Origin of the sequence: uncultured Zhongshania sp., from assembly GCF_963975605.1 — a bacterium.
GTDB classification, from domain to species: Bacteria; Pseudomonadota; Gammaproteobacteria; order Pseudomonadales; family Spongiibacteraceae; genus Spongiibacter; species Spongiibacter aquimaris.
Genome location: NZ_CAXBHN010000027.1, coordinates 1 through 40873, shown reverse-complemented (window position 1 = coordinate 40873; position 40873 = coordinate 1). Strand labels below are relative to the sequence as shown.

The following is a 40873-nucleotide window of genomic DNA, read 5'->3' as shown; positions in this document are numbered from 1 at the left end:
CAGAGTAGCTTCTAGGCGGCAACGATATTAGATGGGGTTTATTGAGCGTTTACAATGTTTCTTGCGGTGTTTAGAAGTAATCCCAGCATGGTAGTGCCACTTCTTGGGCATCCACCGATTATTATCCATTGGTTCGTCGATTGCGGTTCTTTTAACATATATTTTCTCTGAAAAATATTTAAGACTAAGAATTTGTGAGTTTCAGTGAATAAATTTCTGGACTCTTTCGGTTTGTTTATATTTTTATAGATGAATATTCCTTCAGAAATGCACGCCGACAATTAGATTTCTATTTGGATTGACCCGTGGTTGACTTTCAATGGATATTTCTGGGATCGGCGATTCATTGTTGTAGTTTTCGCAGGTGAAAAACAATTGTATTGCTTGGCTGCTGGGGTGAGGATAATGCAGGCCCCTGTAGTTGCTTGTAGGTGTCGCAAAAGGCATCGATTTTTTCGATGTCATATTTGCTAATAACACAATTGCTTCCAATACCTTCCGTTCGTTCTGTAGCTTTTCTCAATAGTAACGTAGGCTTGCCTAAATACGCACATTCTTCCTGATTGCTGCCTCCGTCGCTGACTACAAATTCGCTGTGCTTGATCAATTTGATAAATTTAAAGTAGTCGTAGCGCTGTCGCAGTTCAATGTTTGGATTGTCATCTAGTCGATGGTAGAGGTCAAATTTCCTGAGTTTCTGCTCTGTGGGTTTGTGCAAAATGAATAGCAGCTTGATGTCATACCGGGCCACCTGCTCCACCAGTTCAATCACTCTCTTCAATGCTCGCTCGTTGCGTATGTTTTCGAACCGATGCAGCGATACGACGGCGTACGCTTCCTGTGGGATGCTGACTTCGCTGTTGTCGATGTGTGCTTCTGCCAAGCGCAGGGCGTCGAGCAGAGTGTTGGCGCCCGTGTTGATTTTGGTGCCCCGGTACGCTGATAGGTTTGCTACCGCATTTTCATCTGGGCAGAAGTAGTAGTCACTCAGCCTGAATACCAGGGCGCGGGTCAATTCCTCGGGGAAGGGGTGGAACCAGTTGTGCGATCTGAGTCCAGATTCGACATGGCCGACAGGTAGGCGAGCGAATTTTCCCATCAAGGCGCCCAGCAGCGTTGAGAAAGTATCGCCATGGACAAGGACAATGCCTTTGCTCTGCTCGCCAAAAATTTGCCGCTTTTTGAATAAGGTGGTTAACAGTATTCGACTTGCCCACACGGCCATGCTGAGAATTGAGGTAATGTCTTTGCCGTGATATAGGGTGTAGTCGGGTCCTCGCAGGCCGAAGTTCTTTAGAATCTCGGTCATGGTGTCGCGGTGTTGGCCCGTAGAGATGAATCGATAGGGAACGTCCTGTGCATTCAGCTCAACCATGACTGGTGCCATTTTGATCAGTTGGGCTTTGGTGCCAAGGATGATATGAATCAATTGCTTTCCCTATGTCTCGGTATTTTGTGAGTGGCACTTTTTGCACCTGTATAAATTGTGCTTGGCGTATCAGATTATCGCGCAGCTGCTAAGCAGGAATTATATGTGCGTCACGGGTCAGGTGGTTTCGAGTATCGATTACCATTTTGCTTTTTTGGGTAATCATTGGGTAGTCAAAGTTGTCATGGTTAGTAACCAATATTGCGCAATCATATTGTTGGAGATTATCTGGTGTTAATTCGATGGACTGCATATTAAAACTGTAATCTCGTTTCTTCGGAAACTGCGGTATATGCGGATCGCTGTAATCTACTTCAGCGCCTTTCGCCTTTAGCTTGGCAATAATTTCAAACGCTGGCGCTTCCCGTGAATCACTCACATTCTTTTTATAAGCCAATCCCAAGATTAATATTTTACTGCCTTTTACCGCCTTGCCGTGTTCGTTGAGTGCGTCTGCCGTTTTCTGTACTACCCATTCAGGCATGGCGCGGTTTACTTCACCAGCTAGCTCTATAAAGCGAGTATGTATGCCGTATTCTCTCGCCTTCCATGTTAAGTAGAATGGATCGATGGGAATGCAGTGTCCGCCTAGGCCGGGGCCGGGGGTGAATTTGGTGAAGCCGAATGGTTTGGTGGCGGCGGCGTCGATGACTTCGTGGATGTTGATGCCCATTTTGTCGGCAACCACTTTCATTTCATTGACCAGGCCGATATTGACGGCGCGGTAGATGTTTTCCAGTAGCTTGGCCATTTCAGCGGTTTTTGTCGAGCTGACTGGCACGACGGTATTTATAATACTTTCGTATAATTTCACACCGGCGTTCAAACAAGCCGGTGTTTCGCCGCCACAGACTTTCGGTATTGTTTGGGTTGTATAGTGGCTATTGCCGGGGTCTTCTCGTTCAGGTGAATAGATTAGATAGTAATCTTCGCCAATGGTGAATCCCTTGGATTCAATTAATGGACGAACGAGCTCTTCTGTTGTACCTGGGTAGCTGGTGCTTTCTAGCGACAGTATTTGCTGCGCTTTTAAATATGGCAGTAACTGGCTGACAGTGTTGGTTACGTAGCTTAAATCGGGTTCACGGTATTTGTTGAGTGGTGTGGGTACGCAGATAATGATGGCATCCAGTTGGCTGGCTTGGGCATAGTCGCATGTTGCCGAAAAGTTGTCCTGGATTGCTGCTTGAATTCGTTCAGCGGCGATATGCGTAAGGTAGGTTTGGCCTTCTGACAGCTGCTTGGGTTTTGCGGCGTCGGTGTCGAAGCCAATGACTTTGTAATTCGCCTCGGCAAAACAAAGGGCGAGGGGGAGGCCTACGTAACCCAGGCCGAATACGCCGATAACAGCCTCTTTGTTATTGATTCGTTGTAACAGGCTTGCGGAGCTCATTATTTACCTAATTTGAGGCGTGGCTAATTATTGCAGTGATCAGTTTTAATCAGGGTTTTTACAAGGGCTTAATCTACACTGCTTGCAGGGACTGACGCTAGTTTTTATCTCGCTTATGTAAGCTGGTTAGGGCTTTTGTGTCACCAGGGAGTCTGGTGTCTGAGGTCAGACGAGAAGGACTGAGGCTAGGTCGGTGGGTTGTAGCCGTGAGCGCAACGAATGCCGGTGGTTATACCAAAGTATGAAGTTGGGTAAGGCCCGTGGTATGTGGATCCTCAATCGAGTTGAGGATGACGATGGTGGGGCGTTGAGGATGAGGATGGTGGGGCGTTGAGGATGACAGGTTTGGGTCGTTGATGGTGACGGCTTTTGGGCGTTGATGCTGGAGGGCCGTTGATGGCGATGGCGATGTGCGTTGATGAGGCGTTGAGGTTGATGGTGGCGCAACCCCTGCGCCTTCAAAACTGCGTTATCCCTTAGCTGTTAAAGCCACGTCGTTAAGCCAGTACAGCCCCGACCATTCAAAACTTTAAAAAACCCGCCGTCATCCCCGACCCCGATCGGGGATCCAGAGTGAGCGTTAGCGAATTGCGTTACGTCAGACGCCCAACTCCCGACATTCCCCAAGCCTTAACTAATATTCCCAGTCACCCTAACGCGCCGGCTAGTCGGCGCAACTTTCTCGGTCTTCGCCGCTTCACGATTTTTAATGCCGGTGTCGATGATGTTTTTCAGGGCGATGATCATCCCAGTAAAGATGAAGGCGCCGGGTGGCAGTATGGCGACTAGCACGGCGGTGTAGTCGTCTACTAAAACAATTTTCCAGCTCTTTGCGCCTTCGCCAAATAATAAATCCATATTGGCGAAGATGGCGCCGGTGCCGATCACTTCTCTGACGGCGCCTAGCAACATTAAGATGAAGGCGAAGCCGACGCCCATAATAAAGCCGTCGTACATGGCGGGCAGGACTTTGTTTTTGCAGGCGAAGGCGTCTGCGCGGCCGAGGATGACGCAGTTGGTGGTAATAAGCGGCAGGAAGATACCGAGTATTTGGAATAGTTCGTAGGAGAAGGCCTGCATGAGCAGTTCTATGCAGGTAACTGCTGCCGCGATGATCATGACGAAGGCGGGCAGGCGGATGGCGTCTGAGGCGAAGCTGCGGATCATGGAGACGGCGGTGTTAGAGACGGTAAGCACTAACATCGTGGCTATGCCCATGCCTAAGGCGTTGATGACCGAGCCGGTGACGGCGAGCAAAGGGCACAAGCCTAGCAGCTGAACGATGGCCGGGTTGTTTTTCCATAGACCGTTTAGGGAGATCTCGCGGTAACTGATATCACTCATGGTTGAGTTCCTGCGTCGGTACTTACTTGCTGTTCGCTCGTATTTGCTGCGACGGCATTGATGATTTGCGCTTTATTGGCGTCGTAATACTGTAACGCTTTGTGTACGGCGTTGGTAACGGCGCGGGGGGTAATGGTCGCGCCGGTGAATTGGTCGAACACGCCCTTGTCTTTTTTAACCGCCCATTTTGATTCTTCTGGGTTGCTTAGGCTTTTACCCAGAAAGCCATCTACCCAATGACTTTTTTTGTAATCGACTTGGTCGCCGAGGCCCGGTGTTTCGCGGTGAGAGAGTACGCGCACGCCAGAGATGGTGCCATCTTCGGTAATGCCGACAATCATATCGATATCGCCGGTGTAGCCATCACGGGCGGTGGCGGGCAGTATGGCGCCGACAAATTTGCCGTTCATACTTGCGCGGTAGAGCTTTTTGCTTTCCCGCAGGCCTAAGAGCTCACTGTCGCTGGCGCTTATGGCGTCGTCTAGCATGGAGTTGTCGTGGCTCGATTTTGGGAAGAGTTCTAGTAGTGCACTCTCTTCTGCGTGGCGGATATTGTCTTGGATTAAACCGCGGGTCGATAAATACGTTCCCGCGATAACACCGGTGGTGACGACGGCGAAGACGCCGAGCAAGATGCCGTTTTTGGTGATGGATCGGCCGAGGATATTCATGACTTTCCTCCCTGCTGATCCTTCAGTTTATGTCCGTAGGTTCTTGGCTGGGTGTAGTGATCGATAAAGGGCGCCGCGAAGTTCATCAATAGAACTGCGAATGCCACCGCGTCAGGGTAGTTGCCCCACACTCGAATGATGTAAACCAAAATGCCAATCAGTGCGCCGTAAATGACGCGGCCACTATTCGATACCGCCGAGGTAACAGGGTCGGTCACAATAAAAAATGCGCCGAGCATGGTGGCGCCGCTGAGCAGGTGAAACAGCGGTGAACCGCCAGAAGCGGAGCTGCCGCCATCGTAAAATAAGGCGGATATAATAGTTAGCGATGCCAGCATGCTGATCGGCGCATGCCAGGTAAATACCCGCCGATACAATAAATACATGCCGCCGAGTAAAAAGCCGATGTTAGCCCATTCCCAGCCGATGCCAGCAAACTGGCCGAACTGAGCAGACCCCTGCCAAAGATCCTCTATCAGCAGTGAATCGTTTTGTTTGAGCACATCTAGCGGCGTTGCCATCGTGATGGCGTCGATGCTGTCGCGACCGAATCCAAAGCAGTAGCGCAGGGCGTCTATCGGCCCTAACAGGTCGCCAGCAAAGCTGCCCTGGGGCGCAAGCCATGTGGTCATTTGTACTGGGAAGGAAATGAGCAGCATGACGTAAGCCGCCATGGCTGGGTTGAATGGATTGTAGCCCATGCCGCCGTAGAGTTGTTTACAGATAAGAATGGCAAAGCCGGTGCCGATCATGATCAGCCAAAATGGTGATCCAGGTGGTAGCGCGATACCTAATAAAAAAGCGGTGACGAGTGCGCTGTAGTCGTTGAGATAAAATCCGATGGGGCGCTTGCGCCATTTTAAAGCCAGGGCTTCAAATGCCAGTGCGGTAATGCTGGCCCAAAGCACGTTGACGAGGCTGCCGAAACCGAAAAACCACGTTAGCGAAAACAGACCGGGAATGGTTGCCAGCAGCACCAAGCGCATGACTCGCGCGGTGCTCATTGGCCCGTGGGCGTGTGGTGAACTGACTTTTAAAAATCCCATAGTCTCATTCGTGCTCGTATTCTAGGTTTCGCTCAGCGTTTGCTGAGCGGCGGCCAATTTATCTTCTAGTTTAACTAGCGAGTCGGCCAATATGTCGGCTTTGTCATCGCCTTCTGCACGCGCCGCTTCAAGTTTCTCTTTGGTGCGGGCGATGCGGCTTTCCAGGGACTCGATGGTCTGTTTAATTTTGTCGGCGTCGCTCATGTTCGCTTGTGCTTCACGAGCCGCTTTGGCGCGCTCGATGGCAGCTTGAACCGGATCGTCGCTCGCTACCGGTTCGCTCGCACTGCTCGTTTTCAGTGTGGCGAGATGGTCGCTTAGTTCTTTTTTGGCTGTGTCGAGTTTCGCCTGAGTTTTCTCAACACCAGTCGCAAAGGCGGCGACATTGGCGTCGTTCTGCTCCTGCGCCGAGGCCAATTTTTCTTGTGCGGCGCTTAGGCGTTTTTCGGTACTGGCGACGGTATTTTGCAAGCGCGTGGTTTTGTCTTCGTCACTTTCATCTGCGCTAGCGCCAGCGCGCTTTGCCAGTGCTCTGGCGATCGCAGCCTGCGCGGGATCGGCACTGTCGCTCGCGGGTGCCGCTTTTGTCGGCACTAAACTCGCTTCGTGCTCGCTCAGTTCTTTTTGAGTGGCGGCGAGCTTCTCTTCAGTTTTACTTACCGCCGTTGCAAAGGCGTCTGCATTCTCGTTTTGCTGTTCCTGGGCTAGAGCGAGTTTTTCTTTTGCTGCTGCGAGGCGCTTCTCTGCGCTCGCTAATAATTTTTGCAGGCGCTCGGTTTTCTCTTGCGGGCTTTCTTCCTCGGCATTGCCATCACGTTTGGCTTGCGCGCGAGCGATGGCGGCTTGAGCGGGGTCCGTCGATTCGGCTTTTTTGGCCTTGCTGCGCTCTATTGCCGCTTGGATGATATCGGCCTTGCCGGCTTCTGGTGCGTTTGCCGCGGCGGCTGCTTTGGCTTTCGCCGCTTCCATTCGGGCTGCGCGTTTGGCTTCTTTTTCAGCCTCTTCCTGTTCTAATCTGGCGGTGCGTGCTTCAAAGCGTTCTTTTGAGCGCTCGGCTTTAATCTTGTCTTGCTGAGCTTGGCGAATTTCGGCTTTTGATGCGCGGTAGTACTGCACCAATGGGATATTACTTGGGCAGGCAAACGAACACGCGCCGCATTCAATGCAGTCGAAGAGTTGATGATCCTCGAGCTTTTCGTGTTCTTGGGCGCGCGCGAACCAGTACATTTGCTGAGGTAGCAACGATACAGGGCAGGCTTCTGCACACATGCCGCAACGGATACACGCTTGCGCAGGCGGTGGTGGTGGCAGCTCGGCCACGGTTGGCGCCAGCACGCAGTTACTGGTTTTTACAATGGGCACCGCCGTGTCTTGTAGCGTGTAGCCCATCATGGGGCCGCCCATAATTAAGCGGATGCAATTGTCTTTGTCGAAGCCGCTTTTATCTAATAAATACTGAACCGGCGTACCGAGCAAAACCTCGTAATTTTGTGGCTGGCCGCAGGCTTCGCCTGTGACGGTGGTGATCCGTGAAATAAGCGGCTCGCCAAAACGAATAGCGCGGTAAATGGCGGTTGCGGTGCCGATGTTTTGACACACAATGCCGACGTCTGACGGCAAGCCGCCGGAGGGGACTTCTTTGCCGGTCAAAATCTGAATCAGCTGTTTTTCACCGCCGGATGGGTATTTGGTCGGGAATACCACGATCTCAATACCCGTGCCTTCAGCCGCTTTTTTAAGCGCGGCGATGCCTTCCGGTTTATTGTCTTCTACGCCAATCAGGGTTTCTTTACTGGGCTTAATCAGGTGCCGAAGTATTTCGGCACCGGCGATGATTTCCGCAGCGCGTTCGCGCATCAGAATGTCATCGGCGGTGATGTAGGGTTCGCACTCGGTGCCGTTCAGAATTAGCGTTTCTATCGGCTTGTCGTCGCGGGTGCTGAGTTTAACCGCAGCGGGAAAACCCGCACCGCCCATACCCGCAATACCGGCTTGGCGAACGCGGTCGACTAATTCTATCTTGCTGAGCTGGGTGTAATCTTCAAGGCCTTGGTGGGCGATCCATTCGTCTTTGCCGTCGGTGTCGATCACAATGCAGCTAGCGCTCATGCCCGATGGATGCGGAATAACGCGAGATTCGATGGCGGCAATAATGCCGGATGTTGGCGCGTGAACTGGCGCGCTGACAAAGCCTTTGGCTTCGGCAATCATCTGGCCTTTAAGGACGCGGTCGCCGACATTAACTATCGGGCTGGCTGGCGCGCCGATATGTTGCGCTAGGGGCAGAATGAGTTGCGGTGGAATGCCGGCATTTTCAATTGGGTTGTGTAGCGACTGATGTTTGTTTTCTGCGGGGTGAATGCCGCCGTGAATATCCCATATTTTTCTCATACCGCAGCTCCACTTTGTTTCGTGGTGCCGCGATCCGAAGCGATAAGATCCTCTGCGGGCTTGGGCTTGTCCCAATGCCAGGTTTGCAGGCTGGTCTGGATGGGGAGCATGTCGATACAGTCTACTGGGCAAGGTTCTACGCACAAATCACAGCCGGTGCATTCACTGGCGATGACGGTGTGCATGTGCTTGGCAGAGCCGAGAATGGCATCCACAGGGCAGGCCTGAATACATTTTGTGCAGCCAATGCATTCCGCTTCCCGAATAAAGGCAACCGAGGGTACGGCTTCTTCAGCGGCGTCTAGTGGCTTGGCTTCTACACCGAGTAAATCAGCGAGGGCGGCGATGGTGGCTTCGCCGCCCGGTGGGCATTTATTGATATCGTCGCCCTCGGCGATAGCTTGCGCGTAGGGACGACAGCCGGGGTAGCCGCACTGTCCGCACTGGGTTTGCGGCAGCAGCGATTCGATTTGTTCGGCGATGGGGTTGCCTTCAGTTTTAAATTTCACCGCGGCAAAACCCAGCAGTGCGCCGAATACCAAACCGAGGCCGACTAGGGCCAGCAGCGAGGCTAAAAACGGGTTTTGGGCAATCAGTTCAATCATGTTTGCAGCCTATACCAATCCTGCAAAGCCCATAAAGGCGAGCGACATCAGACCGGCGGTAATCATACCGACGGCGGGGCCTTTAAATGGGGCGGGTACGTCGGCAGCGGTGATGCGTTCGCGCATGGCGGCGAATAACACCAATACCATAGAGAAGCCGGCAGCGGCGCCGAAGCCATATAGGGTTGATTCGACGAAGCTGTGGTCTTTGTTGATGTTGAGTAGAGCGACACCTAATACCGCGCAGTTGGTGGTGATCAGCGGTAAAAATACCCCCAGTACCTTGTAGAGCATGGGGCTGGTTTTGCGCACCACCATTTCAGTGAATTGCACAACCACCGCGATGACAAGAATAAAGGTGATAGTGCGCAAGTATTCCAGGCCGAGTGGAATGAGTAGCCACTCATAGGTTAGCCAGCTGCAAATAGACGCGAGGGTGAGTACAAAGGTGGTGGCGCTAGACATGCCGATGGCAGTTTCGAGTTTATTAGACACGCCCATGAACGGGCACAGGCCCAGAAACTGCACCAGTACGAAGTTGTTAACCAGAATGGCGCTGATTAACAATAGTGAATAGTCTGCTAACACAATTTTTAGCCTCACCTTTGCATCGCTTATGCGAAATCTACTCTGGCTGGTCAATACGCAGTATTGCGGGCCAGATCGTCATTATCGGGCGATCTTAGTTTATTTCGATCAAGCGTTCAATTTAAAAAGCGGTAATGCATTTCACCTGCCTTTGGTGGGCAGGTGTATGCGCTTACTGAATTTTCATGCCCGCTTTGGCGCCGCTGTCGGGGCTGAGCAACCATATCTCTTGGTCGCCAGGGCCGGCGGCTAGCACCATGCCTTCAGACATGCCAAAGCGCATCTTGCGCGCCTCCAGGTTGGCGACCATCACGGTAAGTTTCCCCACCAACTGCTCGGCATTGTACGCGGTTTTAATACCGGCAAAGACTTGGCGAGTGCCCAAATCACCTAAGCTGAGAGTCAGTTTTAGCAATTTGTCCGCGCCTTCAACGGCCTCTGCTGCGACGATTTCCGCTACACGCAAATCAATTTTAGCAAAGTCGGGGTAGGCGATTGTGTCGGCTATACCCGTGTCTTTGTCTTTCGCCGCCTTTTTCGGTTTGGCGACAGGTGTCGGCGCAGGTGAGTTGTCACTGCTTTCGGCCACCATCGCCGCAACCTTGTCGGCGTCGACCCGACTCATCATCGCTTTGAACGGCTCAATGCTGTGATTGTGCAGCGGCGCAAACTCGCCCTGCCAAGTCAGCGGGATATTTAAAAATTGCTCGGCCTGCTTAGCTAGTTCAGGCAATACCGGTGAAAGATAGGTGGTGAGTACCCGGAATAGGTCGATGCACTGTGACGCGACGTCGGCTGCTTGGCCGATGGTGTCATCGGATTTGGCCAGCTTCCACGGTTCGCAGGCGTCAAAGTATTCATTAGTGGCGTCTGCCAAAGCCATGATTTCGCGCACGGCTTTGCTGTACTCGCGCTGCTCGTAAAGCTGGGCGATGGTTTCGCTGGCGCCCGTGACTTGCTGCCACAGTGCGGCATTGTGCTGGGTGGCGCTGAGTTTGCCGTCATTGCCTTTTTGCACAAACTTGGCGCTGCGGCTGGCGATGTTGACGAGTTTGCCGACCAGGTCAGAATTCACGCGATTGATGAAATCTTCCAGATTAAGGTCGATGTCATCTACGGCGCCAGACAGTTTGGCGGCAAAGTAGTAGCGCAAATATTCTGCGGGTAAATGCTTTAGGTAGGTTTCCGCTTTTATGAATGTGCCGCGAGATTTGGACATTTTCTTGCCGTTCACGGTTAAAAAGCCGTGGGCGTAAATCGCGGTGGGCTGGCGGAAGCCGGCTGAATCCAGCATGGCGGGCCAAAACAGGCCGTGGAAATTGATAATGTCTTTACCAATAAAGTGGTAAAGCTCGGCGGTGGAGTCTGTACCCCAGTATTCATTAAAGTCGCGGCCGTTTTTCTCGCACCAGTTGGCGCAGCTGGCCATATAGCCGATGGGGGCATCTAGCCACACGTAGAAAAATTTACCGGGTGCGCCGGGAATTTCAAAACCGAAGTAGGGTGCGTCGCGGGATATATCCCAGCTTTGCAGGCCAGCGTCTAACCACTCGCGTAACTTGTTTGCAATTTGCGGTTGCAGCGCGTCGCTGTCGGTCCAGTTGCGCAGGAGGTTTTCAAAGTCGCCGAGTTTAAAGAAAAAGTGCGTGGAGCTTTTTTCGATTGGGGTGGCGCCAGAGATTGCTGAACGCGGGTTTATTAATTCCGCTGGCGTGTAGGTCGCGCCACAGGCTTCACAGTTATCGCCGTATTGGTCGTCGGTTTTACACTTGGGGCAAGTGCCTTTGATGTAGCGGTCGGCTAAAAATAAATTCTTTTCTGGGTCGAAAAGTTGGGTGACGTCGCGGCGCTCAATATGGCCGTTGGCATCGAGGCGGCGATAAATTTCTTCTGAGTAATGTTGGCACTCAGGTGAATGGGTGGAGTGGTAATTGTCGAAGCGGATATGAAAACCCGCTAAATCGCGCTCGTGCTCGGCTTTTACCCGCGCAATTTGCTCTTCTGGGGTAATGCCGAGTTTTTCTGCCGTGAGCATGATGGCGGTGCCGTGGGCGTCGTCGGCGCATAAATAAATGCAGTCATTGCCGCGTAATTTCTGGTAACGCACCCAAATATCGGTCTGGATAGATTCCAGTAAATGACCGAGATGAAGTGGGCCGTTGGCGTAGGGCAGGGCACTGGTGACCAGAATCTTGCGCGACATGGGTTTCCTTGTTTAGTGGTACTAGCCGCGACTGCATGTGGTCGCTGGCTTGAATGGACTTAAAGGCGCGAGATTATAGCGTTTTTGACTGCTTGGCGCATCTGTCTCGGCGTTGTTCGATATGGGTGCGGGGCGTATACTCGCCGGCTGATTCACTATTTATTAAAGGCAGGGGAAAGATATGACGGCAGCGCTGGAATCCAGAGTACGCGAGCAACTGATGGCGGTTGTGCTGCCCGGTTTGGTTTCGCCACTGGCTGAGCTTGCCGATATTGTGTCCTTGCTTGTCAGCGGCGACCGTGTCGATGTGGTGTTTGAGCTTGGTTTTCCCGCAAAAAGTGCGCAGCAGCAATATGAAGCGGCGATTGCTGAAAGTCTTAAATCTATCGCTGGCGTAGATGCTGTAACAGCTCGGGTGACATGGAAAATTTTGCCCTATGCAGCGCAGCAAAATATTAAGAGTATGGAAAATGTCCGTAATATTATCGCGGTCGCGTCTGGCAAGGGCGGAGTCGGCAAGTCTACTACGTCTGTGAATCTAGCCTTGGCTCTGGCTGCTGAAGGCGCGCGGGTAGGTTTGTTGGACGCTGATATTTATGGCCCCAGCGTGCAAATGATGTTGGGAATCCCTGAGGGGCAGCGTCCAAAGCAGTATGGCACGCATTATTTATTGCCGATTGAAGCCTATGGCGTGCAGTCGATGTCGATGGGCTATTTGGTGACGGCCGATACACCGATGGTATGGCGTGGGCCGATGGCGACTGGCGCGCTGCAGCAGTTGTTGAATCAGACGTATTGGCAGGATTTGGATTATTTAATTATTGATATGCCGCCGGGCACGGGCGATATTCAATTGACGCTTTCGCAAAAAGTACCGGTGTCTGGCGCGGTAGTGGTGACGACGCCGCAAGATATCGCGCTATTAGATGCCAAGAAAGGTATTGAAATGTTTCGCAAGGTCTCGGTGCCGGTGTTGGGTATTATTGAAAATATGGCAGTGCATATTTGCAGCCAGTGCGGCCATCACGAGCATGTATTTGGTCAAGGCGGCGGCGAGCGTATGGCGCAATCTTATGATGTGCCGATGTTGGGCTCTCTGCCTCTTTCAATGCAAATTCGCGAACAGGCAGATTGCGGTAAGCCGGTGTTAGCCGCTCATCCAGATAGCGATGCGGCGATGTTATATCGGCAGGTTGCCATCAGCATGACCGCCGAGTTGGCCAAGCGCCAGCGCGTGCAGAGTAATGCTTTTCCGAATATTTCGATCAGCGATGATTAATATCGTCGCGATAGCCAATTTAAAAATTGAAATGAATTACCGTCAAGAGGGGATGCAATGAGTATTAAGGCTGACAAGTGGATTCGCCGCATGGCAGAGAGCGAGGGCATGATTGAGCCTTTTGAGCCAGGGCAGATTCGTACTCGCGACGACGCTAAAATTATCTCTTACGGCACGTCTAGCTACGGCTACGATGTGCGCTGTTCAAACGAGTTTAAAGTATTTACAAATACTTATTCTGCGACGGTAGATCCCAAAGCGTTTGATGAAAAAAGCTTTGTCGATATCACCGCCGACTACTGTATTATTCCGCCAAACTCGTTTGCACTGGCGCGCACGGTTGAATACTTTCGTATTCCTCGCAGTGTGTTAACCATGTGTTTGGGCAAGTCTACGTATGCGCGCTGCGGCATTATCGTGAATGTCACGCCGCTAGAGCCGGAGTGGGAAGGGCATGTGACTTTGGAATTTTCAAACACCACAACCTTGCCAGCAAAGATATATGCTAACGAAGGCGTGGCGCAGATGCTGTTCTTTGAATCTGACGAAATTTGCGAAGTCAGCTACAAAGATCGCGGCGGCAAGTATCAGGGCCAGACGGGAGTGACCCTTCCAAAGACCTGATGCGCTGTTAGCGCACTCAGGCAGCTATCGTCATACCCGACTTGATCGGGTATCCAGGATGAGCGTGAGCGAATGCCTTTGGGTTTTGCGAAATGCGGCGTAATTCAAAGTCCGAGGTTTATGGATCCCCGATCGGGGTCGGGGATGACGGTAATTGGAATTGCTTAGATATCCATTAAAACCCGCCGTCATACTCGGCCACGACCGAGTATCCAGAGTGAGCACAAGCGAATGCTTTTGAATTTTACCAAGCGCGGAGTAAATTAGATTTCGAGGTTTATGGATCCCGGATCGGGGTCGGGGATGACGGTTTGGGAGGTGTGCGTGATTGGGAGCCTTCGTCATACTCGGCCGCGACCGAGTATCCAATGTGAGCGTAAGCGAATGCCTTTGACGTTGCGTGTTGTAAATCAAGGTTCGAGTCATGGATCCCCGATCTGGTCGGGGATGGGATTATGCAGATCTGTATAGCCTTATTATCTGTCGAGTAAGAGAGAGCCAGGTTAAAAACTACTGGCTTAAGCCCGTTACGGATTTACCATTGAGGCTGGCATTGATTAGTTCTAAGGAATAAACCTCATCATCTTCGCGCTGCTCTAATCTTACGATTAGGTAATTCCAGTCCTTGGCCATCCATATCGTCGTTTCGCTGCTGCTACCGGGGCGTGAGCGCAGTAATTTGATGGTGCGCAATTTTCCTGCGGGGCTGTCTATGGTTTCTTCGCCGATTTTTTCGATGGTATAGGTTTTGTGCTTACCGCGACTGACGACGGTTTGGGTCATTTTTTTGCCGAGGCGATTTTCGATTAATGCTTCACGCATTTTTAGCTGCGCGCCAAGTTGATCAAAGGTGTCCGTGCTTACTTTAGACGACCACGGTTTGCGGTATTTTTTATCGCTGGCGGTGTTTTTAGCCCAGTCAAAATTAATACTTTGGTCTTGCTTGCTACTCATATTATTCGAGTATTCGTAGTGCAGTGGCCGCAAGCCATCTTTGGTGCTTTCGATAAGGCTTTCCTCGTCGACCTTGATAAACATAAGTTTTGCGTGCTGTGATAACAGCCAGTTGTTTCCCTGTTTACTGAGTGTACGAGTTGCTGTTGTGGTGAGGCTATTACTGCTGACTTTGTACTCCGCATTGTAGGGAAGTATTTCTTTGGTTTGTGGTGCAGTGGCTGTGTTGCTTTGCGTGACAGCTTGCAGTGACTGAATTTGAGGTGCTGCATCGGTAGGGGAGGTGTTCGCGGGATACAGAGCGATACCGCCGCTTGCGATTGATTGGTTAATTAAGACGCCAAATAACAGTGAGCTTAGGCTAGTCCGTTTGAAAAAGGATGCCGCTTTCGGGAATGTTTTTATCATCAAGTACCGCCTTTGAATTCTGCAACTTCAAGCGTCCTTCGGCAAACCACTGTGCCGCCAAAGGGTAGATCGTGTGCTCTTTGGACAATACGCGATCGGCGAGGGTTGCAGCATCATCTCCGTCAAATATCGGTATTTTTGCCTGTATTATTGGCGGCCCGCCGTCTAATTCTTCAGTAACAAAGTGCACGGTGGCGCCAGCTTCTTTGTCGCCAGCGTCTATGGCGCGTTGGTGGGTGTGTAGCCCCGGATATTTGGGAAGCAGGGACGGGTGGATGTTGATTAGCCGTCCTAAATAGTGACGAACAAAGCGCGGGGTGAGAATGCGCATAAATCCAGCGAGCACAATAAGGTCGGCGCCAAATTCATCAATTTTTTGCAGCAGAGCCTCGTCGAAATCTTCGCGACTGGCAAATTGCTTGTGATCGATACAGGCTGTTGCGATACCGGCTTCTTTCGCGCGGACAAGACCGAATGCATCGGCCTTGTTGCTAATTACCGCACTTATTTCCGTATTGTGCAGGAGGTCTTGGTTTTTGCAGGCGTCAATAAATGCCTGCAAATTAGAACCGCTGCCAGACAGCAAAATCACCAGCTTGCAGGGCATGAAATTACAGGCCTTCTATAACGACTTTTGGCTCGTCTTCCCCTGCGGCTTCAATGCTGCCAATCAGCATGGCTGTTTCGCCCTGTTGATTTAGCATATCTATTACGCGCTCTGCATCGTCTGCCGCGACGGCGAGTACCATGCCGATGCCACAGTTGAAGGTGCGGTACATTTCCCGTGATTCGACATTACCTTGCTCCTGTAACCAATCGAAGATAGCTGGGCGTTCCCAGCTACTTCCGTCGATCACGGCCTTGGTATTGCGCGGTAATACGCGTGGAATATTCTCTAGTAGTCCGCCGCCGGTGATGTGGGCCAGTGCGTTAACACGGTACTGCTTGATCACACGGAGAATCGGTTTGATGTAAATTTTAGTTGGTGCGAGCAGTGTTTCGCCAAGGGTGCTGTCACCGAAGGGCTGGTCTAGCTTGGCGCCACTGTGTTCGATAATTTTGCGAACCAGAGAGTAGCCATTGGAGTGCGGGCCAGATGAAGTAACACCAATCAACTTGTCGCCAATGCGCACAGAACTGCCGTCGATGATATTGGCTTTTTCTACGACGCCAACGCAGAATCCCGCTAGATCGTAGTCATCGCCTTCGTACATGCCTGGCATTTCGGCCGTTTCGCCGCCGACTAATGCGCAGCCTGCTTGTTCGCAGCCATTGCCGATGCCGCCGACAACACTGGCAGCAATATCGACATTCAACGCGCCGGTAGCATAGTAGTCTAAGAAGAATAAGGGCTCGGCACCGGTCACCAGCAGATCATTGACGCACATGGCGACAAGATCGATGCCGATAGTATCGTGAATGCCAACTTCCATCGCGAGTTTTAATTTGGTGCCGACACCGTCAGTGCCAGATACAAGAACGGGTTCTTTATATCCAGTAGGGATTTGGCATAATGCGCCAAAGCCACCAAGTCCGCTCATCACTTCTGGGCGGCGGGTGCGTTTCGCAACATCTTTAATGCGTTCTACTAGCGCGTCACCGGCATCAATGTCTACGCCGGCGTCTTTGTAACTTAAGCTTGGCTTACTGGTGTCAGTCATAATCGTTTGGCTGTCCTCTAAGAGGGCGCTATTCTAGCTTGATTGGGAGTTTAATTCAGCAGCAAAAAGGTGACTTTTTGCCACTAGACACCACGATCGCATAGTGGCTTGCTACAATAGCCAATCGCGGCAGGGAAAAGGACGTATATATAGTGATGCAATTTATTCGGGTGCTGGTGTCAGCCTTTGCAATTTTTATAGCTTTGTCTGGGCAGCTTAGCGCAGCAGTCGTGGGAAATTTATACGACGAGCAACTTATTGTTGAGTCTCAGTCCCGAGGTGCGTTGAAACAAGGCGCGGCAATTGCGCTGGAGCGGGTATTTGTTCGGGTCTCTGGCCGTCAGCAGCTGCGAGACAACTCAGTGGTGGCCGCGGCGCTTGCTGACCCCGAGCCGTATATGACGCAATACCGCTACCAGCGCAATAAAAATGCGGACGGTGAAGACGAATTGGCCTTGAGCCTGAGTTTTTCGCCTCGGCAAGTTAACGCTACTTTGCAATCGGCGGGCCTGCCGATATGGTCGGCGAATCGTCCTGCAGTATTGGTGTGGTTAGTTGCGGACACGATAGATGGTCGACATTTTGTCGGTGCCGATGCGGGTGAAGGCTTGTTGGTGGCTCTTGAGGCCGAGGCCAATCGCCGGGGACTCGTACTGCAAATGCCCTTATTCGATCTCGCTGATTCTGCAAATTTGAGTGTGGGGCAGTTATGGAAAATGTCAGTTGAGGATGTGCGCACAGCGTCTGCCCGTTATTCCACCCCATTTATTTTGATGGGTCGCCTGTCCCAGTTTTCGACAGGGCAATGGGTGGGAAGTTGGGCGGTGCTACAAGGGGGTGAGTCGACTCAGCTTGATAGCGATGGCGCGGGTGAGGCTGAGGTTTTGGCGGCGCCGATTGATTACTTAGCGGATATGCAAGCGGCGACTTATTCGGTGTTGGCTAGCGCTGGCAACAGCGCGAACACGATGATTCATGTTTCAGGTGTTAAGGATTTTAGCGGTTACGCTAGCTTAGTGACCTATCTTGAAGGGCTCGCGGTCATTCAACATGCCAACACAGTGTGGTTGGACAAGGATGAGTTAATTTTAGAATTGGTACTCAACGACGATATGGAAAAAGTAAAGCGCTTTTTAAGTCTCGATGGACGTTTGCTCGAAAGTACTGCGATGGGTAGCGGGTCTTTTCCCGGAGCAGTGCGTGGACATTATCAATGGTCGGGTCGCGGCTTGTGATTTCTATTTCAAAGCCGGTTTGGGGTTTACTCGCGGTTATTGGATTTGTCTTAACCGTGCATTTGCTGGCGCCAATTTTAATGCCGTTTTTACTTGCCGCAGTGTTCGCATATATGGGGGATCCCATTGCGGATAGGCTTGAGGCGCGCGGAATGGCGCGAACCACAGCGGTTGTGACTGTGTTTGTCGCTCTCACTTTAGTGACGGCTTTGTTGCTGCTGGTTACCGTGCCGCTACTGATAGAGCAGGTGCAGCTGTTAATAGAGCGTATTTACGACGGTATTGCCTGGGTTCAGCACACAGGCTTGCCTGCTTTGCGCCAATATTTCGATTTGCCCGAACAGAAAAGGCCAATGGAAGCTGCCAAGGATGCCCTGAGTGAAAATTGGGAAAGTGCGGGCGGCATACTGTTTTATTTGTGGAGCAAGGTAAGCGGCTCCAGTATGGCGGTGTTAACGTGGATCGCCAATGTAACCCTTGTGCCAGTGGTTACGTTTTATTTGTTGCGGGATTGGGATGTGCTCATGGCGGCCATCCGAAATTTGCTGCCGCGCTCAATCGAGGCGCGCACAGTGATTATTGCCAAGCAGTGCGACGAAATTCTCGGCGCGTTTGCCCGCGGTCAGCTTTTGGTGATGTTGGCCTTGGCGGTGGTATATACCATTGGGCTTTGGATCGTGGGGCTTGAGCTCGCCCTCGTACTTGGGCTGCTCGCTGGATTGGCGAGTATCGTGCCTTATCTGGGTGTCATTGTCGGAATTTCTGCAGCGGGGTTAGTGGCATTTTTTCAATTTGACAGTTTGTGGCCAATGGTTGGCGTCGCCGCTGTGTTTGGCCTTGGTCAAGCGCTTGAGTCAATGGTTCTTACGCCGATGCTTGTTGGTGACAAAATAGGCCTGCATCCGGTCGTTGTTATTTTTGCTATTTTGGCGGGCGGACAGCTATTTGGTTTTGTCGGCATATTGCTCGCGCTACCCGTAGTAGCAGTCGTAAAGGTCATGATCAATCACCTTCACGACTATTATAAAGATAGTGAGTTTTACGACGAGAAACATAGCATGGCAGCATCGGATGATGCCGAATAATGCCCAGTCCGCAGCTGCCCTTGGCGCTAAAGCTTGATACCGAAGCGACCTTCGAGAATTTTTATACGCCGGAACGTCATCGTCTTTTAGTCAATCAGCTTGCTGAGCAAGCGCAGGGCCGGGGCGAGAAGTGGATATACCTTTACGGTAGCGGCGGCCGAAGCCATCTTTTGCAAGCCTGCTGCCATTTGACTGAGGCGGCCGGACGGTATGCGCGCTACATTCCCATTGCAGAATTGCTCGAATTTGATCCCGAGGCATTGCTTGAGGGGGCAGAGTTTTTAGATTTGCTGTGTTTCGATGACGTACAGCTTATCGCGGGCCGCGAAAACTGGGAGCGCGCAGTTTTTAATTGCTACAACAAAATGTTAGCCACAGACGCATGTCTGTTGGTGTCATCCTCGCTTGCACACGCCCAATTGCAGATTGAATTACCCGACTTAAAATCGCGCCTGCAGAGTTTAAGTAGCTACCGTTTGTCTGAGTTGGATGAGGCTGAGCGCATGGCTGCTTTGCAATTCAAGGCCAAAATACGCGGCATTATGGTGTCCGATGCGGTGGCGGAATACATATATACACGCTGTCAGCGAGATGCGAAGAGTTTATTTGACCTATTAAATGTGTTGGATCAATTAAGCTTGGTCGAACAGCGAAAGTTGACAATTCCCTTTGTGAAGAAGGCAATGAATTGGTGAAATTCGTCAATAATATTGTGAATAAGTGTAAATACGACTACTTTTAGCAGATAAGAGGGAACTCACATGAGTTTTACTCCTCTTAGCGACTGATATTCTTGCAAAAACGTTTTTACCTATTGTTCAGTGTAATTACGGATTGGCTTGGTAAAATTACACAAAATCAGGCGTGCAAGCGGTGTCGCTCGTGTTATTCTGAACCTATGACGTGCTTACACGGCATAGTGAAGGGAAGTTTAAAAAAATTAGGGGGAGAATTATGCGTAAAGTCTTATTAGGCGCTGCAATTGCTGCAGCAATTTGTCCGACATTGGCAACTGCCGGTGAAGATGGCAAGTGGTATATAAACCCAGCAGTGGGCTACATGGTATTTGATAATACCCGTGATCTTGATCCAGAAGCAGCGGCTCTTCTTGGCGCCGAGCGTAAATTTAATAAAGACTGGGGTATGGAGCTTCGCGCTTTTTACAGCGACGCTGAGCATTACCGTGGCAATCCTAACCTTGATCAAGAAGTCTTAGGTGCTAGCGTTGATGTGTTGCGTTATTTCAGCAGCGCATCAAAGGTAACACCTTACTTGGCCGGCGGTATTGGCGAAGTGCACTCTAATCCAGCTACTGGTGGATACGGTGATCAAACTCAATTAAATGCTGGTGGTGGTTTTCGCTACGCTTTAGATGACGCTTGGTCAGTTCGTACCGATGCTCGTTACATCTATGGTACTGACAATGAAACTGCTGATGGCATTTTGTCTGTTGGTTTAAGCTACGCTTTTGGTGGCACTTCAGCTCCGGCTCCAGCGCCAGCTCCAGTTGTTGGTGATTCAGACGGCGATGGCGTTGAAGATGGTGTAGATCAGTGCCCAGGCACACCAGCGGGTGTTGCTGTTGATGCCAGAGGTTGTGCGCTTGATCAAGACGGTGACGGTGTACCGAACTACCGTGATAAATGCCCAAATACACCAGCTGGTCGTAAAGTCGACAAGTTTGGCTGTAAATTTGTTCTCAAGCACTCAGAAAGCATTAAGCTAGAGATCAACTTTGCTAACGACTCTGATGCTATTCCTGTTGCATATGCTCAGGAGCTGAAAAAAGTTGCTGACTTCATGAATAAGTTTGGCGGAGTTAGCACTGTTGTTGAAGGTCATGCTGATAGTAATGGTGCAGCAGCGTACAACAAACAGCTTTCACAACGTCGTGCTGATGCAGTTCGCAATGCACTGATCCGCGACTATGGAATTGCTGCAAACCGTTTAAGCGCAGTTGGCTACGGTGAAGAGCGTCCAATTGCTGACAATAAGACAGCGGCTGGTCGCAGTGCAAACCGTCGTGTTATCGCTGTCATGCAGGCGGAAGTTGTAGAGTAAAATTTGGTTCACATTGTGAATTAATCAAGGGGCCTTCGGGCCCCTTTTTTTGTATCTCATTTTTCTTAATACCCCTCTCTGTGGCGTTTTGCTTTTATCGCCTTAAATGTAGTTTTCCTGCTTATTTGCCCCTGTGTGCTGAGGTTTATTCATATGGCATGGATCTTGTAGATCAGTGAGTAGATAGGCCATAAAGCGGTGTTTTTCACCATTATGGTGCACTTAATAATAGCCTGCTGCTAATGGGGTGCTTCAGGTTGGTGCGCTGAAGTGACGGGGAGAATTAAATGATATTTGGCCGGAAAAATCGTAAGCCAATCACAATTACGGATAAAAAAGTCGTGGACTGGAAATACGCAGTCTGCGGCTATTGCTCTACGGGCTGTTCAATCGAGGTGGGTTTGAATGCCGAAGGTAAACCAGTCGCTAGCCGGGGCAAGGGCAATGCACCTGTTAATCAGGGCAAATTGTGCATTAAAGGTATTTTTGAGCATGAGTTGAGTGGCACTGCCGGGCGTGGAACTGAGCCGCTCATGCGCAATAAAATTTATGATAATTTCCAGCCAAGCAGTTGGGATGCTGCGCTGGATAAAACAGCGGCGGAATTTATCCGTATCCAGGAAAAATATGGGCGTGACAGCATCGCGGTAGTATCGACGGGGCAGTTATTGACCGAAGAGTTTTACACCTTGGGTAAATTAGTGCGCGGTGTAATCGGCACCAATAACTACGATGGCAACACAACCTTGTGTATGGCGTCGGCAGTATCTGGATATAAACGCTCCTTCGGTGCAGACGGCCCACCGGGTTGCTACGACGATTTTGAAAGTACCCACTGTCTTATGGCCTTTGGCTCAAACCTGCCAGAGCAGCATCCAATCATTTATTGGCGTCTTAAAGAGGCCTTGGAAAAGCGCAAGTTTCCATTAATCGTTGTTGATCCACGGGTAACGATGTTTGCCCAGTTTGCAGATATACATCTGCCGATTACGCCGGGAACTGATTTAGTGCTATTGAACGCGCTTGCGCACGTGATTTTAGCGGAAGGCCTGCAAGACCAAGCTTATATTGAAGCTCACTGTAATGGGTTTGAAGAATTAAAGGCGACCGTCGCGAAATACGACCCCGTTACCGCGTCGCGGATTTGCGGTATTGACGCTGACATGATCAAAAATGTCGCGCGTATCTACGCAAAAGCGCCATCTGCCATGAGTATTTGGACGATGGGAATTAACCAGAGCACCCACGGTACCGATGGGGTGTGCGGCATAAACAATTTAAACCTAATCACTGGAAACATCGGCATCCCCGGTGGCACTAGCTTGTCGATTACCGGTCAATGCAATGCCATGGGCACCCGCGAATGGTCTTCGTGCTCTGGTTTACCAGGGTATCGTATGCTTGAAAAGCAAGAGCATCGCGACGAGGTTGCTAAGTTTTGGGGAGTTGATGCGGACTTCTTCCCTGCCAAACGCGGTTTGCAGCAGACCGATATTTTCCCCGCCATCGAGTCCGGCGAAATTAAAGCGCTATGGATTGTGGCTACTAATCCGCTTACCTCTATGCCCAATCAGCCACGCATAAAAAAGGCCTTGGAAAAACTCGAGTTTATGGTGGTGCAAGACGGCTACAAAGACTGCGAAACAGTGAACTTTGCCCACGTATATCTACCCGGCGCACTTTGGGGAGAAAAAGAGGGCGTGCAGACCAATACTGAGCGTCGGGTTAACCTTGTTCGCAAATTTGTAGAGCCGCCGGGGCAAGCAAAACCCGATCATTGGGTGTTTAGCGAATTGGCAAAGCGTTTTGAGCGTGGCCGAGCGATGACATTTCCCGAAACCACCTCTGATATTTTTGACGAAATGAAGATGCTGTCGAAGGGCGCTAAGCGAAATTTAGATATTTCAGGTATGAGCCACGATTTAATTGAAGCCCAGCGCGGAATTCAATGGCCTATGCGCGAGGGTGAAGAGACCGGTAGTCCCCGCCTCTACAGCGACGGTGTATATCCAACGCCTAACGGCAAGGCGAACTTGCTGGCCATGGATTATATCGAAGACAACGAAGTGCCTAACGAGAGTTACCCATTCTGGTTAAACAGCGGTCGGGTTGTTGAGCATTTCCACACCCGTACCAAGACGGGAAAAATAGGTAATTTAAATAAATTTAGCCCCACACCTTATATGGAGATGAACCCAGACAGCGCGCGTGAGCAAGGTGTAAAACATCAGAGTTATGTGCGCTTGGTGTCGAAACGCGGCGATGCGGTTGTGATGGTCCAGCTCACCCAGCGAGTGCCGCACAATATGGTATTCATTCCCATGCACTACCACGATTGCGTGAACCGTCTATCGCTGGGCTTACTCGACCCCTATTCGCGCCAGCCTGCGTTTAAGCAGTGCGCGGTGCGCATTGAGCAAATAGATCAAAAAGAAGCGGGTCGACTAAATGTAGAGCGTCGGGCGTATTGATTCGAGGTGACCTGCTGAGGCCGCAGCCCAGCAGGTCTTCTCACGGTAAATCGCGAATTTAGGATTTTAGTGGTTGTTGATTGTGATGTTCAGCAACCCGATCAAGGGCAGTAATTATGTGGAAAGTAAGAGACGACGAACCGGGATATGCATTTCTCAAAGAGTCGACCGCGCCAGAAGTAAATTATTACGAGGCGCCAATTGATTTGATTGCCCGCACTGGCGGTGCGCTGCCGGCTGGCCGGGAAATGTTCATCAATGAAGAGCCTGGCGTGGGTGCTAATCCTAATCGGAATAAGCAACACGCGTTTCATTTTACCGCCGACAATTGCATAGGCTGTCATGCTTGCGAGGCTGCCTGCAGTGAAAAAAACGACAACCCTGCCCATATAAGTTTCCGCTCTGTTGGCTATGTGGAAGGCGGCACTTACCCAGATTTTAAACGCATGAATATCTCAATGGCGTGCAACCATTGCGATGACCCAGTCTGCTTAAAAGGTTGCCCAACCCGCGCTTACACCAAGCACGTAGAGTACGGTGCGGTATTACAAGATCCAGAAACCTGTTTTGGTTGTGGCTATTGCACCTGGGTTTGTCCCTACAATGCGCCGCAGCTCGACCCCATTAAAGGTCAGGTTTCCAAGTGCAATATGTGTGTTGACCGCCTCGAAGTGAATTTAAAGCCGGCCTGTGTATCGGCCTGTTTGGGGAATGCCCTGAATTTTGGTGTGGTTGATGATTTGCCGGAAAATCGCGAGCAAGGTAAAACCAGCATTCCAGGTTTCCCTGATCCCGAAATTACCCATCCTAATATTCGCTTTCAGCAAATTAAAAATATGCCGGATGAGGTCACGCGCACCGACGGTATGTCAGTCAAATACCACAAGGGCGACGACGGCCAGTATCGGCCGGTGGTTGACCAGAAAAAAGGGGTGGAGCGGAAGTGGAGCTTTGCGAAATTGAGCTCGCGTGAAAATCCTCTCGTTATATTTACCTTGGTTAGCCAGACGTCGCTGGGTGCTTTCCTGATTGCGTTTTTAGGAGCCCAGTTTGGTATTGATAGCTTAGTGGCACTGCGTGAATCTGTTGTGTACGTTCCGCTAATGGCCGTCACGGTCGGCCTCGCTGGTCTCGGCATGCTCATGTCGGCAACCCATTTGGGTAAACCTTGGCGCTTCTATCGCGGCTTTAATAATCTGCGTCACTCGCCGGTATGCCGAGAAGGCTTAGGCATGCTGCTCTATATGGTTTTCGCCGGCCTACATTTATTGGCGATGCTACCAGCTAACGCGGTATTTATTGAGCTGTTAGGTGAGTGGGGACGTTTCGATATGTTTGCGACAGTGAGCGGTTACTTGGCGCTTATCGCTGGAGCGGTGGGGCTATATTATATGTATCGCTGTTATCGTATACCGGCGCGGCCGTTTTGGAATCACTGGCAAACAGCAACGTCTTTTTTTGGCACAGCCTTAACTTTGGGGAGTGTGCTTGTCGGTTTAATTGGCGTGCCGACGTTCATTCTGCTCGGTGGCAATGTCACCCAGATTTTTTCCTTGGCGCTTGCTTGTGTTGTCATCGGCTGTGGACTCGAAGCCTTTGGGTTGTGGCGTCATGCGGTCGCGATGGATGCGGCAAATAATGAAGGCAGCGTATCCCATTACATTCAGTGCACCGTATTTGGTAAAAGCTATGTGCTGCGCAATATCGTCTTGTTGGCGAATGCCAGCGTGGCGTTACTGCTGCTGACTTTGGCCCCCAGTGTGCTGACCTTGGCTGCTGCTTCGCTGGTTTGTTTGGGGGCGGCGGTGACGGCAATTATTGGTCGTGCGCTATTTTATGTATTGGTTATTCCAACGACTATGCCAGGTGCATTCTTCTGGAAAAATAAAGATTTTGAAGAGCACGCTAGAGATATTGGTCTGGCCAATATGCCGCAGGTAGGTGTGGTTGCTCACGGTCACTAAAAGCCTAGTTTGGGATCTATGTCGGCGGCGAGCATCATGCATCGCCGTCGACAGCATAATCAGCGATTTATGCAGATCGTCAAACGCCTACCCATTGGCTGCTTGATCTTTTTCAAAAAGCACGCTGTAAGTTAGGCCGGCCCAATCGACAGCGCTAAAATCATACTGAGTTCACACAGAGAGCGGCCGCTTTCTGCACGCATATCATTAAACGCTTTTTGCACTGCGGCCAGGTCGCGCTGACTGCTAATCTGGGTTTTGTCGACGATACCTTCAGCACATAATGCGGTGCAAACATCTCTGCTGAGGACAAAGGTATCCTTGCCCATAAATCGTAAAAAATACTGCCCTGAATTGCCGCCGAGGCGATTGCCGTGCTTTTTAAGGTAGGACCACAGGCCGACAATATTGTCCTCTGGCCAGTCGGCGAGAAAGCGCCCGAAAGAACCAAATTCCCGTTGGATATCCAGAACGAACAGGGCGTTTTCTTGTGCTGATTTCACCTTGGTCAAATTGCGCACAATGCGAGTGTCGCTCGCCATGTCTTCAATCTCTTCCGGCGAGCGCGAGGCGACCCAAATGGGCAGGAAATGATTGAATACGGTTTCAAATCCATCCCATTTGAGTTGGATTATCCGCCACACAAAGCCGGCACGAAACACGCAGGCGGTCATTTCAGCCAAGTAGCGGTCGTCTTTAATCGCGGTTAGCGCTTTGTGGCTCAGAGCTTGGGGAAGCCTTTCTTCCACAGCAGCGATGGAGCCGTGCTGAATAATCGCTCGCTCCAAATAGCGCTGATAAAGCGATGGGGCAAGGGCCGATTTGGCTTTAGAGCGGGTCATAGTTACTGGCCATATTGTGTTGGTGACGTCTTTGATTCGGTAAGTGGTGAATATATTTCATTGTATAGAGCTAATACAGACGGATGATAGGGCTTATATAGCAAGCGGTTTATCATGATCTATCGTTAAAGCGTATATTACGAGAGTTTACGGCCGTTGGTTTTTGCCGCGGTTCGAGCCTATCAAGGCCAATCAAGGTAGTGGGAACAAAAATAATGACTGAAGTAAAGTGGGATCAAAGCGTAGATGTGCTCGTGGTGGGCAGCGGCAATGGCGCAATGACCGCCGCACTAAGCTGTTACGAAATGGGCGTAACCGACGTACTTGTGGTGGAAAAATCCGACAAAATCGGTGGTACCAGTGCCACTTCCGGGGGCGGAGTTTGGATCCCGAATAACCGTTATGCGAAGGCGGCGGGTGCACAGGATAGCGTAGCTGACGCCAAGCAGTATTTGCTCAGCACAACCCCAGCTGGCGCGGTGCCAGAAGAAATGGTGGATGCGTATTTAATCAATGGCCCCAAAATGATTAATTTTCTGCATGAGCGCAGCGATGTGCGCTATGAAACCCTGGAGCATTACCCGGATTATTACACCAATGTAGATGGCTCGCGCACTGGTCACCGCTCAATGGAACCCGAGCGTTTTGATTCGTCGCTACTGGGTGACGACGTTAAACGCCTGCGTCCAAGCCACCATATGATGCGGATGTTTAGCAAAATTTATTTCACCCAGGTAGAGGCCGCACTATTAGTGCTCCAGGGCCCTGGCTGGATCAAATTGACCATGCAGCTCATTGCTCGCTGGGCGTTTGATTTGGGATGGTGGTTTCGCGGCAACGGCCTTAGCCGCCAAATCTGTACTGGCGCGGCGGGTGTGGCGCGGCTTTGGTATTCGCTAAAAAAACGCAATGTGCCGATATGGGCGAGTTCGCCGATGCAGGAATTAATTACCGAGGACGGCAAAGTAGTTGGAGCCCTTGTCATCCGTAATGGTAAGCCCCTTCGTGTGCAGGCGCGCAAAGGTGTTGTGCTGGCGGCCGGTGGCTTTGAACGCAATCAGCAAATGCGTGAGCAGTATTTACCGGCTCCCACCAGCACCGATTGGAGCGGCGGAGTCGAAGGTAATACTGGCGACGCGATACAGCAAGGTATTGCGCTGGGCGCTGCAACGCGGCTTATGGACGGAGCGTGGTGGTGTACAACTGTGTCAGTACCGGGTGAGCCAGCACCGCGCTTAAGTGTGATGGAAAAATCGTATCCGGGGTCTTGTATTGTCAACTTGCGTGGCGAGCGTTTCGCCAATGAATCGCAAAACTATATGGCATTTCAAAAAGATCTTTATAAGCAGCACAGTGAGGCATCGCCTTGCTCCCCCATGTATCAAGTTTTCGATGCGCGTTTTCGTCGAGACTATATCGTGGGGCCATTGATGACGGCGTCCTTGAAGCCGGACTGGACCATACCGAAAGAGTGGTTTGAGACAAAGTTAGTGGGTAAGGCGGCAACCATTCGTGAGTTGGCCGAGCAGCTAGGAATAGATGCAGAGAACCTAGAGCGCACCGTAAGCAAAATGAACGCCTACGCAAAAACCGGTAAGGACGAAGATTTTCAGCGCGGTGATTCTGCTTATGATCGCTACTACGGTGACCCGCGTTTTGAACCGAACCCGTGCCTTGGTGCAATTGATGAAGCCCCCTTTTATGCAATGCGTTTAGAGGCGGGGGACTTTGGTACCCAGGGTGGTTTAGCGACGAATACCAATGCGCAAGTGCTGAAAGAAGATGGCAATCCGATCGCCGGTTTGTATGCGGTGGGTAATTGCAGCGCGGCGGTTTTACCGACTTATCCTGGTCCCGGCGCCACCTTGGGGCCGGCAATGACCTTTGCCTATCAAGCGGCTAAACACATTAGTGCTTACCAAGATTAAAACATCGCAACTCTGGCGCAAAAGCGCGCCAGAGTTTGCGTTTATCAGGTTATCTATTTTATTTTTTCCTTAATACATCCCACCTAAAATTTGTTGTCATATAAACTCCACCGTTCTGTCATATAAGTGTCAGCATTTTGTCGCAATCCCTCGGTAATCTCGTGCAATTAATATTTCGCATGTCATTCTTGGAGGAAAGATGCAATTTAAAAAGACAGCTTTGGCGTGGGGCATTGCGCTCGCTACCCCTTTATTTCTCGTTGCCTGTGGGGGCGATGATGGGCGTGATGGTGTTAACGGTCAGGATGGCGTTGCGGGAAATAATGGCAGTCCCGGCAGTAGTGGGGCGGATGGCAGCAATGGCTTAAACAGTTTAATTCGGCAAACTAATCTTCACCTTGGCAATGAGCACTGCTTCAGTGGCGGTGTTATGGTTGAGTCAGGCCGCGACAGCAATGCGGACGATAGCCTGTCTGACAGCGAAGTGACCGACACCTCTTATATTTGCGCACCAACAGTATTGAATGAGGCTAAAAACTTTAATCGTATTGCGGCCATCCCAGTGTGTTTGCAAGACGATACCAGCTGCGACTCTGATGACACCACTGCAGCTGAAATTGTGGCAGCCAGTACCGATGGCATGACTTTAATCTACACCGATAGCCCCGCAGAGCGTATTGGTTTTGTCGATATTGCGGACCCATCTAAACCTTCTGTGTTAGGCGTTTTGGGCCTTGTCGGCGAGCCAACATCGGTTGCCGTAAAAGACGGTTATGCCTTGGTTGGTGTAAATACCGCACAAGACTTTATCAATGTGTCTGGTTCTTTAGATGTCATTGATATTGCAAGCCGTAGCACTATTCGCAGTATCGATGTTGGCGGTCAGCCAGACTCAGTTGCGGTCAGCCCAGATGGAAACTATGCCGTTGTCGTTATCGAAAATGAGCGTGACGAAGATCTCGGCGACGGTGTACCACCGCAGCTGCCTGCAGGTTATATCGTGATAGTTAATTTGACCGGTGAACCTGCGGCATGGACGACGCAGACCGTTGCATTGACCGGTTTGGCTGACTTATACCCAGCGGATCCAGAGCCTGAATTTGTCGATATCAATTCAGACAATATCGCGGCGATTTCGCTACAAGAAAATAATCATATTGTGCTCGTGAATTTGGCTGACGGTAGCATCGTAAATCACTTCAGCGCCGGCACTGTTGATCTTGTTGGTGTTGATGCAAACGAAGATGACCTGATCGATCAAAGCGAATCGCTGGATGGCGTGTTGCGCGAACCGGATGGGCTTAGCTGGTTGTCCACTGAGTACTTTGTGACTGCCAATGAAGGTGACTTAGACGGCGGTAGTCGTGGTTTTACCGTGTTTAATACCGCCGGAGATGTCATTTATGACGCCGGCAACACCCTTGATCAGCTAACCGTGCGCTATGGCCACTATCCCGAATCTCGTTCAGAAAACAAAGGTAACGAGCCAGAAAACGCAGAGTTTGCTGTGTTCGGTAGTGAGCGCTATTTATTTGTAAACTCTGAGCGCTCGAGCGTGGTGTTTGTTTACGATGTGGCGGATTTTACTAAACCAGTGTTTAAACAGTTACTGCCTGCCGCCGTCGGACCGGAAGGTGCCTTAGCGATTCCGTCACGCAATTTATTGGTGGTGGCGAGCGAAGAAGATAATCGTGACGATGTTATGCGTTCGTCATTGAATATTTATCAGTATGGCTTTGCGTCGGCGGCATATCCAACGGTGATTTCAAATGATCGTTTAGACGGTTCGCCAATTCCGTGGAGCGGCTTGTCAGGTTTATCCGCCGACCCAAGCAATAGCAATCTTATTTACGCGGTTGACGATAGCTACTATAAAAAGAATCGTATCTTCACCTTGGACGTAAGTGAGAAGCCGGCGATTGTTACCAAAGAAACACGCATCACTGATGGCAATGGTATTCTCGCGGCGCTACCTGCGGGTGTGTTAGAAGCAGATGCTGTCAATGCCGACAACACTGTGAATATAGACCCTGAAGGTATTGCTAAGCTTGCCGATGGCAGCTTCTGGATTGCCTCTGAAGGTTCTGGTCACGTGGTTGATGGCCCTGTAGCCAGCATGAACGTGTTGGTAAAGGCTGATGCAAACGGCGTTGTGACGCATGCAGTGACGTTGCCACAGTCAGTGAATGACTTGCAGCGCAACAATGGCTTTGAGGGTGTTGCTGAATACCAAGGTAAACTCTATGTCGCCTTCCAGCGCGCGTGGCAGGGTGAAGCCAATGTTCGCGTCGGTATTTACGATATTGCAAACGCAACGTGGTCATTCCTGTTTTACGTGCTAGATGCGCCAGAATCGCAAAACGGTGGCTGGGTAGGCTTGTCTGAAATCACCTCAATTGGCAACGGCGAGTTTTTGGTTATTGAGCGTGATAATCAAGGCGGCCCAGATGCAGCAATCAAACGTTTGTATAAGTTTGATACAACTGGCTTGGCCGATGGTGCGACCGTGACGAAAACCCTGGTGCGAGACGTGCTGCCAGATATGTTGGCAACAGGTGGACTGGTTACGGAGAAAATTGAAGGTATTGCCTTGCTGAAAAATGGCGATGTGCTGATGGTCAACGATAATGATGGCGTTGACGACAGCAATGGTGAAACTCAGCTGCTAAATTTAGGTGACATACTGTAATCGTTATCGTGCTTGCAAAAAAAGCCCGCGCATGCGCGGGTTTTTTTTATTATAAAAATAATAATTTTTAAAAGTAGCGAATAGTATTCACTCAGGAAAGCGCAGCGGCTTTGCCCGCCATGCGACCAAAGTAGGTTACATCCCCAACGGACATGCCACTGGCGTAGCCCGCAGCTGTACGCGGAATACCTGCGGTCGTGCGGCCGGCAGCAAATAGGCCTTTTATCACATTGCGCTCAGGGGTAAGTACCTCACCCGTTGGAAGCGTGTCTAAGCCGCCCAGGGTAAAGAAGGGGTAAAATGGCCCGCGACCTAGTGTGCAATCCAGCGCGACATAAGGTGGCTTGATCGGTCTGAGCCAGGCTTCGTGTTTATGAAAGTAGGGGTCAGTGCCAGTTTCAGCGTGCTGGTTATAAGTGTTGACGGTGTGTTGCAAACTGGATTCGGGTAAGTCTAATTCTTGTTCTAGTTCGGCAATACTGTCACCGGTGCCGGCAACAGTGGCGCCCAGGTAGCTCATTTTTTCGTAGTCGCCATAGCCCTCTACGTCGGTAATAAAGTAAATGCGCGACGAATTGCGCTGGGCAATAAGGGCGTTGTAGCCAACTCGGCCGTGGTAGCAATCTTCGTTGATGAAGCGCTGGGCTTTGTCGTTTACCAGAATGCCGTAGGTCAGCGAGGCCGGTGGATAATAGGGCAGGCTGACAAAGCATTCATGCATATTACTGGTGCCCGCACCGACACCCAAGCCCATGAGAATGCCGCTGCCAGTGTCACCTGGATTGCCAATGGGTATCAGTCCGCAGTCAAAAGTCGGCGCGTATTTCTTAACCATGTCTTCATTCATGCAGAAACCGCCAGCGCACAAAATAACGCCTTTGCGCGCGCGAACCGTTTTTTCCTGTTGATCAATTCTGACAACCACACCTTCAACGTCGCCGTCGTCATTGACGATAAGCGTGAGTGCGCGGCTGTCGTAATGCACGTCGACCGCGCGGGCAGTGACCGCCTCGGTCAGAATTTTCATGAGTAGCGGGCCGCCGTTGTCACCCTCTACTTCTAAATTGTGACCACGGGGAACGGGGGTGGCGTGTTCGGTAAAGGGGTAGGCCTTTTCATTGCCGGTGAACAGTAAGCAGTCGTCGGTGAGTGCCATGATAGCGCGCTCTTTTAACTCGCTTAACTTAAAGGGCACGCCATGTCCCGTCAGCCAGTTATAGTGGCCGATGCTGTTTTCGCAGTAGTGGCGAATTTTTTCGTCATCGGCCTGATTGCCAAAACAGGCTTTCAGGTAATTCACCATGTTCTCGGTGTCGTCGTGGTAGCCGCAGGCTTTTTGCACCGGCGTGCCGCCGTTGCCGCCCATATAGATCTCTGCACTTGAAAGCGCGGTAGAGCCACCGCTGGCGCTGGCCAGTTCAAAAATACAAACCTTGCTGCCCGCATCGGCTGCTTCGATGGCGGCAGAGGCGCCGGCGCCACCAAATCCGATGATGGCCACATCGGTGTCGATGTCCCAGTGGCTGATGGATTTGCTGTTACGCGGTGCGGTCGCGATGGTTTTATTGGTTTGACTCATGGTGAACCCTAGTAAATAGACAGTATTTCAGCATTAGCACAAAGCCTGTGTGTTGCATTGCAGGCAGCGTTAAAGGGAGGGCTATTGCTAGTTTGCGGTTATATTTATGGTTATAGACCGTATTGTGGCTAATCTTATTTTAATACACAGCGGCATAGCATCCGTTAAATGGATTATGTTGTATTCGGCGCTGTAGCGAGATACCTATATTAGATGAAAGGAATGTTGACGCTGAGTATTAGTGCCAACAGGCTAGGGTGGTTATAATGCCTGTCTTTAAAATACTCGTAATTTAATCGGAGCAGGGATTCCCTATGATCATCAAGCCTCGTGTGCGCGGATTTATGTGTGTCACAACCCATCCCGTTGGTTGTGAGGCCAATGTCGGTCAACAAATTGACTACGTTAAAGCCCAGGGCCCGATTCCAAATGGTCCCAAGCGGGTACTGGTGATCGGTGCCTCCACCGGTTACGGTTTGGCTTCGCGTATCAGTGCGGCCTTTGGTGCTGGCGCCTCAACCTTGGGTATTTTCTTTGAGAAGGAAGGTACTGAGAAGAAACCCGGAACAGCGGGCTGGTATAACTCTGCGGCATTCCACAAATTTGCAGAGGCAGAGGGGATTTACGCCAAGAGCATTAATGGCGACGCGTTTTCTGATGCGATCAAAGAAAAGACCATTGCCGAGATTAAAGCCGATCTTGGTCAGGTAGATTTAGTGGTATACAGCTTGGCGTCGCCACGTCGTCAGCATCCTAAAACCGGGGAAGTGTTTAACTCAACCCTCAAGCCCATCGGTAAAGACGTGACTCAGCGCGGCGTAAACACCGATAAAGAAACTATCGAAAACTTTACCTTGGTTGCTGCTAACCAAGACGAGATTAACAACACCGTGGCCGTAATGGGTGGCGAAGACTGGCAGATGTGGATAGATGCCCTGGACGAGGCTGGCGTATTGGCTGATGGCGCTAAAACCACGGCCTATACCTACCTTGGTGACAAGCTAACCTGGGATATTTATTGGCACGGCACGATTGGCGCGGCCAAAAAAGATCTGGATAAGCGCGTGATTAATATCCGTGAAAAGCTGGCCCGCACCGGCGGTGATGCTCGCGTTTCAGTATTAAAAGCAGTGGTGACCCAGGCCAGCTCGGCCATTCCGGTTATGCCGCTTTATTTGGCCTTGTTGTTCAAAGCGATGAAGGCAGACGGCAGCCACGAAGGCTGTATTGAACAGGTATACGGCTTATTCAAGAATAGCCTCTACGGTGACGCGCCGATCAAAGATGAAGAAGGCCGCTTGCGCGCAGACGGGCTTGAAATGCGCCCTGAAATTCAAGCCGCTGTTGCGCAAATGTGGGATGACGTAACCACCGAGAACCTGCTGGCCACCACGGATTTTGCCGGCTACAAGCGTGAATTCCTGCGTTTGTTTGGGTTTGAGATTGACGGTGTAGATTACGACGCCGATGTTGATCCAGTGGTAGAAATAAAAAATATGGCTTAGTCGTCAGGTTGATAGATGAACGCATTAAAAGGAAGCGCAGGCTTCCTTTTTTTATATCTGGATTATTTGTTCATCACAATATGAAGAACGATTTGAGAGCTTAAAAAACAGATGGTAAAGAATATTGACATGGCTAGCACGCCAGAAATGACAATGGAAAGGGGGTTCTTTTCGGCTAAATCCATCATTTTTTTGCGGCCTTCTTTGTTTTGTAAGGCGAAGAGCAATGATAAGGATTGCACTAATGTTTCAATAAGGCTCAGCGATTTTTTCTCTTTGCTTACTTTTTCTGAATTTAATACAGACATTAAATTTGTACCTTTAGTCAATAGAGTGCATGCGGCTGTATAGGTCTACATAGGTGTAGAGTTTACACGCTTTCCGTTATTTAATTCATTTTCTATGCGTCTCATTAGAGAGTCCTCAGCTGGTGGTGACAGCTTGGCCGATGGGCGCAATGCGTCGTTGGCCAAGCTGCTCAAGTACTACAGCTCGTGCGTTTCGCCTTCTCCAGAAAACAAGGTCGGCTTGTGTAAAAAACCTTATTATTTTTTCGACGCTGATACAAAGCGTAAATAAGGTAGTTTAATGTCAACCTCGCCAAACTTCTCTTTCGCTTGCTCATCGCTCAGGCTGAGGCCAACAATCACGTCTTGCCCTGCTACCCAGTTGGCGGGCGTTGCTATGGGTGCGCCGTCTGTAATTTGGATGGCATCTAGAGCGCGCAAAATTTCAGCAAAGTTGCGGCCCACAGACATGGGGTAAGACATAGTGAGGCGGACTTTTTTGTCTGGGCCAATGATGAAAACGGTTCTTACGGTAGCGCTGTCAGCGGGTGTACGGCCGTCGGTTAAGTACGCATCGGCCGGAAGCATATTGTATAACTTTGATACGTGCAGTGATGTGTCGTCGATTATTGGGAAGTCGGCAGGCGCCCCCGAAAAAGCCTCAATATCGCGTTTCCATTTTTTATGCTCTTCAACAGTGTCTACAGATACGCCCATTACTTTAGTGTTGCGTTTGACGAATTCAGGGACGAGTTGGGCGACAGCGCCAAACTCAGTAGTGCAAACCGGAGTGAAGTCCTTCGGATGGGAAAATAGAATGGCATAAGAGTCACCAATCCATTCGTGCAGTGTAAGTTCGCCAGCGGTTGAGTCCGCCGTGAAATTGGGTGCGGTGTCATTAAGTCGAATTGTCATGAGCGTAATCCTCCAAGATCGTTTCGTAAAATAAGCAGGGTAAAAATAATTCTGCTCTGGAAAATAAGGTTGTTGATAAATAGTTTTACCGCCGAGGCGATACTTTGTATCTCTATAGTAAGGTGTGGCGCGTTTTCACTCGTCACTATGTGCTCTTTAATTAGCAAGTCCCGCACCATCGTCTAAAGTTTTGCGGAAAATTTTTAATGCATTGTTTTATAAGGATTATTTTTTAATGTTGAGAGGGGTGGTAAGGCGGTGTGAATTGCGATTGCCATATGTGGCATAATTTTTTGTCAAAAATGGCATGGTTTATGGGGCTAAGTATGGATCGATTTCCAATAGAATACTTGAAATAACTCACCGCTGGCATGCGGCATGGATTTGGTGTCGGCGCGGAGGTATGCATCCATTCCCTGTATTTTAATCCCAGTCCTTTTGGTTATTTATACGTCAACGCGCCTCGTTCGCTGCTCTGGTTGGTCACTCATATAAAGTCCGTGATTTCTACTTAGGTTCGCGAGTCTTCACTTAGCCAATCAACAAAACCAGCTCGTGCGAAGCTTGCTATATTTACATGAGGTAAAGTTTTTGAATTATTTGCGACATGCGCCGCCCTAGGCTAGAGTGTGGCGGTTTTTTGCATCGGTAAATTCATGTCTGTTACAGCCCGTCAGGAATTGCGAACCCAGCTAAAATTGGCGCTGCCTATTTTTGGCGGTCAACTCGCGCAATCTGCAAATGGTTTTGTGGATACGGTTATGGCAGGCAGGGTCTCCGCGCTCGACTTGGCCGCGGTTGCCGTCGGCGCCAGTATTTGGGTGCCGGTGTTTCTGTTCATGACGGGTATGTTGATGAGCGCTACCTCGGTATTAGCTCGTCATGTTGGTGCCAACCAGCTCGAACGTATTAATCCTCTCGTTCATCAAGTGCTAGCCGTTGCGCTGACAATTGGCCTGTTGTCAGTGTTGGTACTCTGCAATACCGAGCCCTTGCTGCGGTGGATGGATGTCGACCCCGCGATACGCCCCATGGTGGTCGATTACTTATTTGGCTTGAGCTGGGGAATGCCAGCCATCGCAATAGTGCTTGGGCTGCGCAGCTATACCGAGGCCATGAGCCACACTCGGCCTGTCTTACTCATCAGTGTGATTGGTTTATTGGCCAATATTCCCATCAACTACGTGCTGATCTACGGCAAATTCGGAATTCCCGCCATGGGCGGTGTTGGTTGCGGTTGGGCCACGGCCATCGTGATGTGGATTATGGCGATATTGATGGTGATATATGTGCATCGGCATCGGGCTTATCGCAGTGCGCGGTTAACATTCCTTCCCTGGCACTGGGAGCCTAAAACGGCGTTCTATTTAGTAAAGTTGGGTCTGCCGGTAGGTTTGACTATTTTCTTTGAGGTGAGCGTATTTTGTATCATCGCTCTGCTAATTAGCCAATCCGGCGCGGTGATTGTTGCCGGTCACCAGCTCGCACTTAATTTTACGTCGCTGGTCTTTATGTTGCCGCTGAGTTTTGCACTGGCGGCGACGACCCGCGTGGGTCATGCGCGTGGACGCCAGGATGAGCCTGGTTTACGCATCGCTATTTTGGTGGCCTTTAAAATTACTGTCGTTATTGGCGTGCTCATGGTGACTTTGCTCGTCGCCTTCCGTAATTGGATTCCCTTAATTTATACTGATAATGCCCAAGTCATCGCACTTGCGAGCTATTTGTTGCTTTTCGCAGCGCTATACCAAGTGTCTGACGCGGTGCAGGTGACAACCAATGGGGTGTTGCGTGGCTTTGAAGACACCACCATTCCCATGCTGCTAACGCTATTTGCCTACTGGGGGGTGGGTTTGCCGATAGGCTATGTGCTGGCAACCACCGACCTCATCGTGCCAGCCATGGGGCCCAGCGGCTTTTGGTTGGGGTTGTTTGCCGGACTTAGCTCTGCTGCTCTGTTATTAGCTCTGCGTTTACGTTGGCGCTTGGGTCAGCCCCTGCATTAAATGAGTAGCGATAGCTATTTACCGTAGGTGTCGGTTGGGTATGCTTACGGCCTTCGTGTTTAACGGCAAAGTCGGTGCTCACCGGTGGTGTGTACGCAGATGAGCCGACGAGGATTCGCCACTTTTCTCGCCAGCTTGGGTTGCTTAATAATTCACTGCCAATCTGCGCCACGCCTGCAAGGGTTAGTCGCAAGGGGTTCAAATGTAGCTCGGGCTGGCCGCTCAAACCAGCGCGGGGCGTTTTGGCGCTCAGCGGGCAGTAAGTGCCAAAAATAATATCCCAAATAAAGAGTGGCCCACCGCCGATATTCACTAAATTCACCGCGCCATTGCGACCACAGTGCTCAGGTTCAGATGAGTGGTGCATATAGTGGTAAACGCCGTTGCCAGAGATAAAGCTCGCCCAGCGAATAAGCCGACTGCGGCGACCAATTTGGTAGAGTGCGGTTTGGTGGCCAAATATTTCCGGAATTAAAATAAGACAATTAAAAATAATGACCTCGGTGTAAAGCGGTTCGCTGCTAAACAGTTTGGTACAGGCGCCAAATAACAGGTTGTAGGGCAGTATTAAAAAGATAAACAAGGGCAGCGCGGTAAATACCGCCATAGTAGTAGGCTGAATTAGCGCTGGCGTCATGTGGTGGGGGCGGTGAAATAGCAGCCACAAGAAACGTTGGGTGTGGCCCAGGCGGTGAAACCAGTAGTGGAAAAAACCGCTGATGACCGCAATGGAAAATACCGCCACCGGCGCTGGGGCATCGACCAGTGTGGGTACATGCGTCATAACGAACTGGTTGGCGACGTTTACATTGTGTTCAATCCAGTGCCAACCAATATCAAAGTTCAAACCAGACAGTAAAAACAGTGTGCCCAGGGCGAGTAGTACAAGGGGAATCGCGAGGGCGCTGAGTGTATTGCTCAGAAAAAACACCACGATCCATTTAATGGGGTAGGGCTGGCCTTCTTCACGCTCGAATAAGAAGTAGCCGCCGAGCATGGCGACGACTCTGAATAGCGCGGTAAAACTCAGTAAAGAGAGTAATGCATACCACATAGCTGGCGCTTGCGAGCGCAATTCAGACAGGCTATTCATCAGCGGTTGAAAGCTCACATCGTCGCCAAGCCCAGGGCCGAGATAGGGGCCCAGATGCATTAGCTGCAAAAAGCCAATGCTATAGCCGACAATGAACAATATAACTAAGCCACTCGCAAATTTACGGTAGCGCTCGCCAATGTCGGGCACTTCAGACTCGAAGATAAAATGTAAAAACTTATTCATCGCCTTTGTCCGCGAGAGGGCTTACTCGACACCACGGCTGCAGTGTTAAATGACACATTACATTAAAGGTGAGCATTAGAGGAGTCTTGTTGCCCGTTTTGCGAACTGCCGCAAACTAACGCCAACGCGGCAAAGTTTTGAGTCGGGGCTTGTTTCTGCCGTGCTGCGCTCTTACTCTGCAAATAATGTTGTGAAGAGAGTTAGCTATGTTAGAAGCAGGTGTTTTAGAAACTTTACTACCTGGTGTGCATCGCCTTGTTGCCCCTAATCCGAGTGTTTTGACCGGGCCGGGCACCAATACCTATTTGCTGGGCGATAAACGCATTACGGTGTTAGACCCAGGCCCAGATATGCCCGAGCATATTGCGGCGATCGAAGCGGGCATTGCCCAGCTCGGTGGCGAGTTAGAGCGCATAGTGACCACTCACACCCACCCCGATCATTCGCCCGGTGCCGCCGCTTTGCAGGCGCATTTTTCGGTGCCGGTAATTGGTGCGGAGATTGCTGACGACGGTCATCAAGATCTCAGTTTTGCGCCCACCAGTTCAGTCAGTCACGATGAGTGTTTTGATGTCGACGGCAGTGTGCTGAGGGCGATATACACGCCGGGCCATGTTGGCAACCACTTTTGTTTTCTGCACGAAGCCACCGGCACAGTATTCACTGGCGACCATATTATGCAGGGCTCTACGGTGGTCATTATTCCTCCGGCCGGTGATATGGCAGATTACATTGCCTCGCTGCGATTGCTACTTGATTACCCCTTGCAATATCTCGCACCGGGGCATGGCACCTTAATCGCTACGCCGACTGCCGAGATAGAACACTTAATAGCCCATCGCCAGTCTCGTGAAAACAAGATTTGGGCCGCTTTGCAGCAAGTTAAAAAAGGTGATCTCGACGACTTGGTGATCGTTGCCTATCAAGATGTCGACGCGTCGATACACCCTATTGCAAAGTTGTCTCTGTGGGCGCATCTGCTTAAATTAGAGAAAGAGTCGCGCGCGCGACAGACTGATGGGCAGTGGGAGTTGGTGGCCTAAGCACGAAATAAATACGGCGTTTTCTGTTTTTAGAAACGCAAACTCCTCAGTCCAACGGAAGATTAAAATGCGTATCGGTATCCCCAAAGAAATCAAAGCGCAGGAATATCGGGTTGGACTCACTCCCGATGCGGTCGCGGATTTAGTGGCTGCGGGTCACAGCCTATTTGTAGAAACAGGCGCTGGCTGTGGTTCTGGTTATAGCGACGATGACTACCTTGCCGCTGGCGCGCAACTATCGGTGTCAATGGCGTCGCTATATCGAGACGCCCAACTCATCGTCAAGGTCAAAGAGCCGCAGGCGTCTGAGGTAGTCTTGCTGCAAGCCGATCATCGTCTGTTTTGCTATCTGCATCTCGCGCCAACGCCGGACTTAACCACAAGCTTAATGGCCAGCGGCGCGCTCTGTGTTGCCTATGAAACCATTACCGATGAACAGGGGCGTCTACCTCTATTAAAGCCAATGAGCGAAATTGCAGGCCGTTTGAGTGTGCAAGCTGGCGCCCACTGCTTAGAAAAAGCCCAGGGTGGATCTGGGGTATTACTCGGCGGTGTATCGGGGCTTGAGCCGGGCCATGTTTTGATCTTCGGCGGTGGCGTCGTGGGGAGTAACGCCGCCGACGTTGCCTTGGGCATGGGGGCGAAAGTCACCTTGGTAGAACCCTTTGCGGCGCGCCGAACAAGCTTAGAAGCGCAATTCAAACACCCGCGTTTTTCGGTGTGCGACTCGGCAAACTTAGATTTGCGCTCCTTATTAAACGACGTCGATATGGTCGTCGGCGCGGCCTTAGTGCCTGGCGCAGCGGCACCTAAATTATTAAGCAGAACTGATTTATCTGCCTTGGCAGCTGGCTCCGTGCTAGTCGACGTATCGGTAGATCAGGGTGGCTGTTTTGAAACGACTAAACCGACCACACACCTTGAGCCCACATTTTTGCTGGACGGGATTGTTCACTACTGTGTCGCCAATATTCCCAGTGCGGTCGCCAGAACGGCGAGTCAGGCCCTAAGCCAGTCGACGTTGCGCTTTGTGCATTTATTGGCTGAGCAAAACATTAAACAAGCGTTTCTGGATAATGCCGGGTTGGCGGCGGGGCTAAGTATCGCAAAGGGCAAGCTGACCTGCGCGGCGGTTGCCGGTGCGCAGGGGCGGGATGCCATTGATTGGCAGAAAATAATTTAGAAACCTTTGCACGATTTATTTTATCCTCTGTCGGCGTCGCTGAAGGACGCCGACCGCCGTCATCCTTAATACAGCCAAGCGGTCATCCTCAAGGACCCACCATCGTCATCCTCAACTCGATTGAGGATCCAGTCGCTTTGGAATTTGTAACACGCCTAACTGGGCGGCACGTACTTCAAACGTCAGGCGCCGGACGTCCGACGCT

At 50.8% G+C, this 40873-nt stretch carries 31 protein-coding genes; 14 read left to right on the top strand and 17 right to left on the bottom strand.

Annotation, left to right across the window (positions count from 1 at the left end; all coding sequences use genetic code 11):
• Positions 1-343: 343 nt before the first annotated feature.
• The 9 genes from wecB to metG form a co-directional block, all read right to left on the bottom strand.
• Positions 344-1429 (bottom strand): UDP-N-acetylglucosamine 2-epimerase (non-hydrolyzing), encoded by a 1086-nt coding sequence (wecB, locus tag AAC007_RS15805; protein ID WP_339678057.1) that lies wholly within the window; start codon positions 1427-1429, stop codon positions 344-346.
• An 88-nt stretch (positions 1430-1517) separates the two neighbouring features.
• The gene (locus AAC007_RS15800; RefSeq protein WP_339678055.1) at positions 1518-2822 is read right to left on the bottom strand and encodes a nucleotide sugar dehydrogenase; all 1305 of its coding nucleotides are present in this window, start codon (positions 2820-2822) and stop codon (positions 1518-1520) included.
• A 630-nt stretch (positions 2823-3452) separates the two neighbouring features.
• Positions 3453-4166, bottom strand: coding sequence for an electron transport complex subunit E (locus AAC007_RS15795; RefSeq protein WP_339678053.1), 714 nt, complete (start codon positions 4164-4166; stop codon positions 3453-3455).
• A complete protein-coding gene (gene rsxG / locus AAC007_RS15790; RefSeq protein ID WP_339678051.1) occupies positions 4163-4837 on the bottom strand; it encodes an electron transport complex subunit RsxG in 675 nt (224 codons plus the stop codon). Before rsxG ends, AAC007_RS15795 begins: the two co-directional genes overlap by 4 nt.
• Positions 4834-5883 carry an electron transport complex subunit RsxD gene (gene rsxD, locus AAC007_RS15785; RefSeq protein WP_339678050.1) on the bottom strand — a complete coding sequence of 350 codons (1050 nt, stop codon included), beginning with the start codon at positions 5881-5883 and terminating at the stop codon, positions 4834-4836. Before rsxD ends, rsxG begins: the two co-directional genes overlap by 4 nt.
• Before the next feature lie 21 nt (positions 5884-5904).
• Positions 5905-8274, bottom strand: coding sequence for an electron transport complex subunit RsxC (gene rsxC / locus AAC007_RS15780; protein ID WP_339678048.1), 2370 nt, complete (start codon positions 8272-8274; stop codon positions 5905-5907).
• Positions 8271-8879: an electron transport complex subunit RsxB gene (gene rsxB / locus AAC007_RS15775; protein WP_219042400.1), complete on the bottom strand. Its 609-nt coding sequence runs from the start codon at positions 8877-8879 to the stop codon at positions 8271-8273. Before rsxB ends, rsxC begins: the two co-directional genes overlap by 4 nt.
• 9 nt (positions 8880-8888) lie before the next feature.
• Entirely contained in the window at positions 8889-9467 is a 579-nt protein-coding gene (rsxA, locus tag AAC007_RS15770; protein ID WP_219042399.1) for an electron transport complex subunit RsxA, read from the bottom strand.
• 172 nt (positions 9468-9639) lie between these two features.
• Complete coding sequence (gene metG / locus AAC007_RS15765; RefSeq protein WP_295875845.1) at positions 9640-11670, bottom strand: methionine--tRNA ligase; 2031 nt, start codon at positions 11668-11670, stop codon at positions 9640-9642.
• Positions 11671-11851: 181 nt separating this feature from the next.
• Between metG and apbC the strand changes: the two genes are divergently transcribed.
• Together apbC and dcd are read left to right on the top strand one after the other, a co-directional pair.
• Complete coding sequence (apbC, locus tag AAC007_RS15760) at positions 11852-12949, top strand: iron-sulfur cluster carrier protein ApbC (protein WP_339678045.1); 1098 nt, start codon at positions 11852-11854, stop codon at positions 12947-12949.
• A 57-nt stretch (positions 12950-13006) separates the two neighbouring features.
• Positions 13007-13573: a dCTP deaminase gene (gene dcd, locus AAC007_RS15755; RefSeq protein WP_219042396.1), complete on the top strand. Its 567-nt coding sequence runs from the start codon at positions 13007-13009 to the stop codon at positions 13571-13573.
• Positions 13574-14083: 510 nt separating this feature from the next.
• Here the strand turns inward: dcd and AAC007_RS15750 are convergent.
• The 3 genes from AAC007_RS15750 to purM are packed head-to-tail and all read right to left on the bottom strand — an operon-like array spanning position 14084 to position 16596.
• The gene (locus AAC007_RS15750) at positions 14084-14935 is read right to left on the bottom strand and encodes a DUF3108 domain-containing protein (protein ID WP_339678043.1); all 852 of its coding nucleotides are present in this window, start codon (positions 14933-14935) and stop codon (positions 14084-14086) included.
• Positions 14889-15542, bottom strand: coding sequence for a phosphoribosylglycinamide formyltransferase (gene purN / locus AAC007_RS15745; protein ID WP_296436569.1), 654 nt, complete (start codon positions 15540-15542; stop codon positions 14889-14891). Before purN ends, AAC007_RS15750 begins: the two co-directional genes overlap by 47 nt.
• A gap of 4 nt (positions 15543-15546) precedes the next feature.
• Positions 15547-16596, bottom strand: a complete 1050-nt coding sequence (purM, locus tag AAC007_RS15740; RefSeq protein ID WP_339678042.1) for a phosphoribosylformylglycinamidine cyclo-ligase — start codon at positions 16594-16596, stop codon at positions 15547-15549.
• A 155-nt stretch (positions 16597-16751) separates the two neighbouring features.
• On the opposite strand from purM, the gene AAC007_RS15735 reads away from it, so the two are divergent.
• From AAC007_RS15735 to AAC007_RS15710, 6 genes are all read left to right on the top strand, one after another.
• The gene (locus AAC007_RS15735; protein ID WP_339678059.1) at positions 16752-17831 is read left to right on the top strand and encodes a DUF2066 domain-containing protein; all 1080 of its coding nucleotides are present in this window, start codon (positions 16752-16754) and stop codon (positions 17829-17831) included.
• Positions 17828-18916, top strand: coding sequence for an AI-2E family transporter (locus AAC007_RS15730; protein ID WP_339678040.1), 1089 nt, complete (start codon positions 17828-17830; stop codon positions 18914-18916). Before AAC007_RS15735 ends, AAC007_RS15730 begins: the two co-directional genes overlap by 4 nt.
• Positions 18916-19611, top strand: a complete 696-nt coding sequence (hda, locus tag AAC007_RS15725) for a DnaA regulatory inactivator Hda (RefSeq protein WP_295875825.1) — start codon at positions 18916-18918, stop codon at positions 19609-19611. Before AAC007_RS15730 ends, hda begins: the two co-directional genes overlap by 1 nt.
• A gap of 259 nt (positions 19612-19870) precedes the next feature.
• Positions 19871-20977 (top strand): OmpA family protein, encoded by a 1107-nt coding sequence (locus tag AAC007_RS15720; RefSeq protein ID WP_295875822.1) that lies wholly within the window; start codon positions 19871-19873, stop codon positions 20975-20977.
• 287 nt (positions 20978-21264) lie between these two features.
• A complete protein-coding gene (locus AAC007_RS15715; protein WP_296436574.1) occupies positions 21265-23448 on the top strand; it encodes a nitrate reductase in 2184 nt (727 codons plus the stop codon).
• Positions 23449-23564: 116 nt separating this feature from the next.
• A complete protein-coding gene (locus AAC007_RS15710; protein WP_339678037.1) occupies positions 23565-25412 on the top strand; it encodes a DmsC/YnfH family molybdoenzyme membrane anchor subunit in 1848 nt (615 codons plus the stop codon).
• 131 nt (positions 25413-25543) lie between these two features.
• Here the strand turns inward: AAC007_RS15710 and AAC007_RS15705 are convergent, their stop codons facing one another.
• Positions 25544-26254, bottom strand: coding sequence for a DNA-3-methyladenine glycosylase I (locus AAC007_RS15705; protein WP_339678035.1), 711 nt, complete (start codon positions 26252-26254; stop codon positions 25544-25546).
• Positions 26255-26469: 215 nt separating this feature from the next.
• On the opposite strand from AAC007_RS15705, the gene AAC007_RS15700 reads away from it, so the two are divergent.
• Both AAC007_RS15700 and AAC007_RS15695 read left to right on the top strand, forming a co-directional pair.
• Positions 26470-28182: an FAD-binding protein gene (locus AAC007_RS15700; protein WP_296436577.1), complete on the top strand. Its 1713-nt coding sequence runs from the start codon at positions 26470-26472 to the stop codon at positions 28180-28182.
• Between the two features lie 199 nt (positions 28183-28381).
• The gene (locus AAC007_RS15695) at positions 28382-30871 is read left to right on the top strand and encodes an esterase-like activity of phytase family protein (protein WP_339678032.1); all 2490 of its coding nucleotides are present in this window, start codon (positions 28382-28384) and stop codon (positions 30869-30871) included.
• A gap of 91 nt (positions 30872-30962) precedes the next feature.
• On the opposite strand, the gene AAC007_RS15690 is transcribed toward AAC007_RS15695, so the two are convergent.
• A complete protein-coding gene (locus tag AAC007_RS15690) occupies positions 30963-32450 on the bottom strand; it encodes an FAD-dependent oxidoreductase (protein WP_339678030.1) in 1488 nt (495 codons plus the stop codon).
• A 314-nt stretch (positions 32451-32764) separates the two neighbouring features.
• On the opposite strand from AAC007_RS15690, the gene fabV reads away from it, so the two are divergent.
• A complete protein-coding gene (fabV, locus tag AAC007_RS15685; protein WP_339678028.1) occupies positions 32765-33955 on the top strand; it encodes an enoyl-ACP reductase FabV in 1191 nt (396 codons plus the stop codon).
• Between the two features lie 62 nt (positions 33956-34017).
• Here fabV and AAC007_RS15680 read toward each other — a convergent pair whose 3' ends face one another.
• Together AAC007_RS15680 and AAC007_RS15675 are read right to left on the bottom strand one after the other, a co-directional pair.
• On the bottom strand, positions 34018-34263 hold the full coding sequence (locus AAC007_RS15680; RefSeq protein ID WP_269617727.1) for a hypothetical protein: 246 nt from the start codon (positions 34261-34263) through the stop codon (positions 34018-34020).
• Between the two features lie 237 nt (positions 34264-34500).
• On the bottom strand, positions 34501-35157 hold the full coding sequence (locus AAC007_RS15675) for a peroxiredoxin (RefSeq protein ID WP_339678026.1): 657 nt from the start codon (positions 35155-35157) through the stop codon (positions 34501-34503).
• 656 nt (positions 35158-35813) lie between these two features.
• Between AAC007_RS15675 and AAC007_RS15670 the strand changes: the two genes are divergently transcribed.
• The gene (locus AAC007_RS15670) at positions 35814-37163 is read left to right on the top strand and encodes an MATE family efflux transporter (RefSeq protein WP_339678024.1); all 1350 of its coding nucleotides are present in this window, start codon (positions 35814-35816) and stop codon (positions 37161-37163) included.
• Here AAC007_RS15670 and AAC007_RS15665 read toward each other — a convergent pair.
• Positions 37099-38442 (bottom strand): sterol desaturase family protein, encoded by a 1344-nt coding sequence (locus AAC007_RS15665; RefSeq protein ID WP_339678023.1) that lies wholly within the window; start codon positions 38440-38442, stop codon positions 37099-37101. The two genes, AAC007_RS15670 and AAC007_RS15665, sit on opposite strands and share 65 nt — an antisense overlap.
• Positions 38443-38648: 206 nt before the next feature.
• Here AAC007_RS15665 and AAC007_RS15660 point away from each other — a divergent pair, with 206 nt between their 5' ends.
• Complete coding sequence (locus tag AAC007_RS15660) at positions 38649-39485, top strand: MBL fold metallo-hydrolase (protein ID WP_339678022.1); 837 nt, start codon at positions 38649-38651, stop codon at positions 39483-39485.
• A gap of 67 nt (positions 39486-39552) precedes the next feature.
• Positions 39553-40668 carry an alanine dehydrogenase gene (gene ald, locus AAC007_RS15655; RefSeq protein ID WP_339678020.1) on the top strand — a complete coding sequence of 372 codons (1116 nt, stop codon included), beginning with the start codon at positions 39553-39555 and terminating at the stop codon, positions 40666-40668.
• Positions 40669-40873 lie beyond the last annotated feature (205 nt).

What these genes read in the sequence shown, in the direction of transcription:
- AAC007_RS15800 (WP_339678055.1), bottom strand. Translation starts at nt 2,822, where the DNA reads ATGAGCTCCGCAAGCCTGTTACAACGAATCAATAACAAAGAGGCTGTT.
- AAC007_RS15795 (WP_339678053.1), bottom strand. Translation starts at nt 4,166, where the DNA reads ATGAGTGATATCAGTTACCGCGAGATCTCCCTAAACGGTCTATGGAAA.
- rsxG (WP_339678051.1), bottom strand. Translation starts at nt 4,837, where the DNA reads ATGAATATCCTCGGCCGATCCATCACCAAAAACGGCATCTTGCTCGGC.
- rsxD (WP_339678050.1), bottom strand. Translation starts at nt 5,883, where the DNA reads ATGGGATTTTTAAAAGTCAGTTCACCACACGCCCACGGGCCAATGAGC.
- rsxC (WP_339678048.1), bottom strand. Translation starts at nt 8,274, where the DNA reads ATGAGAAAAATATGGGATATTCACGGCGGCATTCACCCCGCAGAAAAC.
- rsxB (WP_219042400.1), bottom strand. Translation starts at nt 8,879, where the DNA reads ATGATTGAACTGATTGCCCAAAACCCGTTTTTAGCCTCGCTGCTGGCC.
- metG (WP_295875845.1), bottom strand. Translation starts at nt 11,670, where the DNA reads ATGTCGCGCAAGATTCTGGTCACCAGTGCCCTGCCCTACGCCAACGGC.
- apbC (WP_339678045.1), top strand. Translation starts at nt 11,852, where the DNA reads ATGACGGCAGCGCTGGAATCCAGAGTACGCGAGCAACTGATGGCGGTT.
- dcd (WP_219042396.1), top strand. Translation starts at nt 13,007, where the DNA reads ATGAGTATTAAGGCTGACAAGTGGATTCGCCGCATGGCAGAGAGCGAG.
- AAC007_RS15750 (WP_339678043.1), bottom strand. Translation starts at nt 14,935, where the DNA reads ATGATAAAAACATTCCCGAAAGCGGCATCCTTTTTCAAACGGACTAGC.
- purN (WP_296436569.1), bottom strand. Translation starts at nt 15,542, where the DNA reads ATGCCCTGCAAGCTGGTGATTTTGCTGTCTGGCAGCGGTTCTAATTTG.
- purM (WP_339678042.1), bottom strand. Translation starts at nt 16,596, where the DNA reads ATGACTGACACCAGTAAGCCAAGCTTAAGTTACAAAGACGCCGGCGTA.
- AAC007_RS15735 (WP_339678059.1), top strand. Translation starts at nt 16,752, where the DNA reads ATGCAATTTATTCGGGTGCTGGTGTCAGCCTTTGCAATTTTTATAGCT.
- hda (WP_295875825.1), top strand. Translation starts at nt 18,916, where the DNA reads ATGCCCAGTCCGCAGCTGCCCTTGGCGCTAAAGCTTGATACCGAAGCG.
- AAC007_RS15720 (WP_295875822.1), top strand. Translation starts at nt 19,871, where the DNA reads ATGCGTAAAGTCTTATTAGGCGCTGCAATTGCTGCAGCAATTTGTCCG.
- AAC007_RS15715 (WP_296436574.1), top strand. Translation starts at nt 21,265, where the DNA reads ATGATATTTGGCCGGAAAAATCGTAAGCCAATCACAATTACGGATAAA.
- AAC007_RS15710 (WP_339678037.1), top strand. Translation starts at nt 23,565, where the DNA reads ATGTGGAAAGTAAGAGACGACGAACCGGGATATGCATTTCTCAAAGAG.
- AAC007_RS15705 (WP_339678035.1), bottom strand. Translation starts at nt 26,254, where the DNA reads ATGACCCGCTCTAAAGCCAAATCGGCCCTTGCCCCATCGCTTTATCAG.
- AAC007_RS15700 (WP_296436577.1), top strand. Translation starts at nt 26,470, where the DNA reads ATGACTGAAGTAAAGTGGGATCAAAGCGTAGATGTGCTCGTGGTGGGC.
- AAC007_RS15695 (WP_339678032.1), top strand. Translation starts at nt 28,382, where the DNA reads ATGCAATTTAAAAAGACAGCTTTGGCGTGGGGCATTGCGCTCGCTACC.
- AAC007_RS15690 (WP_339678030.1), bottom strand. Translation starts at nt 32,450, where the DNA reads ATGAGTCAAACCAATAAAACCATCGCGACCGCACCGCGTAACAGCAAA.
- fabV (WP_339678028.1), top strand. Translation starts at nt 32,765, where the DNA reads ATGATCATCAAGCCTCGTGTGCGCGGATTTATGTGTGTCACAACCCAT.
- AAC007_RS15680 (WP_269617727.1), bottom strand. Translation starts at nt 34,263, where the DNA reads ATGTCTGTATTAAATTCAGAAAAAGTAAGCAAAGAGAAAAAATCGCTG.
- AAC007_RS15675 (WP_339678026.1), bottom strand. Translation starts at nt 35,157, where the DNA reads ATGACAATTCGACTTAATGACACCGCACCCAATTTCACGGCGGACTCA.
- AAC007_RS15670 (WP_339678024.1), top strand. Translation starts at nt 35,814, where the DNA reads ATGTCTGTTACAGCCCGTCAGGAATTGCGAACCCAGCTAAAATTGGCG.
- AAC007_RS15665 (WP_339678023.1), bottom strand. Translation starts at nt 38,442, where the DNA reads ATGAATAAGTTTTTACATTTTATCTTCGAGTCTGAAGTGCCCGACATT.
- AAC007_RS15660 (WP_339678022.1), top strand. Translation starts at nt 38,649, where the DNA reads ATGTTAGAAGCAGGTGTTTTAGAAACTTTACTACCTGGTGTGCATCGC.
- ald (WP_339678020.1), top strand. Translation starts at nt 39,553, where the DNA reads ATGCGTATCGGTATCCCCAAAGAAATCAAAGCGCAGGAATATCGGGTT.